Annotated in this window: 54 protein-coding genes (1 of these 54 running past the window's edge); 38 read left to right on the top strand and 16 right to left on the bottom strand. The window is 71.2% G+C overall.

Annotated elements, in window-relative coordinates; all coding sequences use genetic code 11:
• Both serS and ABZW17_RS14795 read left to right on the top strand, forming a co-directional pair.
• On the top strand, positions 1-119 hold the 3' end of the coding sequence (gene serS / locus ABZW17_RS14800; protein WP_354813464.1) for a serine--tRNA ligase. The gene continues 1144 nt to the left of window position 1, outside the view; 119 of the gene's 1263 nt are visible here — the last part of the coding sequence; its start codon lies beyond the left edge, outside the window; the stop codon is at positions 117-119.
• A gap of 64 nt (positions 120-183) precedes the next feature.
• Positions 184-1185: a DUF3558 family protein gene (locus ABZW17_RS14795; RefSeq protein WP_354813462.1), complete on the top strand. Its 1002-nt coding sequence runs from the start codon at positions 184-186 to the stop codon at positions 1183-1185.
• Here the strand turns inward: ABZW17_RS14795 and lhgO are convergent.
• Entirely contained in the window at positions 1182-2372 is a 1191-nt protein-coding gene (gene lhgO, locus ABZW17_RS14790) for an L-2-hydroxyglutarate oxidase (RefSeq protein WP_354813460.1), read from the bottom strand. The genes ABZW17_RS14795 and lhgO overlap by 4 nt on opposite strands.
• 105 nt (positions 2373-2477) lie before the next feature.
• The gene (locus tag ABZW17_RS14785) at positions 2478-5588 is read right to left on the bottom strand and encodes a BTAD domain-containing putative transcriptional regulator (protein WP_354813458.1); all 3111 of its coding nucleotides are present in this window, start codon (positions 5586-5588) and stop codon (positions 2478-2480) included.
• 126 nt (positions 5589-5714) lie between these two features.
• Here ABZW17_RS14785 and ABZW17_RS14780 point away from each other — a divergent pair, with 126 nt between their 5' ends.
• Genes ABZW17_RS14780 through ABZW17_RS14765 form a run of 4 tightly spaced genes read left to right on the top strand, consistent with a single transcriptional unit; the run spans position 5715 to position 9685 of the window.
• Positions 5715-6887: a DegT/DnrJ/EryC1/StrS family aminotransferase gene (locus tag ABZW17_RS14780; protein ID WP_354813456.1), complete on the top strand. Its 1173-nt coding sequence runs from the start codon at positions 5715-5717 to the stop codon at positions 6885-6887.
• A 23-nt stretch (positions 6888-6910) separates the two neighbouring features.
• Positions 6911-7840 (top strand): NAD-dependent epimerase/dehydratase family protein, encoded by a 930-nt coding sequence (locus ABZW17_RS14775; RefSeq protein ID WP_354813454.1) that lies wholly within the window; start codon positions 6911-6913, stop codon positions 7838-7840.
• A 32-nt stretch (positions 7841-7872) separates the two neighbouring features.
• Positions 7873-9069, top strand: coding sequence for a glycosyltransferase family 4 protein (locus ABZW17_RS14770; protein ID WP_354813793.1), 1197 nt, complete (start codon positions 7873-7875; stop codon positions 9067-9069).
• Positions 9056-9685, top strand: a complete 630-nt coding sequence (locus tag ABZW17_RS14765) for an acyltransferase (RefSeq protein WP_354813452.1) — start codon at positions 9056-9058, stop codon at positions 9683-9685. The genes ABZW17_RS14770 and ABZW17_RS14765 overlap by 14 nt, the downstream gene beginning before the upstream one ends.
• A gap of 36 nt (positions 9686-9721) precedes the next feature.
• Here the strand turns inward: ABZW17_RS14765 and ABZW17_RS14760 are convergent, their stop codons facing one another.
• Entirely contained in the window at positions 9722-10309 is a 588-nt protein-coding gene (locus ABZW17_RS14760; protein ID WP_354813450.1) for a hypothetical protein, read from the bottom strand.
• A gap of 137 nt (positions 10310-10446) precedes the next feature.
• On the opposite strand from ABZW17_RS14760, the gene ABZW17_RS14755 reads away from it, so the two are divergent.
• The 3 genes from ABZW17_RS14755 to ABZW17_RS14745 all read left to right on the top strand — a co-directional run bounded on the left by ABZW17_RS14755 (position 10447) and on the right by ABZW17_RS14745 (position 13095).
• Positions 10447-10959 carry a SigE family RNA polymerase sigma factor gene (locus ABZW17_RS14755; RefSeq protein ID WP_354813448.1) on the top strand — a complete coding sequence of 171 codons (513 nt, stop codon included), beginning with the start codon at positions 10447-10449 and terminating at the stop codon, positions 10957-10959.
• Positions 10956-11669 (top strand): hypothetical protein, encoded by a 714-nt coding sequence (locus ABZW17_RS14750; protein WP_354813446.1) that lies wholly within the window; start codon positions 10956-10958, stop codon positions 11667-11669. Before ABZW17_RS14755 ends, ABZW17_RS14750 begins: the two co-directional genes overlap by 4 nt.
• 85 nt (positions 11670-11754) lie before the next feature.
• Complete coding sequence (locus ABZW17_RS14745) at positions 11755-13095, top strand: M20/M25/M40 family metallo-hydrolase (RefSeq protein WP_354813791.1); 1341 nt, start codon at positions 11755-11757, stop codon at positions 13093-13095.
• Here ABZW17_RS14745 and ABZW17_RS14740 read toward each other — a convergent pair.
• Together ABZW17_RS14740 and ABZW17_RS14735 are read right to left on the bottom strand one after the other, a co-directional pair.
• Positions 13092-14048 carry a Gfo/Idh/MocA family oxidoreductase gene (locus tag ABZW17_RS14740; protein WP_354813445.1) on the bottom strand — a complete coding sequence of 319 codons (957 nt, stop codon included), beginning with the start codon at positions 14046-14048 and terminating at the stop codon, positions 13092-13094. The two genes, ABZW17_RS14745 and ABZW17_RS14740, sit on opposite strands and share 4 nt — an antisense overlap.
• Positions 14045-15151 (bottom strand): DegT/DnrJ/EryC1/StrS family aminotransferase, encoded by a 1107-nt coding sequence (locus ABZW17_RS14735; protein WP_354813443.1) that lies wholly within the window; start codon positions 15149-15151, stop codon positions 14045-14047. The genes ABZW17_RS14740 and ABZW17_RS14735 overlap by 4 nt, the downstream gene beginning before the upstream one ends.
• A gap of 149 nt (positions 15152-15300) precedes the next feature.
• On the opposite strand from ABZW17_RS14735, the gene ABZW17_RS14730 reads away from it, so the two are divergent.
• From ABZW17_RS14730 to ABZW17_RS14685, 10 genes are all read left to right on the top strand, one after another.
• Complete coding sequence (locus ABZW17_RS14730) at positions 15301-16020, top strand: UDP-N-acetylglucosamine acyltransferase (RefSeq protein ID WP_354813441.1); 720 nt, start codon at positions 15301-15303, stop codon at positions 16018-16020.
• A 10-nt stretch (positions 16021-16030) separates the two neighbouring features.
• Positions 16031-16276, top strand: coding sequence for an acyl carrier protein (locus ABZW17_RS14725; RefSeq protein ID WP_003096467.1), 246 nt, complete (start codon positions 16031-16033; stop codon positions 16274-16276).
• Entirely contained in the window at positions 16269-16997 is a 729-nt protein-coding gene (locus tag ABZW17_RS14720) for a glucose 1-dehydrogenase (protein WP_354813439.1), read from the top strand. The genes ABZW17_RS14725 and ABZW17_RS14720 overlap by 8 nt, the downstream gene beginning before the upstream one ends.
• Positions 16994-18388, top strand: a complete 1395-nt coding sequence (locus tag ABZW17_RS14715) for an AMP-binding protein (RefSeq protein ID WP_354813437.1) — start codon at positions 16994-16996, stop codon at positions 18386-18388. Before ABZW17_RS14720 ends, ABZW17_RS14715 begins: the two co-directional genes overlap by 4 nt.
• On the top strand, positions 18385-19437 hold the full coding sequence (locus tag ABZW17_RS14710) for an acyl-protein synthetase (RefSeq protein WP_354813435.1): 1053 nt from the start codon (positions 18385-18387) through the stop codon (positions 19435-19437). The genes ABZW17_RS14715 and ABZW17_RS14710 overlap by 4 nt, the downstream gene beginning before the upstream one ends.
• On the top strand, positions 19434-20678 hold the full coding sequence (locus ABZW17_RS14705; protein WP_354813433.1) for an acyl-CoA reductase: 1245 nt from the start codon (positions 19434-19436) through the stop codon (positions 20676-20678). Before ABZW17_RS14710 ends, ABZW17_RS14705 begins: the two co-directional genes overlap by 4 nt.
• 11 nt (positions 20679-20689) lie before the next feature.
• Positions 20690-21655 carry a lysylphosphatidylglycerol synthase transmembrane domain-containing protein gene (locus ABZW17_RS14700; RefSeq protein WP_354813431.1) on the top strand — a complete coding sequence of 322 codons (966 nt, stop codon included), beginning with the start codon at positions 20690-20692 and terminating at the stop codon, positions 21653-21655.
• Positions 21656-21823: 168 nt separating this feature from the next.
• Positions 21824-23476 (top strand): hypothetical protein, encoded by a 1653-nt coding sequence (locus ABZW17_RS14695; protein ID WP_354813429.1) that lies wholly within the window; start codon positions 21824-21826, stop codon positions 23474-23476.
• On the top strand, positions 23473-24909 hold the full coding sequence (locus ABZW17_RS14690) for a hypothetical protein (RefSeq protein WP_354813427.1): 1437 nt from the start codon (positions 23473-23475) through the stop codon (positions 24907-24909). The genes ABZW17_RS14695 and ABZW17_RS14690 overlap by 4 nt, the downstream gene beginning before the upstream one ends.
• Positions 24910-24918: 9 nt before the next feature.
• The gene (locus ABZW17_RS14685) at positions 24919-25647 is read left to right on the top strand and encodes a lysophospholipid acyltransferase family protein (protein ID WP_354813425.1); all 729 of its coding nucleotides are present in this window, start codon (positions 24919-24921) and stop codon (positions 25645-25647) included.
• Here the strand turns inward: ABZW17_RS14685 and ABZW17_RS14680 are convergent.
• Positions 25644-26444, bottom strand: a complete 801-nt coding sequence (locus ABZW17_RS14680; RefSeq protein WP_354813789.1) for an HAD family hydrolase — start codon at positions 26442-26444, stop codon at positions 25644-25646. The two genes, ABZW17_RS14685 and ABZW17_RS14680, sit on opposite strands and share 4 nt — an antisense overlap.
• 96 nt (positions 26445-26540) lie before the next feature.
• Between ABZW17_RS14680 and ABZW17_RS14675 the strand changes: the two genes are divergently transcribed.
• A complete protein-coding gene (locus tag ABZW17_RS14675) occupies positions 26541-27422 on the top strand; it encodes an LLM class flavin-dependent oxidoreductase (RefSeq protein WP_354813423.1) in 882 nt (293 codons plus the stop codon).
• Positions 27423-27433: 11 nt separating this feature from the next.
• On the opposite strand, the gene ABZW17_RS14670 is transcribed toward ABZW17_RS14675, so the two are convergent.
• The gene (locus ABZW17_RS14670) at positions 27434-29443 is read right to left on the bottom strand and encodes a DUF6541 family protein (RefSeq protein ID WP_354813421.1); all 2010 of its coding nucleotides are present in this window, start codon (positions 29441-29443) and stop codon (positions 27434-27436) included.
• A 79-nt stretch (positions 29444-29522) separates the two neighbouring features.
• On the opposite strand from ABZW17_RS14670, the gene glf reads away from it, so the two are divergent.
• From glf to ABZW17_RS14645, 5 genes are all read left to right on the top strand, one after another.
• A complete protein-coding gene (gene glf, locus ABZW17_RS14665; protein ID WP_354813419.1) occupies positions 29523-30746 on the top strand; it encodes a UDP-galactopyranose mutase in 1224 nt (407 codons plus the stop codon).
• Entirely contained in the window at positions 30739-31257 is a 519-nt protein-coding gene (locus ABZW17_RS14660; protein WP_354813417.1) for a phosphatase PAP2 family protein, read from the top strand. The genes glf and ABZW17_RS14660 overlap by 8 nt, the downstream gene beginning before the upstream one ends.
• Positions 31254-32213, top strand: coding sequence for a decaprenyl-phosphate phosphoribosyltransferase (locus tag ABZW17_RS14655; RefSeq protein ID WP_354813415.1), 960 nt, complete (start codon positions 31254-31256; stop codon positions 32211-32213). The genes ABZW17_RS14660 and ABZW17_RS14655 overlap by 4 nt, the downstream gene beginning before the upstream one ends.
• Before the next feature lie 111 nt (positions 32214-32324).
• Positions 32325-32918 carry a hypothetical protein gene (locus ABZW17_RS14650; RefSeq protein WP_354813413.1) on the top strand — a complete coding sequence of 198 codons (594 nt, stop codon included), beginning with the start codon at positions 32325-32327 and terminating at the stop codon, positions 32916-32918.
• 68 nt (positions 32919-32986) lie between these two features.
• The gene (locus ABZW17_RS14645; RefSeq protein WP_354813411.1) at positions 32987-34504 is read left to right on the top strand and encodes a hypothetical protein; all 1518 of its coding nucleotides are present in this window, start codon (positions 32987-32989) and stop codon (positions 34502-34504) included.
• A 9-nt stretch (positions 34505-34513) separates the two neighbouring features.
• Here the strand turns inward: ABZW17_RS14645 and ABZW17_RS14640 are convergent, their stop codons facing one another.
• Both ABZW17_RS14640 and ABZW17_RS14635 read right to left on the bottom strand, forming a co-directional pair.
• Positions 34514-35269, bottom strand: coding sequence for a decaprenylphospho-beta-D-erythro-pentofuranosid-2-ulose 2-reductase (locus ABZW17_RS14640; protein ID WP_354813409.1), 756 nt, complete (start codon positions 35267-35269; stop codon positions 34514-34516).
• On the bottom strand, positions 35266-36600 hold the full coding sequence (locus ABZW17_RS14635) for an FAD-binding oxidoreductase (protein ID WP_354813787.1): 1335 nt from the start codon (positions 36598-36600) through the stop codon (positions 35266-35268). Before ABZW17_RS14635 ends, ABZW17_RS14640 begins: the two co-directional genes overlap by 4 nt.
• A 161-nt stretch (positions 36601-36761) precedes the next feature.
• On the opposite strand from ABZW17_RS14635, the gene ABZW17_RS14630 reads away from it, so the two are divergent.
• Both ABZW17_RS14630 and ABZW17_RS14625 read left to right on the top strand, forming a co-directional pair.
• Positions 36762-37229: a GtrA family protein gene (locus ABZW17_RS14630; RefSeq protein WP_354813407.1), complete on the top strand. Its 468-nt coding sequence runs from the start codon at positions 36762-36764 to the stop codon at positions 37227-37229.
• A gap of 7 nt (positions 37230-37236) precedes the next feature.
• On the top strand, positions 37237-39156 hold the full coding sequence (locus tag ABZW17_RS14625) for a glycosyltransferase (protein WP_354813405.1): 1920 nt from the start codon (positions 37237-37239) through the stop codon (positions 39154-39156).
• A gap of 52 nt (positions 39157-39208) precedes the next feature.
• Here the strand turns inward: ABZW17_RS14625 and ABZW17_RS14620 are convergent, their stop codons facing one another.
• Positions 39209-39454, bottom strand: a complete 246-nt coding sequence (locus ABZW17_RS14620; protein ID WP_354813403.1) for a hypothetical protein — start codon at positions 39452-39454, stop codon at positions 39209-39211.
• 105 nt (positions 39455-39559) lie between these two features.
• Between ABZW17_RS14620 and ABZW17_RS14615 the strand changes: the two genes are divergently transcribed.
• From ABZW17_RS14615 to ABZW17_RS14600, 4 genes are all read left to right on the top strand, one after another.
• Positions 39560-40318 carry an ESX secretion-associated protein EspG gene (locus ABZW17_RS14615; protein WP_354813401.1) on the top strand — a complete coding sequence of 253 codons (759 nt, stop codon included), beginning with the start codon at positions 39560-39562 and terminating at the stop codon, positions 40316-40318.
• Between the two features lie 138 nt (positions 40319-40456).
• A complete protein-coding gene (locus ABZW17_RS14610; protein ID WP_354813399.1) occupies positions 40457-40897 on the top strand; it encodes a hypothetical protein in 441 nt (146 codons plus the stop codon).
• A 10-nt stretch (positions 40898-40907) separates the two neighbouring features.
• Positions 40908-41480 (top strand): DUF3558 family protein, encoded by a 573-nt coding sequence (locus tag ABZW17_RS14605; RefSeq protein WP_354813397.1) that lies wholly within the window; start codon positions 40908-40910, stop codon positions 41478-41480.
• An 11-nt stretch (positions 41481-41491) separates the two neighbouring features.
• A complete protein-coding gene (locus tag ABZW17_RS14600; RefSeq protein WP_354813395.1) occupies positions 41492-42985 on the top strand; it encodes a hypothetical protein in 1494 nt (497 codons plus the stop codon).
• Between the two features lie 52 nt (positions 42986-43037).
• On the opposite strand, the gene ABZW17_RS14595 is transcribed toward ABZW17_RS14600, so the two are convergent.
• The 3 genes from ABZW17_RS14595 to ABZW17_RS14585 are packed head-to-tail and all read right to left on the bottom strand — an operon-like array spanning position 43038 to position 45718.
• Positions 43038-43946 (bottom strand): glycosyltransferase family 2 protein, encoded by a 909-nt coding sequence (locus ABZW17_RS14595; protein WP_004560761.1) that lies wholly within the window; start codon positions 43944-43946, stop codon positions 43038-43040.
• Positions 43946-44761 carry an ABC transporter ATP-binding protein gene (locus tag ABZW17_RS14590; RefSeq protein ID WP_004560760.1) on the bottom strand — a complete coding sequence of 272 codons (816 nt, stop codon included), beginning with the start codon at positions 44759-44761 and terminating at the stop codon, positions 43946-43948. The genes ABZW17_RS14595 and ABZW17_RS14590 overlap by 1 nt, the downstream gene beginning before the upstream one ends.
• Before the next feature lie 3 nt (positions 44762-44764).
• Positions 44765-45718, bottom strand: coding sequence for an ABC transporter permease (locus tag ABZW17_RS14585; protein WP_354813393.1), 954 nt, complete (start codon positions 45716-45718; stop codon positions 44765-44767).
• Between the two features lie 127 nt (positions 45719-45845).
• Between ABZW17_RS14585 and ABZW17_RS14580 the strand changes: the two genes are divergently transcribed.
• Both ABZW17_RS14580 and neuC read left to right on the top strand, forming a co-directional pair.
• Positions 45846-46871: an N-acetylneuraminate synthase family protein gene (locus tag ABZW17_RS14580; protein WP_354813391.1), complete on the top strand. Its 1026-nt coding sequence runs from the start codon at positions 45846-45848 to the stop codon at positions 46869-46871.
• Positions 46864-47994 (top strand): UDP-N-acetylglucosamine 2-epimerase, encoded by a 1131-nt coding sequence (gene neuC / locus ABZW17_RS14575; protein WP_354813389.1) that lies wholly within the window; start codon positions 46864-46866, stop codon positions 47992-47994. The genes ABZW17_RS14580 and neuC overlap by 8 nt, the downstream gene beginning before the upstream one ends.
• Here the strand turns inward: neuC and ABZW17_RS14570 are convergent.
• Complete coding sequence (locus tag ABZW17_RS14570) at positions 47991-48662, bottom strand: acylneuraminate cytidylyltransferase family protein (RefSeq protein WP_354813387.1); 672 nt, start codon at positions 48660-48662, stop codon at positions 47991-47993. The two genes, neuC and ABZW17_RS14570, sit on opposite strands and share 4 nt — an antisense overlap.
• 101 nt (positions 48663-48763) lie before the next feature.
• Here ABZW17_RS14570 and ABZW17_RS14565 point away from each other — a divergent pair, with 101 nt between their 5' ends.
• From ABZW17_RS14565 to ABZW17_RS14555, 3 genes are all read left to right on the top strand, one after another.
• Positions 48764-49450: a hypothetical protein gene (locus ABZW17_RS14565; RefSeq protein WP_354813385.1), complete on the top strand. Its 687-nt coding sequence runs from the start codon at positions 48764-48766 to the stop codon at positions 49448-49450.
• On the top strand, positions 49447-49899 hold the full coding sequence (locus tag ABZW17_RS14560; protein ID WP_354813383.1) for a hypothetical protein: 453 nt from the start codon (positions 49447-49449) through the stop codon (positions 49897-49899). Before ABZW17_RS14565 ends, ABZW17_RS14560 begins: the two co-directional genes overlap by 4 nt.
• A 98-nt stretch (positions 49900-49997) precedes the next feature.
• Positions 49998-51137 carry an epoxide hydrolase family protein gene (locus ABZW17_RS14555; RefSeq protein ID WP_354813381.1) on the top strand — a complete coding sequence of 380 codons (1140 nt, stop codon included), beginning with the start codon at positions 49998-50000 and terminating at the stop codon, positions 51135-51137.
• Between the two features lie 70 nt (positions 51138-51207).
• Here ABZW17_RS14555 and ABZW17_RS14550 read toward each other — a convergent pair whose 3' ends face one another.
• Positions 51208-51783: a bacterial proteasome activator family protein gene (locus tag ABZW17_RS14550; protein ID WP_354813379.1), complete on the bottom strand. Its 576-nt coding sequence runs from the start codon at positions 51781-51783 to the stop codon at positions 51208-51210.
• 134 nt (positions 51784-51917) lie between these two features.
• Between ABZW17_RS14550 and ABZW17_RS14545 the strand changes: the two genes are divergently transcribed.
• On the top strand, positions 51918-53117 hold the full coding sequence (locus ABZW17_RS14545) for a cysteine desulfurase-like protein (protein ID WP_354813377.1): 1200 nt from the start codon (positions 51918-51920) through the stop codon (positions 53115-53117).
• Here the strand turns inward: ABZW17_RS14545 and ABZW17_RS14540 are convergent.
• Positions 53114-54091 (bottom strand): NAD(P)H-quinone oxidoreductase, encoded by a 978-nt coding sequence (locus ABZW17_RS14540; protein WP_354813375.1) that lies wholly within the window; start codon positions 54089-54091, stop codon positions 53114-53116. The genes ABZW17_RS14545 and ABZW17_RS14540 overlap by 4 nt on opposite strands.
• Before the next feature lie 81 nt (positions 54092-54172).
• On the opposite strand from ABZW17_RS14540, the gene ABZW17_RS14535 reads away from it, so the two are divergent.
• On the top strand, positions 54173-55714 hold the full coding sequence (locus ABZW17_RS14535) for a M28 family metallopeptidase (protein WP_354813373.1): 1542 nt from the start codon (positions 54173-54175) through the stop codon (positions 55712-55714).
• Positions 55715-55826: the final 112 nt, after the last annotated feature.

Here is a 55826-nt window from a genome sequence, read left to right as displayed (position 1 = left end):
CCACCACCCGGTGGATCGTCGCGATCGTCGAGAACCACCAGCAGGAGGACGGCTCGGTCCGCGTGCCGGAGGCGCTGCGCCCGTTCGTCGGCGGCAAGGAAGTCCTGACGCCCCGCTGAATCGGGCGGATCCGCGGTGCTGCTCCGTTCGTCCCAGTAGTGTCCGGGCCGAACGGGAGGACTCATGCGGATCAAGTGGCAGGTCGCGGTCGCGCTGGCGGCCGCGACCCTGGTGACCGGGTGCACGGTGGCGGTCGGCGGCTCGGCGTCGCCGGTGCCCGGCCAGGGCCCGGTCGTCAAGGCCGTCGACGCCTGCACGCTGCTCGACCAGGCCCAGGTCGACGCGCTCGGCTACCAGGCGCCGGGCCATTCGATCCCGGAGAACAAGGACCGGCTCCAGCCGCCGATGTGCCTCTGGAACTCGAAGGACGACATCGAGCCGTCGGCCGTCCTCAACGTCGGGGTCGCCGCCGGCATGGACTTCAACGAGTACATCTCCGGTGCCCTCAAGAAGTCCGAGCCGCAGGAGATCGGCGGCCTGACCTGGACGCAGTACGCGTCGATCCTGCCGGACGACTGCGCGTTCTACGCCCTGCTCGGCGCCAAGTCGTTCGCTTACGTCAGCGTCTCGACCAGCAAGCTCGACAAGTCGTGCGAGCAGGCGAAGGTGGCGATCCCGCAGGTCGCGGCCCACCTGCCGGGCGGGCAGGACGCCCCGCCGGTCACGCCGACGACGTCGGCCAAGCCGGAGCCGGGCGGCCCGCTGCTGTCGGCGGACCCGTGCGCGGCGCTGAAGCCGGACCAGGTGGCCCAGCTCGAGAACATCTCGCCGAACGGCCAGAAGGACACCTCGTCCACCGTGCCGAACGCGTCCTACTGCCTCTGGGACGACACCGACGGCGACGGCGGCCAGAAGGCGTTCGAGGTCTGGTTCGGCCCGAGCACCCCGGTCGGGGAGTGGCCGGGCGCGAAGGGCGTCAACCCGACCGAAACCGTCGACGTCGGCGGCAAGAAGTGGGGCATCTTCCCGAACATGGGCGGCCTGCGGGTCACCTGCGGCGCCACCCTGGCCGTCACCGACACGTCTTCGGTGCAGGTGGTCAGCGGGTTCATCGGCGACGACACCAAGACGTGCGACCTCGTGAAGCAGGGCCTGCCGCTGGTGACCGCGAACCTGCCGGGCTAGCTCTCCGACGACACCTGGTCCGCGATGTGCCGCGCGATCTCGAGCGCGCTCGTCGCGGCCGGCGAGGGCGCGTTCAGGACGTGCACCTGGTCGCGCGCGGTCTCGATGAGGAAGTCGTCGACGAGCGAGCCGTCGCGGCGCATCGCCTGGGCGCGCACGCCGGAACCGTGGCGGACGATGTCGTCCGCGGTGACGGCCGGGACGAGCCGGGCGAGGCTGGCGGCGAACCGCTTCTTCGAGAACGAACGGCGGACCTCGTCGAGCCCGGTCGGGATCGCGTACCTGCGCGCGAGCCGCCAGATCCCGGGGAAGGCCGCGACCTCGGCGACGTCCTTCGCGGAGAAGTCGCCCCAGCGGTAGCCCTCGCGGCGCAGGGCGAGCACGGCGTTCGGGCCGGCGTGCACGCTGCCGTCGAGCATGCGCGTGAGGTGCACGCCGAGGAACGGCAGCGTCGGGTCCGGCACGGGGTAGATCAGGCCCTTGACCAGGTGCCGCTTCTCCGGCTTGAGCTCGTAGTACTCGCCGCGGAACGGCACGATCTTCGCCGACGGCGTCAGCCCGGCCAGCCGCGCGACCCGGTCGGAGTGCAGGCCGGCGCAGTTCACCAGGGCGTCGGCCTGGACGACGTCGTCGCCGGTGGCGACCTCGACCCCGCCGGTGGTCCCGGCCCGGATGGCCATCGCGGGGGAGTTCAGCCGGAGGTCGACGCCGGCTTCGTCGAGCAGCCGGACGAGCGCGTGGCAGACGGCCGGGAAGTCGATGATCCCGGTGGATTCGACCCGCAGCGCGGCGACGCAGGCGACCTCGGGCTCGTACTCGCGGGCCTCGGCGGGGGAGATCGGCTTGGCCGGGACGCCGTTGGCTTCGGCGCGTTCGGCGAGCGTGGTGAGCGCGGGGATCTCGCGCTCGTGGGTGGCGACGACGAGCTTCCCGCACACCTCGACCGGCACGCCGTACTGGCGCGCGAAGTCCACGATGGACCGGTTGCCGGCCACGGACATCCGCGCCTTGAAGGAGCCGGGCTTGTAGTAGAGCCCGGCGTGCACGACGTTCGAGTTGTGCCCGGTCTGGTGGGCCGCCCAGCGGTCTTCCTTTTCCAGGACAGTGACGTCCAGCCCGCGCCTGGTCAGCTCCCAGGCCACGGCCAGACCGACGATCCCGCCCCCGACGACTACCACGTTACGCACGGTCGATCAGGCTACGCGAATGCGGCGGCGCGCGGTTCGCGGGCTGATCTGCGGGAACGGCCCTCGACCTCGGCCGCGACGGTCCGCGCGGCGCGTCCTCTCAGCCTATGCGTCCGAAGTTGTGGACACCTCTCCCTCGATCGAGTGATCCAACGCCTTCTGCGCGCTCATCCCCGAGCCCGTCCGGTAGGCCCGCTCGAACCCGTCGACGCCGAGGGACTCCACCAGCCGGGCCCGGACCGCCGACACGTCCGGGTCGCCGCTGATCGCCGTCCCCCGGACCGCCGCCGCCGCGCCCAGCAGCACCGCCGCCTGCTCCGCGCCGGCCACGCCCGAAAGCCCTTCCAGGGCGAACGCCACCACGTCACCCGCGTGCCACTGCCGTCCCACCAGCAGCGCCTCGCGGTGCAACGCGGCGGCCGACGCCGGGTCGCCTTCGGCCAAGGCCAGCCAGCCGAGCGAGATCAGCACCCCGGCGCGGGCCGTCTCGGCCGCGAACGAGCCGCCCGCGCACTCCGCCAGCGCGCGCTCGCACAGCTCCCGGGCCGCCGCCAGGTCGCCGGCGAACCGGGACAGGTTCGCCAGCCCGAGGTGCGCCCCCGCACGGGATTCCGGCATGCCCGAGCGGCGGGCCGTCGCGGCCGCCAGTTCGTAGTCCGAGCGGGCGCCGGCCCGGTCGCCCGACAGCAGCCGTGCCCAGGCGCGGCGGCAGATCAGGTCCGCGACGTCGTCCGTCGCGCCGATCTCGTGCATCAGGGCGAGGGCCTCGTCCATCATCGGCAGCGCGGCCTCGTGCTCACCGCGCCAGGTCAGCAGCTGCGACAGGTGGTCCAGGGCCATCGACAGGCCCCAGCGCTCGCCCAGGGCCCGGAACTGCGCCGCACCCTCGCGCAGGCCCGCCTCGGCGGCGGCCAGCTCGCCCGACATCATCGACCGCAGGCCCAGGCCCATCGGCAGCAGCGCCCAGCTCCACGGGTCACCGGTGGCCAGCAGGCCCTCGCCGCGGATGAGCAGCTCCGCGTCGTCGCCCGGCGGGCCGGCCACGACGCCCAGCAGCATCACCAGCATCGGGTGCCTGGGGGCCAGCGATCCCTCCGCCGCGTACCGCCGGACCAGCGGCAGGTACTGCTCCAGCGACTCGTGCGGCTGCCCGGCCAGCGCGCCGAGCACGCACACCAGGAACTCCTCGACGTACTCCTCGCGCAGCTCCGGCGGGCACCGCGGGACCACGGCCAGCGACAGCCCGGCGCCCTCGAACCGCCGCCCGCGCATCCACCAGTACATCGCCAGCAGCAGCACCAGCCGCAGGGCCAGCACGACGTCGTGCTCGGTCGCCCAGCGCAGCGCGGCCAGGAGGTTGTCGTAGTCGGCGTCGAGCCGCGCCAGCCAGACCAGCTGGTCCGCGGTCCGCAGCATCGGGTCCGCTTCCTCGGCGAACCGCAGGAAGTACTCGGCGTGCGCGCGGTGGAACGCCTCGGCCTCGCCCGCTTCGGCGAGCTTCTCGGCCCCGAACGCGCGGATCGTTTCGAGCATCCGGAACCGCCCGCCGACCGCCTCCACCAAAGACTTGTCGGCCAGTTCCGGCAGCAGGTCGACGTCGGCGCCGCACACCTCGGCGGCGGCCGCGGCGGTGGCGCCGCCCGGGAACACCGTCAGCCGGCGGGCGAGCTCGCGTTCCTCGTCGGTCAGCAGGTCCCAGCTCCACTCGACGACGCCGCGCAGCGAGCGGTGCCGGGCCTCGGCCGTCCGGCTGCCGCGGGCCAGGAGGCGGAACCGGTCGTCGAGCCGCGCGGCGATCTCGCCGAGGTCCAGCGTCCGGACGCGGGCCGCGGCCAGCTCCAGGGCCAGCGGCAGGCCGTCGAGGGCGGCGCAGACGTGCTGGACGTCGCCGATCGTCGTTTCGTCGACGGCGAACGCCGGATCGCTCGCGGCGGCGCGGTCGGCGAACAGCCGGACGGCCGCGTACTCCCGGGCCCGGGTGGCGGGTGTCCCCGGCGGCGGGACGGCCAGCCGCGGCACCGGCGCCAGCTGCTCGCCGGTGATCCCGAGCGGCTCGCGGCTGGTGGCCAGCACCCGCAGGCCCGGGCACGCGGTGAGCAGCCGGGCGACCAGCCGGGCCGCGACGTCGACGACGTGCTCGCAGTTGTCCAGCACCAGCAGGGCCGAGCGTTCGCGCAGCGCCGCGATCAGCCGTTCGGCCGGGTCCTGCGGCCCGCCGCGCGAGCTTTCGCGCAGGCCGAGCGCGCTCAGCACGGCTTGGGCGACGTCGGCACCGCCGTGCGGGGCGAGCTCGACGAACGCCACCGGGCCGGTCTGGGCCGCGGCCACTTCGACGGCCAGCCGGGTCTTGCCGGTGCCGCCCGGCCCGGTCAGCGTGACGAGCCGGCTGCGGTCCAGCAGCCCGGCGACCTGCCGCAGTTCGTCGCCACGCCCGACGAAACTGGTCAGCTGCGCGGGCAAGGCCGGCAGCACCGGCTTCTCGGTTTCGCCGCGAAGCACGGCGAGGTGCGCTTCGGCGAGTTCCGGGCCCGGGTCGGCGCCCAGCTCGTCGGCCAGCGTGCGGCGGGCGTCCTCGAACGCGGCGAGCGCGTCGGCGGGCCGACCCGCGGCGGCCAGCGCCCGCACCAGCTGCGCGCGCGGCCGTTCCCGCAGCGGGTGCGCGGCGACGGTCTCCCGCAGGCCGGCGAGGAGGTCTTCGGCCTGGCCGAGCGGCAGCCGGGCCTCGACGTGGTCGTCCGCCGCATCGGCGCGCAGGTCCTCCAGCCGCGCGGCCTGCGCGGCGGCGAACGGCGCGTCCGCCAGGTCGCTGAAGGCGGGCCCGCGCCACAACGCCAGCGCTTCGCCCAGCACCGCTGAAGCTCGCTGGTGCTCGCCGTTCTTCAGGAGCGTGCGGCCTTCGCGCGCGAGACGTTCGAAGCAGTGGACGTCCACTTCGTCCGGGGCGACGGCCAGCCGGTACCCGGCCGCGGTGAACTCGACCGGCGCGAGCTCCTTCAACGCCGTCCGCAGCCGCGACACCTGCGACTGGAGGGCGTTCGCCGCGCCGTCCGGCGGGTGTTCGCCGTACATGCCGTCGATCAGCCGCTCGGCGGGGACGAACCGCCCGGCCTCCAGCGCGAGCAGCGCCAGCAGCATCCGCGACCGCGGGCCGCCCACCGCCACCTGCGTGCCGTCCGGGCCCCACGCGGCGACGGCCCCCAGCACCCCGAATCGCATGGGCCCAGCGTAGGACGTCCCCGACCTGGGGGAAGCGTCACGCCGAACGGGCGTTCGGCGTGGGCCTGTGAATCACCTGAGCGTGCGTCTATACACTTCGCCGAGTCCCCACGCAATGGGAGAGGTATGTCGTCAGACAGTACTGAACGCCGCCTCCGCGGGAAAGAGTCCGTCGGCGGAATCGCCCTCGGTCAGCCGACCGTCGGTGAAGAGGAGCTCGCTGCCGTCGCGGAGGTCTTCCGCTCCGGCTGGCTCGCCGGCGCCGGACCGGCGTGCCGGCACTTCGAAGAGCGGTTCGCCCAGGTCACCGGCACGGCGCACGCGCTGACGACGGCGAACTGCGGCTCGGCCCTCTTCCTCGGGCTCAAGGTCCTCGGCGTCCGGCCGGGCGACGAGGTGATCGTCGGCGACTACACCTTCCCGGCGACCGGCCACGCCGTCGTGCAGGCGGGCGCGAAACCGGTGTTCGCCGACATCCGCCCGGACGTCTTCAGCGCGGACCCGGCGCACGTCGAAGCGCTGATCACGCCGAAGACGGTCGGGATCCTCGCCGTCGACGTCGCCGGCCAGCCCGGTGACTTCGACGAGTACCGCGCGATCGCCGACAAGCACGGCCTCTGGCTCTTCGAGGACGCCGCCTGCGCCGCGGGCGCCACGTACAGGACGCGCCCGGCCGGCAGCCTCGCCGACCTCGCCGCGTTCTCCTTCCACGGCCGCAAGGGCATCACCGCGGGCGAAGGCGGCGCGCTGGTCTCCGACCGCGAAGACCTCATCGCCCGGGCCCGCAAGCTGCACACCTACGGCATCGAGCCGGCGATCAGCCGCGAAGGCTCGGACACGCTGCCCATCCCGGAGTTCCACGAGCTCGGCTACAACTTCCGCCTGTCGGACGTCCAGGCCGCGATCATGAACGTCCAGCTCGACCGCCTCCCGGACCTCCTCGCCGCCCGCCGCTCGGTCGCGAAGCGCTACCACGAAGCCTTCGCGGACGTCGACGCGCTGACCGTCCCGGTGGAGCTGCCCGACCGCGAGCACCCGTGGCAGGCGTACCTGCTCACGGTCGCGCCCGGGGTCAGCCGCGACACGCTCGCCCTGCGCATCCGCGCCCAGGGCGTCCAGTGCAACTTCGGCACCTACGCGTCGCACCTGCAGCCGATCTACGGGCCTCAGGCCCCGCTGCCCGTCTCGGCCGACGCGTTCGCGCGTCAGCTCGCCGTCCCGATGCACGCCAACCTCACCGACGCCGAGGTCACCCGGGTCGCCGAGGTCGTGCGCGAAGCCGTGCAGTCCCTGTCCTGAAGCCGCCTACCGAGGAGAAATTGGTGTCCGACAAGAAGGTGCTCTTCACCGGGGGCGGCGGCTTCATCGCCGCGCACGTCATCCCGCTGCTGATCGAGGGCGGCTACACGGTCCGGATCTTCGACAACATGACCCGCGGCGACCGCGCGCGCGTCAACGAGTTCGTCGCCACCGGCCAGGTCGAGCTGGTCGAGAAGGACGTGCGGTACGGCGGCGCGGTGCGCGAGGCGATGCGCGGCTGCACGCACGTCATCCACTTCGCGACGGTGTCGATCAACAAGTCGATCGCCGACCCGCACGAGTCGATCGACATCAACATGATCGGCAACCACAACGTGTTCGCCGCGGCCGCCGACGAAGGCGTCGAGCGGCTGGTGTTCGCCTCGACCGCGTCGGTCTACGGCGACCCGAAGCGGCTGCCGATGCACGAAGACGACGAGCTCAAGCCGCTCACGCCGTACTGCATCTCGAAGCGCGCCGGCGAGGACCTGCTCGGCTTCTACGAGCGGCAGAAGGGCCTGTCCTGGAACGCGCTGCGGTTCTTCAACGTGTACGGCCCCGGGCAGAAGATCGAGGCGTACTACACGTCGGTGATCAACCACTTCATCCAGCGCCTGCGCGCCGGCCAGCCGCCGATCATCGACGGCCGCGGCGACCAGTCGATGGACTTCGTGCACGTCACCGACCTGGCGCACGCCGTCGTCGCGGCGCTGCAATCGGAGAAGGCGAACCTGCCGATCAACATCGGCACCGGCATCGACACGTCGATCGCGGCACTGGCCAAGATCCTCATCGAGGCGGTCGGGGTCGACGTCGAGCCGCTGTTCAATGAGCGTGACGTGCTGGTCTCGCGGCGCGCGGCCGACATCAGCCGGGCGCGGGACGTGCTGGGCTGGGAGCCGCGGATCACCGTCGAGGACGGCATGCGGGACCTGGTCAAGGAAACCGAGTGAGCACGACCGCCGGGCCCGGCCGGGGACGAGCCATGCGCATCGCGGTGGTGAACAACTTCTTCCCGCCGCGGGTGGGCGGCAGCGCGCACATGGCGGCCTCGCTGGCGGCGCAGTTCGTCGAGGCCGGGCACGAGGTGCTGGCCGTCACGGCCGCGTACGGCGAGGCCCCGGCCGAAGAGGTGCGCGACGGCTACCGCGTGGTGCGGCTCCCGGCGGTGAAGATGCCGCAGATCGGCCTGTCGATCGACTTCGACATGAGCTTCGCGTCGCTGCGGCCGGGCAACTGGCGGCGGCTGTGGAAGCTGCTGGACGAGTTCAAGCCGGACGCGATCCACCTGCACGGCCAGTTCTTCGACCTGTCGTGGCTGGCCGGGATCTGGGCGCGCCGCCACGGCGTGCCGACCCTGCTGACCATCCACACCCTGCTGATCAGCGACAACAAGCTGTACGGCGGGGTGTTCCGGCTGCTCGACGCGGTGCTCGTGCGGCCGATGCTCGCCTACATCAAGCCGCGGTACGTCATCCTCGACAAGCTGGGCGTCGACTACTGCGTCGACCGCTACGGCACCAGCGACGCCAACTCGGAGTACTTCCCGATCGCCGTCGACACCGGGCACTTCGCGAAGCCGGTGACGAAGGACGTCCGCGCGGAGCACGAAATCGGTGACGCACCGCTGATCGTGTCCCTCGGGCACGTCATCCCGCTGCGCAACCGGCTGCCGCTGATCGAGGCTCTGCCGTCTATTTTGGACAAGCACCCCGGCGTGCGGGTGGTCGTCGTCGGCCGCGTCTACCACGACGCGTTCCTCAAGCGGGCCGCCGAGCTCGGGGTGTCGGACGCGCTGGTCGTCACGGGCGCGGTGCCGAAGGAGGACGTCCCGGCGTACTTCGCGGCGGCGGACATCGTCACGCACGACCTCAACGGCGGCTGCGGCACGGCGTCCCTGGAGGCGATGCTGTCGGGCACGGCGACGATCGCGTCGGTGACCGAGGACAACTACCCGGGCATCGAGCTGCGCAACGGCGAGAACGTCCTGCTGGTCCGCCCGGACGACTCGGAAGCCGTGGCGCGCACGGTGATCGGGCTGCTCGACGACCCGGAGCGCCGGGCGGCGATCGCGCAGCGGGAGAGCGAAATGGTGCGCTCGAACTTCGGCCTCGACGTCGTCGCGGAGGAGCACCTGCGCACCTTCGAGAAGCTGGTGTCGGAAGCCGATGTTCTTCGATGACGAGCGCAGCCACCGGCTGCGCCCGCAGATCCTGACCGAGCTCGTCTCGCAGTACATGAACGACGCCGAGCGCGCGCAGTTCTACGGCCTGCCCTCGACGTGCCGCGTGCGCGAGCGCGTGAAGATCATCAGCCCCGAGAACCTGAAGATGGGCGACCACTGCTGGGTCGGTGAAGGCGCGGCGCTCGATGCGAGCGGCGGCCTGGAGATCGGCGAGCACACCAGCATCGGGCTGAACACGCTGATCTTCACGCATTCGAGCTGGCTGGCGAACATGACGCTGCAGAACCACTCGGGCAGCGACCTGATCGAGCGCAAGCCGGTCAAGATCGGCAAGGGCTGCTTCATCGGCGGCCTGGTGGTGATCATGGCCGGCGTGACGATCGGCGACTTCGCGACGGTCCAGCCGAACTCGGTGGTGGCCAAGGACGTCCCGCCGCGCACGCTGGTGGCGGGGAACCCGGCCCGGGTGTTCCAGCGGTACGACGAGGAGTACATCCAGGCGGAGGCCGAGCGGGTGCGGGCGGAAAACGCGCGCCGCCGGGAGATCGCGGAGTCACACGGGCAGGACACTTCGGGCTGGGGAGCCCCATCGGGCGACTACTCAGCGGAGTAGCCGGGAGCCCCTCACCACCCGGCGCGCCCAGCGGCCCTAGAGCCGGTCGCCGAGGAGCTTCGCCACCGAGACGTACACGTCCTCGCGGTTCGTCGGCGTGTAGAACTGCGCGAACCGGCTCTGGCCGTGACCGCGCTTGCCGATGGCGACCATCTCTTCGCCGTCCGGGAACTTGCAGTGGCTCGCGTACTCGCCGGCGCCCGGGATCGGCTTCGCCGGCTCCTTGCAGTCCTTGTTGAGCCGGCCGATGGTGGCCGACGGGCTCTGGGCGCCCGGGATCGCCACGACCACCAGTTCGCCGTTCAGCCCGTACCCGCAGTGGTAGGCCGTGCCCGGGTTCACCGCCTCGGACTCGCCCTCCTTGCCTTCGCCGCTCTCGCCCGGCCGGCCCGTGAGTTCCCGGACCTCCGAGCCGCCCAGGAACGGGCAGGCCGCCGTCACCTTGGCCGGGGACACCACCGCCGCGAACTTCGGCGTGGTCGGCGTCGGCTTCGGCTTGGAAACCGAAGTGGATGACGGCGGCGCCGACGTTGTCGCCGGCGCCGCCGTCGTGGAGCCGCCCGAACACGCTGTGACGCAGGTCAGCAGGCATGCGGCGGCGAAGATTCCCCCTACGAAGCGCACGCAAGACAATCTAGCGCTCGGTAACGGAGTGCAGGATTGCGGTTACGCAACGTTTCAGCCTGTGGACGTGATCATGGTCGGCGAGCAACCTTTCGCGGGCCCGCCCGTCGCTGGGTGAGGACGAAGTGGGGTGACGCATGGCGCGCGGCGACGAAGAGTTCGCGGAGTTCGTGCGTGCGTCGTCGGCCCGGCTCACCCACGCCGCGTTCCTGCTGACCGGCGATCGCCACCAGGCGGAGGACGCCGCCCAGACCGCCTTCACCCGCACCTACGCCGCCTGGTCGCGGGTGCGGCACAAGGACGCCTACGGCTACGCCCGGACCGTCCTGGTCAACCACGTCATCGACGGCTGGCGGCGCCCGATCCGCGAGTACGCCACCGAAGCCATGCCCGAGCAGCAGGACCGCCTCGACGTCGACAAGGCCGTCACCCAGCGCGCCTGGCTCACCGCGGTCCTCAAGACGCTCACCGACCGCGAACGCGCCGTCGTCGTGCTGCGCCACTTCTTCGACCTGCCGGAAGCCGACGTGGCCCGTGAGCTCGGCGTTTCCGTGGGTACCGTGAAGAGCACGAACTCGCGGGCGCTGGCCAAGCTGCGGATCGAGGCGGCCGATCCCGAGGACACGCTGATCGGAGGGAGCGGGCGGTGAACGAGCTCGACGACTTCCGCGCGGCCCTCCGGCAGCCGCCCGGCGAGCCCTTCGCCGAACCGGACCTGGCCCGGATCATGCGGGACGGCACGCGCCTCCGGCGCCGGCGCCGGGTGCTGACCGGCACCGCCGGGATCGCCGCCGCGGCCGCCGTCGTGCTCGTCATCGTGTTCGCCGTCCAGCTGCGGCAGCCCCCGCCCGCGCCGGTCGCGCAGCCGCCCGCACCCGTGTCGGCGACGCCGGTGCCGACAACCAGCCGGCCGCCCGTCGTGCCGGCGATCGGCGACGTCGTGGGCACCGGGATCCGGACCCCGGCCGGCGAGATCGTGCTCTACGCGCAGGCCATCGACGTCCCGCAGCTGCCGAACGTCCGCTTCGGCCTGGTGGCCGGGTTCCGGTCGGGGGATTCGCTGCAGGCGGTGCTGATGTCGAACGAGACCCGCGGCTCCGACCTGTCGTTCGGCTTCCACGCCACCGACGGCGGCGAGGTCATCCGCGACCAGCTCATCCCGGTCTTCGGCTACTTCTCCGGCCGGGCGGCGCGGATCACGACGACGGTGCACGGCAAGACCGTCGAGGCCCACCTGGCCACCTGGACCGCGGACAAGACCGTGGTCATCTTCTGGTTCGACCCCGCCGAGGTCCCGAACTCCGCGGTCCTGACGCCGTTGATCGCCTACGACGGCGACGGCAAGCGGCTCACCAAGTAGGCGGTACCCGGGCACGCGAAGCGGGCGTAAGAACCCCACCGTGACCTCACGACGAGCGTTCCTCACCGCAACAGCCGCGCTGGGCATGACGGCCGCCGTCCCGGCCGGTGCCGCCGAACTCGGGGACCGCGGGCCCGGCGGCCCGGTCCGCCCCCAGCGCCCCGACGCCGAGCTGCGCGCGCTGCTCCGCCAGGTCGACGAACGGCGGATCGAAGCCACCGTCCGCCGGCTGGCCGCGTTCGGCACCCGGCACACGCTGTCCGCGCAGGACGACCCGGCCCGCGGCATCGGTGCCGCGCGTGACTGGCTCTTCGCGCAGTTCCAGCAGGTCGCCGCGGCTTCCGGGGGCCGGCTGACCGTCGCGCTGCAGTCGTACGTCCAGCCGCCCGCCGACCGGATCCCGGTGCCGACGACGATCACCAACGTCGTCGCGACGCTGCGCGGGTCCACCGATCCCGGCCGCGTGTACGTCGTTTCGGGGCACTACGACTCGCGCCGCAGCGACGTCATGGACTTCACCGGGGACGCGCCGGGCGCCGACGACGACGCTTCGGGCGTCGCGGTCTCCCTGGAGCTGGCCCGGGTGCTCTCGACGCGGCAGCCGGCCGCCACGATCGTCTTCGCGGCCGTCGCCGGCGAAGAACAGGGCCTGTACGGCTCGCGGTACCTGGCGCAGCAGTTCAAGGCGGCCGGCACCGACGTCGAGGCGATGTTCACCAACGACATCGTCGGGTCGAGCCGCGCCGACGACGGCACGCGCGACCCGTTCACGATCCGGTTGTTCGCCGAGGGTGTCCCGACGGCGGAGACGCCCGCCGAGGCGAACCTGCGCCGCAGCATCGGCGGCGAGAACGACTCTCCGCCGCGGCAGCTGGCCCGGTTCGTCAAGTCGGCGGCGGAGAACGACGCGACCGGCATGACGGTCCGGGTGATCTACCGCCGCGACCGCTACCTGCGCGGCGGCGACCACATCGGTTTCCTGGAGCAGGGCTACCCGGCGGCGCGGTTCACCGAGCCGAACGAGGACTTCGCCCACCAGCACCAGGACGTCCGGATCGAGAACGGCGTCCAGTACGGCGATCTGCCGGAGTTCTGCGACTTCCCGTTCGTCGCGCGGGTCGCGCGGGTGAACGGCGCCACGCTGTGGTCGCTCGCCACCGCACCCGGCACGCCGAAGGGCGCGAAGATCCGCACGGCGGCACTGACGAACGACTCCGAGCTGCTGTGGGACGCCACCCCGGGCGCCACGAGCTACGAAGTCGTCTGGCGCGAGACGACCGCGCCGGACTGGACGCACGCGATCGACGTCGGCCCGGCGCTGACGGCGAAGATCGACCTGTCCAAGGACAACGTCTTCTTCGGCGTCCGCGCGGTGGGCCCCGGTGGCCGCCGGAGCCCGGCCGCGTTCCCGGCGCCGGTGAGCTAGGCCGCGGCCTGCGTCAGGACCTGCTCGACGACGTGGTGCGAGGGCAGGATCAGGTCGCGCTCGGTGTCGGCGTCGATCTTGCCCTCGAGCAGGTCGCAGAACCGGTCCAGCTGCGTCGCCAGCGGCTCGCGGGCGGTGACGAGCTCCGGGATCTCGATCACCGTCTGCTGCCGGTAGCCGAGGCCGTCCGGGGTGACGGAGTCGTGCGAGACGTGCCGGTAGATGGTGACGTCGCGGCGCAGCAGGTCGATCTCGATCAGCCGGTCCAGTTCGGACACCACCAGCGAGCGGACCTTCTTCTGCCCCAGCCGGGACGCCGACACCGTGGCCAGGCCGGTCTGGAACGACAGGACCGTCTCGATGGTGTCCTCGGCGCCCTCGACCGACGAGGGGTGGAAGTAGCCCGCGCCGGACGTCACGCGCGACGGGGTCGCGCCGCCGAAGAACTGGATCGCCAGGTCGACGTCGTGCACCAGCAGGTCCCACGCGACGCCGGTCTTGATGCGCGGCGCGTACGGGCCGTGGCGGCGGGCCATCAGGTGGATCGGCTCGTTCACCAGCTGTCGCGCGGTCATCACCGCCGGGTTGTAGCGCTCGAGCAGCCCGCACATCAGCGGGATGTCGTTCTTCGCCGACAGCGAAACGATTTCCTGCGACTTCTCGAAGCTGTTGCAGACCGGCTTCTCGACCAGCATCGGCTTGCCCTGGCGGAAGATCTCCTGCGCCAGGTCGTAGTGCACCTCGGTGGCCGAGGCCAGCACCACGGCGTCCACATCGGACAGTTCGCCGATCTCCGGCGTCCACTGCGTCTCGTACCGGTCGGCGACCGCCTTGCCCGCTTCCTCGCGCGGATCGATCACGCGGACCAGGTCGACGCGCTCGTTGCCGGCGAGCACGCGGGCGTGGAGGGAACCCATGTTCCCGGTACCGACAAGAGCGATCCGATGCGTCATGCGCCCAGTACCTCGCGAACGGTTTCGATGATGGTGTCCAGGTCGGACTCGGTCAGGTGCGGGTGCACCGGCAGCGAAAGCGCCTGCTCCGAGACGGCGCGGGCCACCGGGAAGTCCTCGACGCGCGCGCCCGGGATCAGGTCGTGACCCGCGTAGCAGTCGTAGTCGAAGACGATCTTGGGGTAGTAGATGCCGTTGCCGACGCCGCGCTCGGTGAGCGCCGCGGCCAGCTCGTCGCGCGAGAGGAACGCGTGCGGCCCGACCAGCACCGTGTACTGGTGCCACACGTGCTCGCGGCCCGGCAGCACCTGCGGGACGTCGAGGCCCGGCGTGCCGGCGAGGCCCTCCGAGAGCCGCTTCGCGTTCGCCTGGCGGGCGGCGGTCAGCTGGTCGAGCTTCGCCAGCTGCGGGATGCCGACGGCGGCGTGCAGGTCGGTCATCCGGTAGTTGTGCCCGGCGACCTCGTACTGGTAGCGGGCGCGCATGCCCTGGTTGCGCAGCACGCGCAGCTTGTCGGCCAGCGCGTCGTCGTCCGTGGTGATCACGCCGCCCTCGGCGGTGGTGATGTTCTTCGTCGCATACAGCGAGAAGCAGCCGATACCGAACGAGCCGGCCTGCTTGCCCTCGAAGGACGCGCCGACGGCCTGCGCGGAGTCCTCGATCACCTGCAGGCCGCGCTCGGCGGCCAGGGGCGCGAGCTTGCCCATGTCCGCGGTCTGGCCGTAGAGGTGCACCGGCATGAGGACCTTGGTGCGGTCGTTCACAGCGGCCGCGACGGCGTCCGGGTCGATCGCGAAGTCGTCGCGCCGGATGTCGGCGAAGCGGACGGTCGCGCCGGCCTCGAGGATGGCGTTCAGCGTCGCCACGAAGGTGAACGGCGAGGTGATGACCTCGTCACCCGGCTGCAGGTCGAGCACCTGGAGCGCGGCGACCAGCGCGGTGGTCCCGTTGTTGACGGCGATCGCGTGCTTCGTCCCGGAGACCGCCGCGAAGGCGTCTTCGAAGCGCTTGACCATCGGTCCCTGTGCGATGGCGCCGGAGCGCAGCACCTCGACGACGAGGTCCTCCGCGTCGCGGACGTCGACCACAGTGATGGGGATCATGGGCAGTCTCTCTCGGAAGGCAATTTCGGCGCGTCCGGTACAGTGAGCCGCCGGTTCTGCGCCCGGCCGCCCTGCATGAACGCGGGCCTCACGTTACCGGGCGCGGTAGCACGCCCAGTACCCAGCCGCCGACGAACGGACGACCACCCGTGGCCAACCGCATCCACCCGACCGCCGTCATCGGCGAAGGCGTCGAACTCGGCGAGGACAACGTCATCGGGCCGTTCGCGGTGCTCGCCGGGCCGGCGCGGATCGGGGACGGCAACTGGATCGGGCCGCACGTGACGATCGGCACGCCCGGCGAGGACCGCAACCGTCCCCATCCCGCCTCCTGGGAAGACGCGCCCACCGGTGACCCGGATCACGACGGGCACGGCGTCGTGATCGGCAGCCGCAACCGGATCCGCGAGTACGTGAGCGTTCACCAAGGAACCTGGCGGACAACGACCGTCGGCAGCGACGGCTACTACCTCCGCAACTCCCACATCGCGCACGACTGCCTGGTCGGCGACGGCGTGACGATCGCCTCCAACGCCGTCACGGGTGGCCACTGCCACATCTGGGACGGCGCGAACCTCGGCATGGGCGCGATCCTGCACCAGAAGGTCGTGATCGGCCCCGGCGCGATGGTCGGGATGGGCTCGGCGGTGCGGCGCGAGGTCGGCGCGTTCACCATCGCCGTCGGCAACCCGGCCCGCGTCACCGGCGTCAACGTGGTGGGCCTGTCCCGCCGCGGTCTCGACGAGGAGACGATCGAGGCCCTCGGGCCGTGGCTGAAGGGCAAGGAAGGTCTCCCGGACGTCACGCTGCCCGGCGACCTCTCTACCTTGGTAAAGGCGTGGGACGCTCGCCCGCGCGACGAGCACTAGGAGTCAACGCATGTCCGAAGTCGCCCCCAAGCTGCGCGAGGTCTTCGTCGAGGCGCTGGACCTCGACGGCGGTGTGGACGTCGAGAACCTGAAGTACCGCGACATCGAGGCGTGGGACTCGGTCGGCCACATGGCGCTGGTCGCGGCCATCGAGGACGAGTTCGACGTCGAGTTCGACACCGACCAGGTCATCGACATGTCGAGCTTCAAGGTCGCCGTGGACATGGTCACCGAGCTCCAGTCGAAGAATGACTGATCTGTCCGGTCGGATCGCGCTCGTCACCGGCGGGACGCGGGGGATCGGCCTGGCCACCGCCCGCGCCTTGGTGGAAGCGGGCGCGACGGTGGTCCTCACCGGCCGTGACGAGGCCCGCGCCAAGGAGGCCGCCGCTTCGGTGGGCGCGTCCGGGCTCGCCCTCGACGTCACCGACGCGAAAGCGGTGTCTTCGCTGGTCCGGGGGGTCGCCAAGGAGCACGGCAAGCTGGACATCGTGGTCGCGAACGCCGGGATCATGGAGGACGCGCTCCTCGGCATGATCAAGGAAGACCTCGTCGACGCGACGCTGAGCACGAACGTCGCCGGCACGCTGCACACCGTCCAGGCCGCGGCCCGGGCGATGATGCGGAAGAAGTCCGGCTCGATCGTGGTGCTCGCCTCGATCGTCGGCGAGTACGGAAGCGCTGGTCAGACCGTGTATGCGGCATCGAAGGCGGCGGTGGCGAACATCGCGCGGTCGGCGGCGAAGGAGCTCGGCCGGTCCGGCATCCGCGTCAACGCGGTCGCGCCGGGCGTCATCGAGACGGATCTCACCTCGGGCCTGAGCGAGGACGCGAAGGCCGAGAACGCCGGCAGGACGCCGCTGGGGCGCCTGGGCCGGCCCGAAGAAGTGGCGAACGCGATCCGGTTCCTGGTGAGCGACGAAGCGTCGTTCGTCACCGGCCAGGTGCTGGGGATCGACGGAGGCTTGGTGCTGTGACGCTGTTGGGTGCGGGAGCCCGGCTGGTCGATGTGGCCGGGGGCCGCACGCTGGCGGGCGCGGAACTTTCGGCCGAGGTCGGCCGGGTGATGGAGGCGATGGCGGCGCTGCCCGCCGGCGTCGTCTTCGCGCGGATGTCGATCGACCTCGACAGCGTGCTGACCTACCTGGGCGCGTTCGAGTCCGGGCGGGCGATCGCGCTGATCGACCCCGCGCTGGACGCGGACGTGCTGGCCGGGCTGGTCTCGCGCTTCCGCCCGGCCGCCGTGCTGGCGGCCTCCGGTGACGCACCCGACGGGTACACCGCGCAGGGCCCCGACTGGATCCGGTCGAGCGCCGACGGGGTCGTGCCCCACCCCGACCTCGCCGTCCTGCTCCCGACCAGCGGGTCCACCGGCAACCCGAAGCTCGTCCGGCTCAGCAGGCAGGCGATCCTGTCGAACGCCGACGCCATCGCGCAGGTGCTGCACATCGACGCCGACGAGGTCGCGCCGACCTGCCTGCCGCTGCACTACAGCTACGGCCTGTCGGTGCTGAACTCGCACCTGGTGCGGGACGCGACCGTCGTGATCGAGCCGTCCGGCGTGCTCGGCCGCGGCTTCTGGGACGCGGTGAACACCTACGGCGTCACGTCCCTTTCGGGCGTCCCGTACCACTACGAAATGCTGCGGCGGCTCAAGTTCGACCCCGCGAAGTACCCGACGCTGCGCACGCTGACGCAGGCCGGCGGGAAGCTGCGCGACGAGCTGATCGCCGAGTTCAACGAGAAGATGCTCGCCGTCGGCGGCCGGATGTACGTCATGTACGGCCAGACCGAGGCCGCGCCGCGGATGACGACGGTGCCCGCCGAGCGGCTGGCCGAAAAGCTCGGTTCCGCCGGGCCGGCGCTGCCCGGCGGCAAGTTCGCGGTCCGTCGCGACGACGGGTCGGAGACCACGCACCCGAAAATCGTCGGTGAGGTCGTCTACCGTGGGCCCAACGTGATGATGGGCTACGCCGACGACGAGTCGGGCCTGGCCAAGGGCGACGAATTCGGCGGCGTGCTGGCCACCGGTGACCTCGGGTACCTCGACGAAGAGGGCTACCTGTTCATCACCGGCCGGCTCAAGCGCATCGGCAAGGTGTTCGGCAACCGCGTCAGCCTCGACGATCTCGAGCAGGCCGTGCGCACGGCGGCGGTCGGGATCGACGTGGTGGCCGCGGTGCCCGGTGGCGACAAGGTGGTGCTGTTCGCCGAGGGCGCCGACAAGGACATCTGCAAGGACGCGTCGCGGGCGCTGGCCGAGCGGCTGCACCTGCACGTCAGCGGGTTCGACGTCCGCCCGATCGACACCGTGCCGCTGCTGGCCAGCGGCAAGATCGACTACCGGACCTTGGAGGCGAAGGTATGAGCGTGTTCACTCGGTCGCAGGCTGACCGGGAGGCGTTGCTGCTGCCCGAGCTGGCCTCGCTGACGGCCCACCACCGGGCGAACTCCGAGGGCTACGAGCGGATTCTGTCGTCGCTGGGCATCGCGCCGAACGCCGACTTCGCCACGATCGCGGACCTGCCGTGGTTGCCGGTGCGGATGTTCAAGACGCACGACCTGAAGTCGGTGCCGGACAGCGAGGTGTTCAAGACCCTCACGTCGTCCGGCACGACCGGCGCCGGCGCGTCGCGGATCTACCTGGACAAGGAGTCGGCGGGCGCGCAGACCAAGCAGCTGGGCGCGACGCTGCAGGAGGTCCTCGGCGGCGAGCGGCTGCCGATGCTGATGGTCGACACGATCGGCATCATCAAGAACCGCCGGTCGTTCTCCGCGCGCGGCGCGGGCGTGCTGGGCATGGCGAACTTCGGCCGAAAGCACACGTACGTGCTCGACGAGAACGACCAGCCGGACGTCGAGGCGGTCAAGAAGTTCCTGGCCGAGTACGGCGACAAGCCTTTCCTGATCTTCGGCTTCACGTTCATGGTGTGGCTGTACCTGTACGAGGTCGCGCGGGACAACGACCTGGACCTGTCGAACGGCATCCTCATCCACTCCGGTGGCTGGAAGAAGCTGATCGACCGCGCGGTCGACAACACCGAGTTCCGGCGGCGGTTCAAGGAGGACACCGGGCTGACCCGGATCCACAACTACTACGGGATGATCGAGCAGATCGGCACGGTGTTCCTCGAAGGCCCGTCCGGGAACTCGCTCTACTGCCCGGACTTCGCCGACGTCGTCATCCGCAACCCGGAGACGTGGGAAGAGCAGCCGGTGGGGGAGCCGGGCGTGATCGAGGTCGTCTCGACGCTGCCGACGTCGTACCCGGGGCACGTGCTGCTGACCGAAGACCTCGGTGTCTACAACGGCATCGACGACGGCGACTGGCCGGGCAAGCACTTCTCCGTGCTCGGCCGGCTGCCGAAGGCCGAGGCCCGCGGGTGCTCGGACACGTTCTCGGGAGCGGCAGCGTGACTTCTCTGACCCAGCGTTTTCCCGCCGCGCCGCCGGTTTCCGTGAGCGATCTGGTCGACGAGCTGCGCGCCGAGCCGCCCGGTGGCCGGCTGCGCGTCGGCGACCCGCGGATCGTCGAGTTCGTCACGAAGTTCGCGCGCAAGCTGCTGGCCCCGGCCACCGCGCGCCGCTTCCCGGAGCTGGCGTCGCTCGGGTTCTTCCTGCGCAAGGGCGAAATCGCCAAGGCATTGTCCACTCTGGACACTTCGGGCACCGCCCTGCGGTTCCCGCGCGGGCTGGTGTTCCACGTGCCACCGGCGAACGTCGACACGATCTTCGTCTACTCGTGGGCGCTGTCCGCGCTGGCGGGCAACCACAACGTCGTGCGGGTCTCCTCGCGCTCGGCCGGGGCCGCCGAGGCGGTGCTGGAGGCGCTGAACGCGGCTCTGTCCGAAGTGGACTCCGACACGGCGGCGGCCATCACGGCCACCCAGCGGATGGTGACCTACGACCGTAGCGACGAGGTGAGCGGAGCCCTCTCGCTGGCCGCCGACCTGCGTGTCATCTGGGGCGGCGACGGCTCGGTCGCGGCCCTGCGGAAGTACCCGCTGGCCCCGCACGCGCGCGACCTGACGTTCCCGGACCGCTCGTCCTTCGCCGTCGCGTCGGTGGCGGGCTGGCAGCGGGCCACCGACGCCGAGCGCCGCGCGGCCGCCGAGGGCTTCTACAACGACTCGTACTGGTTCGACCAGGCCGCCTGCTCGTCGCCGCGCGCGGTGTTCTGGGTCGGCGACGAAACCGGCGCCAGGGCCGCGGGCCGCGAGTTCCGCACCCTGCTGGCGGCGGTGCTGGAGACGAAGCAGCACGTCACCGAGCCTGCGATGGCGGTCCAGAAGCGCGTCTCGGCGTACGGCGCCGCGGTCGACGGGCTGGTCAAGGAGATCGCGTTCCAGGGCAACGGCCTGGCCACGCTCGAGCTGGCCGACCCGGCGGTGCTGCCGCGCGAGTGGCTCGGCGCGGGCACGTTCGCCAACGCGCGGGTGTCCTCGCTGGCCGATCTGGTGCCGATCGTCCTCCGGAAGGACCAGACGGTCAGCCAGTTCGGCTTCACCGCGGAGGAGCTGACGGCGTTCGCGCACGAGCTGGCGGGCCGGGGCGTCGACCGGATCGTGCCGTTCGGCTCCGCCCTGACCTTCTCCGCGGTGTGGGACGGCTACGATCTGCTCTCCGAGTTCAGCCGCCTGGTCACGGTGCAGGTCTGAGGAGAGCGTCGATGACGACCGTTGAGGACCTGCCGGCGGCCGGCAAGCAGCCGAAGTCCACCCGGGCGAAGATCCTCGACGTCGTCCGGTGGGTGGCGATCCTGCTGGTCATCGCCTTCGCGGCGAAGCAGCTGGCGGCCAACTGGGGCGAGTTCTGGCACACCCTGCGTGACGTCGCCTGGCAGTCGTCGCTGCTGAGCCTGGTCGCCCTGGTCGCGGCCATCCTGGTGTCGACCTGGGGCTGGCAGATGATGGTCGACGACCTCGGCGAGCCGATCGGCTACGCCCGCGGCGCCCAGATCTGCCTGGTCGGCTCGCTCGGCAAGTACGTGCCGGGCTCGGTCTGGGCGTACCTGCTGCAGATGGAGCTCGGCCGCAAGGCGGGCCTGGCCCGCGCCCGGATCTTCACCGGTTCCCTGATCCAGCTCGGCGTCGGCGTGGTGTCGGCGCTGGTGGTTTCGCTCCTGGCGGCGCCGGCGGTGTTCAGCAACAGCCCGCGCGCGCTGTGGCTGTTCGTGCTCATCCCGCTCGGCCTGGCGATGCTGCACCCGAAGATCCTGACCTGGGGCACGTCACTGGTGCTGCGGATCCTCCGCCGCCCGCCGCTGGCGCACCCGCTGGGCTGGGCGGTGATCGGCAAGGTCTTCGGCGCCTCCACGGCGGCGTGGTGCCTGCAGGGCGTCCACCTGTGGCTGCTGGCCAACTCGGTCGGCACCCCGGGCCTCGGCGGCTTCGTGCTGTGCGTGGGCGCGATGGCGGTGGCGATGACGGTCGGCACGTTCGCCTTCATCCTCCCCAGCGGCGTCGGCGTCCGCGAGGTGGCCCAGGTGGCCGTCCTGACGGCGAGCGGCCTGACGGTCGGCCAGGCGACGGCGTTCGCGGTGGCCTCCCGGGTGATGTTCACGGTGGCCGACCTGCTGACCGCGGGCCTGGCGGCCGTGGCGGCCCGCTCGGTCCGGCCGGCGGTCACCGCCTGAGGAGTTGTCCACAGGTTGTCCACAAAGCTTGCGCACATGTGGACAACACCCGATCGGGTGCGATACCCCTTTCCGGGCAAGCGGCCGCCGCACGGGAAACGCCCCGCCGCCGCTGGTCGATAACCTGGCTTGGGCGGGTCGGGTGCGGTGACGAGGTGAGGGGGCCGGGTGGTCTACGCGGTCGTGGTGGCGTGGCTCGTCGTCGCCGCAACCGTGGTGCTCACCTGGGGCCGGCTCGACACCGACCGCGGCTGGCGCGGCTTCGTCCTCACCCTCACGCTCGGCCTCTCCCTGCTCCACCAGCTGCTGTTCGCGACCGTCACCGAGGACGCGCTCGTGACGTTCCGCTACGCGCAGAACATCGCCGACGGCAACGGCCCGGTCTTCAACCCGGGCGAGCGCGTCGAGGGCTACACCAACTTCCTGTGGCTGGTGCTGATCGCCCTGCCGCGCGCCGCGTTCGGCGCCGACGTCCGCACCACGGCCGTCGTCTTCGGGGTCCTCGCCGCGCTCGGCTGCGTGCTCGTGGCCTGCTTCCTCGCGAACCGGATCGCCGCCGCGGCCACCCCGGAGGGCGTCGAGCCGCGGCCGGCGATCGGGGTGGCCGCCGCGGTGCTCACGGCGAGCGCCGGTGGCCTCGCCGTCTACGGGGCTTCGGGTTCCGAAGTCCCGCTGTTCGTGCTGCTCACCCTCGCCGTCGGCTACTCGCTGGCCGCGCGCCGCCCGGTGGTCGCCGGGGTGCTCGTCGCCTTCGCCGTGATGACCAGCCCGGAGGGCCTGGTGGTCGCCGCCCTGGCCGGCCTGTGGCTGGCCGGCGCCGCGCTGAAGGGCAAGCACACCTGGTGGGCGCCGGTCGGGTACCTGCTCGGCGCGCTGGTGTTCCTGATCCCGCGGCTGGCCTGGCGGGCGACGTTCTACCAGCACTTCCTGCCCGCGCCGCTGGCCGCGAAGCTCGGTGCGCCGCTCGGCTCGCAGCTCACCGCCGGCTGGCCGTACCTGTCCGGGTTCGCCCTGGCGCACCAGGGGTTCCTGCTGCTCGGCCTGGTCGCCGCGGTCGCGTTGCTGCTGCAGCGCCGCGCCCAAACCCTCGAAGCCCGGGCGCTGATCTGGCTGCTGTTCGCGACGGCCGCCGGCCTGGCCGCCGCGGCCGTGGTGACCGGGGGTGACCCCGGGCCGTCGTGGCGGCTGCTGGCCCCGGTGCCGCCGCTGCTCGCGGTCGCCGCCGCGGGCACGTACGGCGTGCTGACCGTGGAGGTCGCGGCGAAGCCGTCGCCGCGGCCGAAGCCCGTGACGACGCGGCTGGTCCCGGTGGCCGCCTGCGGGCTCGCCGGGATCGCGGTGCTCGTTTCGGTGTTCAGCCCCGAGATGCTCGACCGCGTGCGCGACTGGCGGGCGCACGGCGTCGAGCTCGCCGAAATCGGCGGCTGGCTCGGCGACTACCTGCCGCCCGGGTCGGTGGTCAGCGCGGCCGCGCCCGGCGCGCTCGCCGCCCACGGCAGCCAGCTGCTCATCGTCGACGTCTTCGGCCGCACCGACGACCACATCGCCCGCGACGGGCAGCACGACGGCGGCGTCGCGACCGACTACGACTACGTGGTCAACGGCCGCCGCCCGGCCGTCGCCGTGCCGGACGCCGGCTACGGCGACCGCCAGCACTGCGCGATCGACCCGGTGTACGCGGGCAAGTACCAGGTGGCGACCTTCCGCCGGGTCGGCACGCCGTACTGGGTGTCGGTGTACCCGCGCGCGGAGGAGGCGAAGTCACTGGTCGCCGACCTCGACAAGGGCCCGGACTTCCGCTACGTACCCTGTCCTTCGTGAAGCTCGAGGCCCCGGACCGGCAGCTGGGCGCGGAAGCCCGGCTCGGGATCGGGGTGTTCGGCGCGTCCCTCGCCCTGTTCGTGCTGCGGTTCCTGGTGCCGCGGCCGGTCGCGATGTCCAACAACGGCGACGGCGGCCGCGTGCTGTGCGGCGCCGGGATCACCTGGAAGGGCCTGCCCGAGCCGTTCGTCCACCTCGCCTACCCGCCCACCCCGGCGACGCCGTGCCGGCCGACGTACCTGCTGACGCAGAGCTGGCTCGCGGACCTGGCCGTCCGGATCGGCAGGCTGATCGGTCTCCACGGCACGCTGAGCCTGGTCATCCTGGGCCTGCTGGGCAGCGTCATCGCCGCGGCGGCCGTCACGGCGATCGTGCTCGGCCTGCCGCACCCGCGCCGGACGCGGCTCTTCGTGGCGGCCGGGCTGCTGCTGGTCGTCGCGGACTCGGCGTTCTTCGGGTACTTCGCGGCGATCCTCGGCGAAGGCGCGGCCTTCCTCGGCCTGCTGCTCGCCGTCGGCGGCCTGCTCCTGACCGCCCGCGAGGGTGCGTGGAGCTACGCGGGCATGGCCGTGACGTTCGCGGGCGGCGTGCTGGCGGTCAACGCCAAGGTCCAGACGCTGACCGTCCTGCCGATCCTCGCGCTGGCGATCCTGCTGGTCCGGCCGGGCGCGCTGCGCGGGGCGAAGCGGTGGGCGTCGGCCGTGCTGGTCATCGGCGCGATCGGCGCTGTGACGCTCTACGCGCAGCAGAGCGTCGAGCCCGCGCGAGCGCCCGACGGCACGTACAGCGAGTTCCCGGGCGACGACTCGCGCGAGATCAACGTCTTCAACTCGATCTTCCTCAACATCGTCGACGGAAGGCACGACACCCAGGCCGACCTGGCCGAGCTCGGGCTGCCGCCGTCGTTCGCGCAGTACGCCGGCAACGGCTGGTGGCACCCGCACCCGGCGACGACGGACCCGCAGTACCCGCAGTACCGCGACAAGATCAGCCGTCGCAACGTCGTGACGTACTTCGCGACCCACCCCGCCCGGACGCTCGGGGTGCTCGACCGCGCCGCCACCGACCAGCTCACCGCGCGGCCGGACTACCTCGGCAGCTTCGACCAGAGCGCCGGGTTCCCGCCGCACGCGCAGGAGTACCGGGTGCCGGTCGTGTCGTGGCTGACCGGCCTGATCGCCCCGCTCGGGCTGTTCGCCCTGGTCCCGATCTGGCTGTTCGTGCTGGCCGGGGCGTGGCTGCGGCGTCGGACGGCCCTCGGCGTCCCGCTGGCTTTCCTGTTCGCCGTCTCGGTGACGCAGTTCGGCACCGCGGCGCTGGGCGACGGCATCGAGGGCGTCAAGCACCAGTCCGTCGCGCTGTTTTCGCTCCTGATCGCCCTCGTATTGTGTTCTTCCCCGCTGAACCGCCGTTCCGAACCTACGCTCCCGTAACCTTGCTGGATGGCTGACCTGGTTTACCCGCCCGTGATCGCGGCGGCCCGGACGATGTTCCGGGTACTCGACAACCGCATCCGGATCGAGGGCGCGGAGCACATCCCGCCCCGCGGCGGCGCGGTCATCGCGTGCAACCACGTGAGCTACCTGGACTTCATCTTCTGCGGCCTCGGCGCGCGCCCGGCCAAGCGGCTGACGCGGTTCATGGCGAAGAAGGAGATCTTCGACAACAGGATCGCCGGGCCGCTGATGCGCGGGATGCACCACATCTCGGTCGACCGGTCCGCCGGCCTGGCCTCCTACCGCGAAGCGCTCGAAAAGCTGCAGGCCGGCGAGGTCGTCGGCGTCTTCCCCGAGGCGACGATCAGCCGGTCGTTCACCATCAAGGAGATCAAGTCGGGCGCCGTCCGGATGGCCGCGGCCGCCGACGTCCCGGTCGTCCCGATGGCGCTGTGGGGCACCCAGCGGCTCTGGACGAAGGGCCGCCCGAAGGACCTCACGCGGCGGCACGTGCCGATCTCGATCCTCATCGGCGAGCCGATGCACCCGGCGAAGGGCGACGACTGGGACGTCGTCACGAAGGAGCTGCGCGACCGGATGAGCGCGCTGCTCGACCGCGCCCAGGCCGACTACCCCGAGCAGCCCGCGTCCGACGAGGAGCGCTGGTGGCTGCCCGCGCACCTCGGCGGCACGGCGCCGACCCCGGCCGAAGCGGCCGAGCTCGACCGCCGCTAAAACCAGCGCTCCAGAACCTGCGCGACACCGTCTTCGCCGGCCGGTCCGGTGACCTCGTCGGCCACCGAGAGCAGCCGCGGGTGCGCGTTCTCCATCGCGACCCCGTGGCCCGCCCAGCGGAGCATCTCGACGTCGTTGGGCATGTCGCCGAACGCGATGACCTGCTCGGGTCCGACGCCCAGCCGCTCGGCGACGTCGGCGAGGCCGGTCGCCTTGGTGATGCCGTGCGCCGACAGCTCCACCAGGCCGCCCGACGACGAGTACGTGACGTCGACCTCCCGGTCGAACAGCGCGTTCACCGCGTCGGCCATCTCCTGCGACGCCATCCCGCGGTGGCTGACCAGCAGTTTGATCGCCGGGTGCCCGAGGACCTCGGCGCGCGGGCCGGTGCGGCCTTCGCCGTCGCCCCACGGGTTGTGGTAGTCCGGCTCGATCACGAAGTTGCGCATGTCGTGGTCGACCGCGCCGGTGCTGACGCGCTCGGTGGCGAGCCGGCAGCCGGGCAGCGCCTTGTCGAGCGCGTGCGCGATGTCGTGCAGCAGCGTCGGCTCGAGCAGGCCGTGGACCTCGACGATCTCTTCGCGGCCGCAGTCGTACAGGACGGCGCCGTTCGCGCACACGGCGTACCCGGTGAGTTCGAGCGGCTTCGCGATCGGCGCGATCCAGCGCGGCGGGCGGCCGCTGGCCAACACGAAGGGGACACCGGCCTCGATCACCCGGCGGACCGTGGCGATCGTGCGGCCGGTCAGGGCTTCGGAGGGGCCGAGCAGGGTGCCGTCGACATCGGACGCGATCAACTGGGGTCTCTCCACCCGGCCATTGTCCCTGACTCGTTCGGGGGAAGCCTTCCCCGTCCGTGCGACAGTCGGCTGTTACCGATAGCGTCCGGAACTGTGCGAGTTGGCATCGTCATTCTTCCGGAAGATCGTTGGTGGGCCGCCGAGCCGAAGTGGCGTGCCGCCGAGGAGTACGGCTTCGATCACGCCTGGACCTACGACCACCTGGGCTGGCGCAACCTGGTCGACGGACCGTGGTTCTCCGCGATCCCGACCCTGACCGCGGCGGCGATGGTCACTTCCCGCATCCGGCTCGGCACGTTCGTGGCGTCGCCGGTCGCCCGGCACCCGGTGCCGTTCATGCGGGAGCTGAACACGCTCGACGACGTCTCGGACGGCCGGCTCGTCCTCGGCGTCGGCGCGGGCGTCGACCACACCCGCTACGACGGCGCGGTGCTCGACGCCCCCGAGTTGACGACGAAGCAGCGTGTCGACCGCTTCACCGAGTTCGTCGAGGCCCTCGACGGGCTGCTGATGACCGACAAGTTCGACTTCGACGGCGAGTACTACCGGGCCCGTGAGGCCCGCAACCTGCCGGGCCCGGTCCAGCGGCCGCGGCTGCCGTTCGTGGTCGCGGCGAACGGCCCGCGCACGATGACCCTCGCCGCGCGGTTCGGCGCGGGCTGGGTGACGACCGGCAAGGGCGGGGACACCGTCGACGAGTGGTGGGCCGGCATCAAACAGCTCACCGAGGTCTTCGACCAGCGGCTCGACGCGGCGGGCCGCGACCGCGCGAGCATCCAGCGGCTCCTCAGCCTCGACGCCGCCCCGGTGTTCTCGCTGAGCAGCGTCGAGGCGTTCCGCGACGCGGCGGGCCGGGCGAAGGAGCTCGGCTTCACCGACGTCATCTCGCACTGGCCGCGGTCGTCGTCGCCCTACGAAGGCCGCGAAGCCGTCCTGGAGCAGGTGGCGAGCGACGTCCTGCCGGAACTCCGCTAGCCGCGGCAGGCCTACTTCACGATCCGGTAGATGACCGCACCCGGGTTCCGGTACACGACCTGCAGGAAGTCGTGCCCGTCCAGGTGCTGCAGGCCCCGCGCGATGGGCGTGTCCCGGCGGATGGTGCCGCTGCCGACCAGCACGTAGTGGACGTTCAGGCGCCGGACGGCCGCGCGCGCCTGCGGGTCGGTGTCGTAGTCGGCGAAGTGCTGGGCCAGGTAGAGCGCGTCCGGCGGGGCGACGCCGGCGTCGTAGTGGCCGGCCACCGGGTGCACGCCGGTCAGGGCGTACATCCAGGCCGTGCCGTCGAGCCGGTCGTTGAGCACCTTCTGGTCGGCCGGGATGCCGAGCGTGCCGAGGCGGTCCATCGCGTCGATCTCGTCCTGGCTCACCGGCGGGACCACCTCGCCGGGCAGGCCGTTGTAGTAGAGCAGCGACACCGTCTTGGCGTTGGCCGCGCGGTAGAACCCGCCGGTCAGCACGCCCATCGCGACGACCAGCAGCACCGCCGTCGCCAGGCCGACCCGGCCGGTCAGCCACGGCCGCGCGCGCACCCAGGCGCGTCCGCTCGCGACCTTCGCCAGCCACCGCTGGGCCTCGCTCATGCCGTGCGCGGCGAGCAGGCACAGCGGGATCGACGCCAGCGCCATCAGCCGGAACCGGTCGTTCCACCAGGGCCGCGACAGCGCGATGACCCACGCTTCGCCGCCGAAGCAGGCGACGACCACGAACAACGCCGACAGCCCGAGCGCCGAGAGCACCAGCCAGCGCATCCGCCGCAGGGCCACCAGCGTCAGCACGCCGATGGCGAGGAACACCGTCAGCCAGATCTGCGGGACCGGCAGCACCTGCTTGAACGTCGCCAGCATGGCCAGCGCCTTCCACACGGGCATGTGGGAGCCCCAGGCGTAGTACGGGTACGAGCCGGACGTGAAGGTGATCGCGCCGAGGATCATCGGCGCCGAGACGAGCCCGGCCAGCGCCATCACCGGCAGCATCCGCAGGACGTCGCCGACGACGACCCGCCAGGCCCGCTTGCCGTCCGGGACGCCGTCGACGCGGCGGCCGCGCAGCGCCCGGTACCACCGCTGCACCACCAGCGGGAACGCAAACAGCAGGGCCCCGAACAGCGCGCTCGAGTGCGCGGCGAGCAGGCCGGTCGCGCTCAGTGCCAGCACCGAGCCGGTGTCGATGCCCGGCCGCGCGAGGAACCGCTGCAGCGCGATGACCGCCAGCGGCGTCAGCACGATGCCGAGGGCGAACGGCAGCAGGCCGCTCGACACCGATTCGTACGCCCCGGTCGTCGCCCCGCCGGCGACCAGCGCGGCGCTGCCGGCGAACACCGCCCGGCCGCCGAGCTGGCGCACCAGCGCGGCCATGGCCAGCGCGAACAGCCCGGCGATCGGCATCGTGATCGCGTTCAGCGTGACCGGGATCGACGTCCCGGACAGCTCGTAGACCAGGGCGCCGACCAGGTGGTAGGCGTTCGGGTAGAAGGAGCCGCCGGGGTACCAGTTGATGGTGCCCATGCCGGTCAGCGAGCCGTCGCCGGTCTCGGCGATGTAGCGGATGCCGTTCGCGTGGAACACGGTGTCCCAGCGCTGGAACACCGCGGTCGTCCCGCCGCGGCCGGAGACGACCACGGCGATCGACACGGCGACGGCGACCGCGACGCAGGCCCCGACGGCCAGGTGCGCCCGGCGCGTCCACGGCACCGGCGGCTCTTCGGCGCCTGGCGAGAGCCAGCCGCGGGCGGCGGCCAGGCGGCGCAGGCCGTAGAGCACGGCGGCGAGCAGCAGGGTGAGCGCGGCCACGCTGAGCGAGCCGTACGGGATGTGCGCGATGGCCAGCCAGGGTCCGGCGAGGCCGGTCACGGCGTAGCTGAGCAGCGGCGCGAGCCCGGCCAGGGCCCAGCCGCGCAGGCCGGCGGCCCACCCGACGACCCCGCCGGGGACCGCCAGCACGGCCAGGTAGGTGGCCACCGCGCCGAAGTAGCTCAGGAAGTCCTCGGGTGCAGGCACTGCTTTCCAGGTGTGTCGTAGGCCGAAATGTGATAGTCGGGTGCGGGCCGGGTTCGCGACCCCCGTACCCTCGACGCCCGTGAGCGCGCACACGAACCCCGCACAGATTACTGAAGCCGATTTCGCAGGTTACGACCTCGTCGTCGTCGGCTCCGGCTTCTTCGGCCTGACGGTCGCCGAACGGGCCGCGACCGAGCTCGGCAAGAAGGTCCTCGTCCTCGAGCGGCGCAGCCACCTCGGTGGCAACGCGTACTCCGAGCCGGACCCGGAGACCGGGATCGAGGTGCACAAGTACGGCGCGCACCTGTTCCACACCTCGAACAAGCGCGTGTGGGAGTACGTGAACCGGTTCACCGAGTTCACCAACTACCAGCACCGCGTGTTCGCGCGGGTCAAGGACCAGGTCTACTCGTTCCCGATGAACCTGGGCCTGATCAACCAGTTCTTCGGCAGGTCGCACACCCCGGACGAGGCCCGCGAGCTGATCGCCAAGCAGTCGTCGGAGTTCGAGACCGCCAACGCGCAGAACCTCGAGGAGAAGGCCATCTCGCTGGTCGGCCGTCCCCTCTACGAGGCGTTCATCCGCGGCTACACCGCGAAGCAGTGGGAGAACGACCCCAAGAACCTGGGCGAGAACATCATCACGCGCCTGCCGGTCCGCTACAACTTCGACAACCGGTACTTCAACGACACCTACGAGGGCCTGCCCGTCAACGGGTACACCGCGTGGCTCGAGAAGATGGCCGAGCACGAGAACATCGAGATCCGGCTGAACGTCGACTACTTCGACGTCCGCGAGCACATCCCGGCGGGCACCCCGACCGTCTACACCGGGCCGCTGGACCGCTACTTCGGCTACTCGGCGGGCAAGTTCACCTGGCGCACCGTCGACTTCGAGTCCGAGGTCGCCGAGACCGGCGACTTCCAGGGCACCTCGGTCGTCAACTACAACGACCAGGAAGTCCCGTACACCCGGATCATCGAGTTCCGCCACTTCCACCCGGAGCGGGACTACCCGAAGGACAAGACGGTCATCTTCCGCGAGTACTCGCGCTTCGCGGGCGAGGAAGACGAGCCGTACTACCCGATCAACACGCCGGACAACCGCGAGAAGCTCGAGGCCTACCGCGAGCTGGCCAAGACCGAGGCCCGCGAGAAGAACGTCCTGTTCGGCGGCCGGCTGGGCACGTACAAGTACCTCGACATGCACATGGCCATCGGCTCGGCGCTGTCGGCGTTCGACAACAAGATCGCCCCGCACCTGACCGACGGCGCGCCGCTCGACGGGTCCCTCGATGCTTGAGAAGGGGCAGCCCGCCGGAGAGGTGGCGGTCCTCGCGAAGGCGCAGGGCTTTCTGAAGAGTGAAGCTTCGGTGAAGGCTGCGCGCGGCATGTCGCACTTCGGCGAGCACGCGCTCGGCTGGTTCGGCCTGGGCGTTCTCGGCGCGGTCGTCGACAAGGAGCGGCGCAAGGACTGGCTGATCGCCTCGGCCGGGGTCGTGGGCGCGCACGCGGCGTCGATCGCGGTGAAACGCGTGGTCAGGCGGCCGCGTCCGGACCACCCGAGCGTCGAGGTCCTGGTCGGCACGCCGAGCAAGCTGAGCTTCCCGTCGTCGCACGCGACGTCCACGACGGCGGCGGCGGTGCTCTACTCCGGATTGACCGGGCGTAACCTGGTGCCCGCCCTGGTACCGCCGATGCTGGCCTCGAGGCTCGTGCTCGGCGTTCACTATCCGACAGACGTTCTGGCCGGTGCAGCTCTCGGGGGGCTCGTCGGTGGTCTGATTCGACGGAAGCTGAAGAAGAGCCGATGAGTGAAACGACCGAGCAGCGCGACAGCGACGAAACTGCCGTGACACCCGAAGCCGTGGAGACCTCCGCGGCCCGCGGGCCGTTGGGCCTGGTCGGCGGCGTCATCAAGACGGCGCGGCCGCGGCAGTGGGTGAAGAACGTCCTGGTCTTCGCGGCCCCGTTCTTCGCGTTCTCGAAGTCGACCGACCGCACGGGCCTGCTGCTCGACGCGATCGTCGCCTTCGTGGCCTTTTCGCTGGTGGCGAGCTCGGTCTACCTGATCAACGACGCGATCGACGTCGAGGCCGACCGGGCCCACCCGACCAAGCGCAACCGGCCGATCGCGGCCGGCATCGTGCCGGTCCCCGTCGCGTACGGGGCCGCGGTCGTGTTCTTCCTGGCCGGCCTCGGCGTGTCGTTCCTCGCCAGCTGGCAGCTCGCGGTCGTGCTGGGCGTCTACGAGGCCGTCCAGCTCGGTTACTGCTTCGGCCTGAAGCACCAGCCGGTGGTCGACCTGGCCATCGTCGGCTCCGGCTTCCTGATGCGTTCCATCGCCGGCGGTGTCGCGGGCGGCATCGCGCTTTCGCAGTGGTTCCTGCTGGTCACGGCGTTCGGCTCGCTGTTCATGGTGGCCGGCAAGCGCTACGCGGAGATCATGCTGTTCGAGCGCACGGGCGCGAAGATCCGCTCGTCCCTGAAGAAGTACTCGGCCAGCTACCTGCGGTTCGTCTGGGCGACGTCGGCGGCGATCCTGATCATGTCGTACTGCCTCTGGGCGTTCGAGATCCGCCAGACCGAGCACAACTCGGTGTGGGCGCTGATCTCGATGGTCCCGTTCGTGGTGGCGGTGCTCCGGTACGCGGTGGACGTCGACGGCGGCATCGCGGGCGAGCCCGAGGAGATCGCGCTCAAGGACCGCATCCTGCAGGTCCTGGGCGCGACCTGGGTGGTCACGTTGTTCCTGTCGTTCTACCTGTGACCGGCTCATGGCGGATCGACAGGTTCGTTTCAGGTGACGCACAGCTGAGCGACGCACCCTGAGGTGGTGGGGGCGGGCACTGCGCCCGTCCCCGTGACCACAGGAGCGACCATGAACGACCAGCCGCGCGAGGAGACCCCTCCGGCCGGAGCCGACCAGCCGACAGCGGTGCAGCCGACAGTCCCGGAAACGGCGCAGGGGGAGCACGCGCCCGCCGCGGCCGCGAGCCAGCCGGGCTCGGCAGGCCCAGCCCAAGCCGGGCCCGCGGTAAGCCAGCCCGCCGCCGGAGGTGATCCGGCCGCGCAGGTGCCGGCCGACCAGACCGCCGTCCACGGCCAACAGCCCCCGCCCGCGCCGCCCACTCCGCAGCTCTCCCAGCCCGGCCCCGGCCAGACCTACGCCTGGGGCGCGCCCCCTCCCCAGCAGCCCGGCGGCTTCCGCCGGTTCGTCGGCCACCGCGCCACCCAGCTCGTCGGCGTCGGCGTCCTCGGCCTGCTGGTCGGCGGCGGCATCGTCGGCGGGATCGCCGCTGCGACCCACCACGGTCCCCGCGACGGCCGCCCCGGTATCCACCGCCAGTACAACGGCCCGAACGGCAACCAGGGCTTCAACGGTCCCGGCTTCGGCGGCCGTGGCAACACCGGCAGCGGCACCGGCACCGGAGACGGCACCGGCACCGGCAACGGCTCGGGGGACGGCATCTGACTGTGGCCTCGGCCACCCGTACCTCGCTCAGATCACGAAAGCATCACGGGCGAGGTACGGTGTCCTGGATGCGAAGCGCCTCCGCAGAACTCCCCAAAGCCGTCCGCGCGCTGCCGACGGCCATCTCCGTCCCCCGCTCGTGGGCCCTCCCGGCGGGCGCCGCGGCCGCCTCCGCGCTGGTGTTCGCACTGGTCAGCAGCCATCTCATCGATGACACCTACATCACGCTGTCCTACGCGAAGAACCTCGCCTTCCACGGCCACTGGGGCCTGATCGAACAGGGGACGGCGAACACCGCGACGTCCCCGCTGAACGTCCTGGCCCTCGGCGTGGTCACGTTCCTCGTGCGCGACGCCGTGCTCGCCGCCGGGGTCGTGTTCGTCGCCGCGCAGGTGCTGCTCGTGCTGGGCCTGCGCCGCCTCGGCGAGCGGCGGGGCCTGCCGGCGGCGTTCGCGCCGCTGACGTTCGCGTTGCTGCTGGTCAACCCGCTGCTGCTGTCCTCGGTCGGGCTGGAGGTGGCGCTCGGGGCCACCGGTGTCGTGTGGACGCTGGTCTACGCGCAGGAGCGCCACCCGGGCCGGCTGGGTGTCGTCGTCGGGCTGCTCGCGCTGGTCCGGATCGACCTGCTGCTGATCGCCGCGGTGCTGTTCACCGCCCGCCGCGAGTTCTGGACCGGCATCTGGCGGACGGCCTTCGCGGCGCTCGCCGTCACGCTGCCCTGGTTCGGGTTCAGCTGGGTGGCGCTCGGCTCGGCGGTGCCGGACACGCTCGTCATCAAGATGAGCCAGCAGCCGTGGGGACCGTTCAGCTTCACCAACGGCCCGCTGCTGTACTGGCGCAACTTCCCGGCCGCGGCCACGCTGTCGTTCCTGCCGCTGCTGCTCGCGGGCCTGGCGGGATTGGCCTGGCTCGTCCAGTACCGCCGCGGCTCCGAGACCGCCCGCCGGCTGACGCCGTTCGCGGCCCTCGCCGTCGCGGGTGCCCTGCACTACCTCGCCTACAGCCGGCTGGGCGTGCCGCCGTACCACTGGTACTACGCGCCGAGCATCATCGGCGCGACGATCTTCCTCGCGGCCTGCGCGTCAGCGGTGCCGGAGCGGGTCCGCCGCGGAACGTGGACGGCGGCCGGCGCGGTGCTCGCGGCGAGCGTCGCGGTGTACGCGCTGCCGGGCCTCCCGCGCCAGTTCGCCCCGATCACGAGCAACCACGCGTCGACGACGGAGTACCGCGAAATCGGCCAGGAGCTGGCCGCGATCGCCCACGGCCGCAAGGTCGAGACGGCGGGCGAGGTCGGCGCGCTGGCGTACGCGTGCGACTGCAAGCTGGTCGACGAGTTCTCCGACCGCGGCGCGGTCGACCCGGCGATCACCGAGACGAAACGCCGCAGCGGCGACCTGGGCCGGGCGCTGCTGGAGGCCAACTTCCACAACTTCGACCACAGCGTGGCCCCGCTCAGCCCGGACCTGGTCCTGGCGACGACCCGCCGCACGCCACCACCGGCGGCGCTGGCGAGCTGGCGGATCGACTCGCCCTGGATGGGCAGCCAGAACCTCTACCTGGTGCCCGCCCACGCCGCCGGCGGGTGACACCGAAACTCAGATCGGCAGCTTGCGGAAGATCGGCCGCGGGACGTGCCGCAGCGCCGACATCACCAGGCGGAACTGCGCCGGCGCCCAGACCAGGTCCTTGCCCGCGCGGGCCGCGGCGACCGCGGTCTCCGCCACCTGCTCGGCCGTCTGCGCCAGGGGAGCGTCCTTCAGGCCCTCGGTCATCTTCGTCTTGACGTGCCCGGGCCGGACCACCGTCACCTTGACCCCGGACGGCGCCAGCGCCTCACCGAGGCCCAGGTAGAACCCGTCGAAGCCGGCCTTGGTCGAGCCGTAGACGAAGTTGGACCGGCGGACGCGCTCGCCCGCCACCGACGACAGCGCGATCACCGTGCCGTGGCCCTGCGCCTTGAGCTTCTCCGACAGCGCGACGCCGACCGAAACCGCCGCCGTGTAGTTCACCGTCGCCAGCTCGACCGCCTTGGCGTGGTCCTGCCAGACCTCTTCCGGGTCGCCGAGCAGGCCGAACGCGACGACCGCCACGTCGATGTCGCCGCCCTCGAACGCCTTGTCCAGCACGCCGGGGTGCGACGCCGTGTCCTTCGCGTCGAAGTCCACAGTGGACACCTCGGCGCCGCGGTCCTTCAGGCGCTGGGCGGCCGCGTCGAGCCGGGGCGACGGACGCGCCGCCAGCACGACTCGCAGCGGCTTCTCGGCCAGGTACTTCTCGGCGATCGCCAGTGCGATGTCGGACGTGCCGCCGAGCAGGAGCAGGGACTGGGGGTTGCCCACCGCGTCGATCACAGTTCGAGCCTCCGGCTCATGTCAGAGGCGAAAACGCCTTCGGGGTCAATGGACGCGCGCACCTTGCGCCACTCTTCGAGGCGCGGGTACATCTTCGCGAACGTCTCGGGCGAGGTGCGCGAGTCCTTCGCCGTGTACAGCCGGCCGCCCAGCTCCAGGACGTCTTCGTCGAGCTCCTGGCAGAACCGGCTCAGGCCGTCCTTGATCGGGAAGTCGACGCAGACCATCCAGCCCGGGTGCGGGAACGACAGCGGCGCCGCGTTGCCCTCGCCCATGCGCTTGAAGACGTTGAGGAAGGACACGTGCCCCGACTCGGCGATCTTCCGGACGATGTTCCGCAGCGGCTCGTGCGCGTTGAGCGGCGTCGAGAACTGGTACTGCAGGAAGCCCTTCGAGCCGTAGGCCCGGTTCCACTCGCCGAACATGTCGAGCGGGTGGTAGAAGGCCGTCAGGTTCTGGATGACGCCGCGGGCGGCCTTCGGCGTCTTGCGGTAGTACAGCTCGCCGATGGCGCCGAAGGTCAGCTTGTTCGCGAGGCCGTTCGGGAAGACGTCCGGCAGCGTCGCCAGCTGCGGGGCGTCGAACTTCAGCGGGTTCGCGCGCAGCTTCGGCGGCAGTTCGTCCAGCTTGGCCAGCGAGCCGCGGCCGAAGGCGGCGCGGCCGAGCTTCGAGCCGGTGGAGATCGTGTCGAACCACGCCGAGGAGTACGTGTAGTTGTCGTCGGAGCCGTTGCTGACCAGCTCGAGCGTCTCGTCGAGGTTGTCCGTGCGCTCGTTGTCCGCGAGGAAGTACGCGGTCTCGGTCTTCGTCATCCGGATGGTCGCCCGGACGATGATGCCGGTCAGGCCGATGCCGGCCACGGTCGCCCAGAAGAGCTCGGCGTCGGGGCCCTCCGGCGTCAGCGTGCGGATCCGGCCGTCGGCGGTGATCAGGTCCATCGACACGACGTGGTTGCCGAAGCTGCCCGCGCTGTGGTGGTTCTTGCCGTGGATGTCGTTGGCGATCGCGCCGCCGATGGTCACCTGGCGCGTGCCGGGCAGCACCGGGACCCACAGGCCGTACGGCAGCGCCTCGCGCATCAGCTGGTCCAGGCTCACGCCGGCGTCGACGACGGCGAGCGCGCTGTCCGGGTCGATCGAGTGGATCCGGTTCAGCGCGGTCATGTCGACCACGAGGCCGCCGGCGTTCTGCGCCGGGTCGCCGTAGGACCGGCCGAGGCCGCGGGCGATCACGCCGCGTGCACCGGCCTGGGCCACGGCGCGGGCGATCACTTCCACGTCGGAGGTGGTCAGCACGTCGGCGGTGGTCGGTGCGGTCCGCGCCCAGCCCATGAGCGTGCGACGCTGTGTGTTGGGTACGTGGGTCACCCGACCAGGGTAGCCACGCCGAACCACGCCCGGAACGTGACCCTGAAGTGCTCGCTTCTACACTTTGCGCATCAAGGCACAAGCGCCCGCGCGGGTGACCGTGACTCAGGTATCGAGGTAATGCAGTGGTGGCGACCGATCCGCAAGCCGACGTGACGGCTGCACAGTCCTCCCCGGGACTGCTGGGCCAGCTCCTCCGCTTCGCCCTGATCGGGGGATTCTGCGCCCTGGTCGACCTGGGCACCTACACGCTGCTGACCCAGGTGGCCGGGATGGCCACCTCACCGTGGGTCGACATCGCCCGCGCTATCTCTTTCATCGTGGGCACGACCACGGCGTTCTTCCTGAACCGGAAGTTCACCTTCGCCGGCGGGCGCCGCGACGGCAGGGCGCAGATCGGCTCGTTCGTCCTGCTCTACACCGTGACGTTCTTCGTCGCGGTCGGGGTGAACCAGCTGATGCTGCACGTGCTGCCGGAGTCCGCCTGGCAGCACACACTGTGCTGGGCCGTGTCGCAGGCCACCGCCACCGTGATCAATTTCGTCATGCTCAAGTGGGTCGTGTTCCGCGAGCCGTCGACTGAGGAGAACTGAGGAACCAATGCCCGGTAAAACAGCTACCCCGGCGCCGACCACCCAAGCCGGCGCGGCCGCCGAGACGCGGTTCACCGAGCACACTCCGCAGGGCCGCCTGACGGCGCAGCGCGGGCTCTACGCCGGCCCGGCGCCGATCGTCAGCAAGGACCTGTACGCCGAGCTCGAGTGGGGCTCGGCCGTGCGGGAACGTGCGTCGATCACCCTCGAGCCCGCCTCCAAGGTGTCGGGCAACACGTACTTCGGCCGGTTCCCGGCCAGCTACTGGCAGCGCTGGACGACGGTGACCGAGGTCTCGGTCGAGGCCGTCGTCACCGGCACCGGCCTGCTGTCGATGGGCGCGTCCGACGTCGAGGGCGAGCCCCGTGTGGTGGCCGCCGAGCAGGTCAAGGACGCCAAGCAGGCCAAGGTGTCGCTGACCGGCAAGCTCGACAAGTTCTACGACGGCGGCGCGCTCTGGCTCGACCTCGAGACCGAGGGCGGCCAGACGCTGCGCGTCGAGCAGGTCCGCTGGACAGTTGAAGCACCGGAGAAGATCCGCCCGACCGCGGTCACCATCTGCACGATGAACCGCGCCGACGACTGCCTGAAGAACCTGCAGGCCCTCGCCGCGGACGTCTCCTCGCTGGAGACCCTGGACGCCATCTACGTCGCCGACCAGGGCACCGACCTCGTCGAGTCGCGCGACGGCTTCGAGCAGGTCGCCAAGGACCTCGCCGACAAGCTGCACTACATCAAGCAGCCGAACCTCGGCGGCGCCGGCGGCTTCACCCGCGGCCTCTTCGAGGTGGCCGGGCACACCGCGACCGAGCACGCGAACGTCCTGTTCATGGACGACGACGTGCTGCTCGAGCCGGACCTGGTGATCCGGATGACGGCGTTCTCGAACCGCGCGGCCAACCCGATCATCGTCGGCGGCCAGATGCTCAACCTGTTCCACCCGAACCAGCTGCACGTCGGCGCCGAGTACGCGCGCCTGAACACGCTGGAGCCGGGCCAGCCGGTCGAGCACTCGCTGTCCACCGCCGACCTGCTCGGCGTGGACGAGGAGACGCTGAAGCCGAACCGCCAGGAGCGCCGCCTCGACGCCGGGTACAACGGCTGGTGGTCGTGCCTGATCCCGTACGAGGTCGTCCAGGCGACCGGCTACCCGCTGCCGTTCTTCTTCCAGTGGGACGACGCCGAGTACTCCTACCGGGCCCGCGCGCACGGCTTCCCGACCGTCACCCTGCCGGGGGCCGGCGTGTGGCACGCCGACTTCCACATGAAGGACTGGGACGAGTGGCACCGGTACTTCAACCTGCGCAACTCGATCATCACCGCGGCCCTGCACTCGCCGTTCAACCTCAACCTGCTCTCGCGGGTGCTGCTCGCCCAGCTGGTGCGCTACCTGCTCGGCATGCAGTACGGCCTGTCGGCGACGCTGATCAAGGCCGTCGAGGACTTCCTGAAGGGTCCCGAGGTCCTGCGTGACGGCGGCGTCGAGGCGATGAAGGAGATCCGCCGGATCCGCGACGAGTACCCGGAGACCAAGCGCCACAAGGCGACCGACGTCCCGGGCATCGCGTCCAACGACATCGGCATCATCAACAGCGCGCCGCGGCCCAGCATGCAGCGCCTGGTGCTGATCAAGCGCGTGCTCGACCGGGTGCTCGGCCGCAGCCGCTTCGGGCTCGGCGCGGTGCCGATCGACGAGGCGAACTGGTGGCACATCGCGCTGTTCGACACCGCGGTCGTCACCGACGCGAGCCAGGAAGGCGTCCGCGTCCGGTCCTACGACCGCGTGAAGATGTTCGCGCTGGCCAAGCAGGGTGCGAAGGTCGTCCAGCGGCTGCGCAAGGAAGGCGCGGCGGTGCAGGAGCAGTACAAGCGCGCCATGCCGGAGCTCACCTCGCGCGAGAACTGGAAGCGCCTGTACAAGCTCTGAGGCTCTTTCGCGAAGGCCGTCTCACGCACGTCGTGAGGCGGCCTTCGTCGTTTCAGGCGTGCAGGCCGAAGACCTTGCTCTTGCGGTTGAGGTCGTCGATGTACGCCGCGGCGACGTGGGCGAAGTTGACCGCGACGACCGAGTCGTCCCTGGTGGTCACCGATTCGACGGCGCCGGCCTTCACGAGCTGGGCGAGCTTGCCCGCCAGCTTCCCGGATTCTTCGGTGGTCAGCGCGAACAGCAGCGGTTCGCCGCCGGTCGCCAGGTGCAGCACGAGTGCGGGTTTCTGGTCAGCCATGCGTCCATCGGACCAGCGGCGATCTTGCCCCGGCAAGCAGGTTCGCTGAGGGCGGAGCTACGGTTTTCGCGAAGGCCGGACTCATCCGCGGGGGGTTGGAAGCGAATGCCGCACTCGTTCTCGCTGTCGCTGGCAGCGGTGGACATCCTGCTGGAGCAGCTCGGCCTCGGCCGCGCGCCGACGCCGTTCGAGGTCCCGCACGTCGGCACGACGGTCGAGCAGCGCGCGATGATCCGCGACGCCGTGGTCCGCGACCTGACCGGCCGCGGGCTGTGGAACCGAGGCCGCCTGGACGCCGACGCCGAGCTGGCCCTGGCCACGTTCGTCCGCGGCAGCGTGGCCATCGGCGCGGCGGCCGAGCTGGGCGACCGCCACCTGTTCGCGAGGGTGGCGTCCGACGGCCAGTTCGCGGTGCTCGCCCGCCAGGAGGAGAACCTCATCGTGTTCGAGGAGGTCCGCCCGACGGGCATCGTCCCGGCGATCGTCGACCTCCTCCCGCTGACCCCGGCCGCCCCCGGCCAGTCGGTGACGATTTCCAGGCCGGTCCAGCAGCCCCGCCGCCGCGACGACGCCTACGACCCGTTCGCGGGCGTCAGCGCCCCGCGATCGCACACCGGCAGCGGCGGCCCCCAGGTCCGCATGATCGAGCGCGTGTTCCAGGAGCCGAAGAAGCGCGTGGGCCAGTTCACCGCCCAGACCCGCGGCGGCGCGTACCCACCCCTGGCCTGGTTCGACACCCCGAGCGGCCGCTGGCTGATGACGTCCCGGGCAGCAGCGGACGGCCAACGCTGGATCACCTACGCCCCGGCGGACAACGCCCGCCTGGCCCAGCAGCTGTACGCCCAGCTCGAAGGCCAGTTCTGAGGGCCAGTTCTGAAGGCTGCGGAACCGGCGGCGCCGCCGGCGCGTCCGAAGATCGGTGAACGGCCGTGGCAGAGGGTGCCCGGCTAGTAGACTTCCGGGTGCACACGCACGGGCGAAGCGATTCGGGGTGGAACTGCGATGTTGATTGCCGACGGCGGTGGCGGATCGATGTCGGACATCGTCAACCCGCTCTCCTCCGGCGCCATGGGCGCCGCAGTGCAGGCCGCCAAGGCGCAGACCGACAAGCTGGTCGCCGCGGCCGCGAGCGGCGGTTTCAAGATCACGCCGGAAGGCGTGAAGCCGCTCCGGGACGCGCTGAAGGGGTTGGTCAAGGACCTCGACGGCCTCGGGCACAAGGTCTACGCGCTGGACCAGGAGCCCCAGCTCGGGAGCCACCCGTACGGGCAAACCGTCGCCTCGCACGACCAGAAGAGCGCCACCGAAGCCACCGGCTCGGCGCGGGCTGTGCTGAACCAGCTCCGGGAAGTGGCCACGCAGGCCGACCAGGCCCTGGCCAGGGCCGCCGGGCTCTACACCGGAACCGAAGACGATGCCTTCTCCGCGCTCAAGACCAAATAGGCCTGAGGTAATGACCAAATCCCTCGTTCGCATCGTCCTCCCGCTCGTCGTCGGCGGGGTACTGCTGGCCGGGTGCACCACCACCAAGGGTGGAACGGCATCGCCCGCGCAGTCACCGTCGGCCAGCGAGTCGAAGGCGCCGGACAGCACGTCGTCCGGCGGCGGGGGCACCCAGTCGATCACCGATCCCTGCTCGCTCCTCGAAATGGGTGATCTGAGCAGCTACGGCCAGTTCGACCCGCCGGAGAACGGCAAGATCGGCAGCGCCCGGGCGTGCACCTACCAGAAGCAGATCGCCTCGGCGAGCGACAAGTCCATGGTGATCAGCGCGAACGTCCGCGACAACGCCTCGATCGACCAGGTCAAGGACACCGGCCGCGGGGTGGTCGACAAGGAGATCAACGGCCGGAAGGCGAAGGAATCGCCCGATGGCGCCGCTCCCGGGTGCACCTTGGGGCTGGCCGTCGGTGACTCCTCCCGGGTCGACGTGGAAGTGACGGCGGTCGCGTCGTCGGACGAGGCGTGCCAGGTCGCCGAGGCGGTCGCGAAGGCCGCTGTCGAACCGCGGTTGCCGAAGGCGTAAGGGGAGTTCAGATGACCACGCGACAGAGCCCGCGACCGCCCAGGACTCCGGACAAGACGCCGCAGGAAGTGCAGGACATGGCTCCCGCCGACCGGGATGCCTATCTGCAGAAGAAGGCCGATGAGGGCGTCGATCCCGACAACTGGCTGTTCGGGTGGGTCCAGGACTTCATGGCGCGCGCCCAGGCGAAGAACCAGTCGCAGCAGGTGGGCGCCCGGAACGTCAAGGACGCCACCCAGGGCCGGGACGTCGAGTACGTCCAGGGCCTGCACGCGCCCAACGCCGACTACAAGGGCACCGACCACACCCAGCTGCAGGCTTTCCTCCAGAGCAATCTGGACGTCGAGCAGGTGTCCGAGGTCTCGACCGCCTACCACCAGGTCCACCAGGTCTTCGACAAGTTCGCGCAGTCCATGACCACCGCGGTCAACGCCTCCAAGGGCACCTGGGAAGGCACCGCGGCCGACAACGCGCAGCAGTACTTCACCAGCCTGAGCAAGTGGTCCGACGCCAACTCCCAGAACGCCAAGCTGGCCTCGGAGACCATCTACGACCAGGGCCAGGCCGCCGCCACGGCGAAGAACTCCATGCCGGCTCCCATCCCCTTCAGCTGGACCGACGAGTTCAAGGGCTGGGCCACCTCGAACCCGTTCAACCTGGCCGACAACGTCGACAAGTCCATCCAGAAGCAGAAGGACAGCCAGGCCGCGCACGACGAGGCCGCCGGGGTCATGGCGACCTACGACAAGAACCTCTACGCGGCCGCCTCCAAGCAGCCCGCCTTCGCGCCGCCGCCGAGCTTCAGCGCCGGGGGTGGTGGCGATGACCCCAACGGCACCGGTGACAAGAACGGCATCAACACCCCCGCCAGCGTCAACACGCCGGGCTCGCACTCGGTGAACACACCCGGCGGCACGGCCCAGGGCTTCGTGTCCGGCGGCGTTCCCGGGTCGTTCGGCGGGCCGGCCGGGCACCTTTCCGGGCCCGGCTCGACCACCGGGTCCGGGTTCGTCCCGGCCGGCACCACCACGCCGTCCGGCTTCACGCCCGGCTCGGTGCCGGCCGCGTCGACGTCGAACCCGAACCAGCAGTTCGGGGGCATGCCGCCGATGAGCCCGATGCCGATGGGTGGCATGAACTTCGGCGGCGACGAGGCCTACAACTCCAAGGTCGGCGGCGGCGGCGGACGTGGCGGCGGCGGTTTCGGCCCCGGTGGCTCGGGGGCGGCCGGCAACGCGACGGGCGCGGGCGCCGCGTCCGGGGCGGCGCGGCCCGGCGGGATCGGTGCGGCCGAAGCGGCTGCGGGACGCGGCATGGGCGGCCTCGGCGCCGGCACGGCCGGTGGTCGTGGCGGCATGGGCCCCGGTGGTGGCCTGGGCCGCGGCCAGAAGGGCGAAGGCGACGAGGACACCGAGCACTCGCGCCCGACGTACCTGGTCGAGGGTGACCCCGACGAGGTCTTCGGCACCGACATGCGCACCGCGCCGCCGGTGATCGGCGAATAGGACGCACAAAGAAAGGGCCCCCGCAGCGCGCGGGGGCCCTTTTCGATGGGAATCAGTAGCGGTAGAACTTCTCCGCGCGGCCCTGCCGCACCAGCTTCAGCCACTGCAGGAACGCCTTCGGGTCCCGCTTCACGCCCACGAAGTACAGTCCGAACCGGACGATCTCCAGCGCGCCGATCTTCCGCATGCCCGGCTGCGACAACAGGTATCCGCGGTTGCGGTAGGTGTAGTACCGCTTGACCTCGTTCTCCGGGTCCTGCGCGTGGAACTTGCCGCCCAGCATCGGCTTGAACTCGTCCGAGCCGTCCGGGTGCAGGTACTTGGTCTTCAGCGACGTGCCGAACGGCAGCCCCGAGCGGGCCAGCCGCCGGTGCAGCTCGACCTCGTCGCCGCGGAAGAACAGGCGCAGGTCCGGCACGCCGACGACGTCCAAAGTGGACGCGCGGAACAGGGCGCCGTTCATCAGGGACGCGATGCCGGGCAGGAAGTCCACGCCCAGCTCGGACTGCGACCGCTTCCAGGTCAGGCCGCGGCGCAGCGGGAACGCCAGCTTGTCCGGTGCCTCGATGTTCGACACCACCGGCGAAATCTCCGCCAGGCCCCGCTTTTCCGCTTCCTCGAGCAGGATCGCGAGCACGTTCTCGTCGGCCGGACGCCCGTCGTCGTCGGCCAGCCAGACCCAGTCCGCGCCCAGCGACAGCGCGTGCAGCATGCCCAGCGCGAACCCGCCCGCGCCACCGAGGTTCCGGTGCGACGGCAGGTACGTGTACGGCAGCGGGTAGTTCTCGACGACTTCGCGCGCCGAGTCGTCCGGCCCGTTGTCCACCACGACCAGGTGGTCGACCGGCCGGGTCTGGGCCGCGATGACCTTCAGCGAGTCCGCCAGCAGCTCGCGCCGGTGCCGCGTGACGACCACGCCGACGACCGCGCCGTCGGGCAGCTGCCGGGTCTCGCTGGCCATCATTCCCCGCCGTTCGTCGTCGCCACCGGCTCGATGCCGAAGCGGTCCAGGGTTTCCTGGCTCATGTTCTCGAAGGGGTCACGCCCCTTGTACGACGTGAGGACGTCCCGCAGCGAACCGCGTTGCTTCACGTGCCCCTCGTCCATCCAGAGGGCCGAGTCGCACAGCTCGAACAGGAACTCGTCCGAGTGGCTGGCGAAGACCAGGATGCCGGAGCGCTTCACGAGGTCCTTGAGGCGGTCGCGCGCCTTGTTGAGGAACGCCGCGTCGACCGCGCCGATGCCCTCGTCGAGGATGAGGATCTCGGGGTCGATCGAGGTGACGACACCCAGCGCGAGCCGCACGCGCATGCCCGTGGAGTACGTCCGCAGCGGCATCTGCAGGTAGTCGCCGAGCTCGGTGAACTCCGCGATGTCGTCGACGCGCTTCTCCATCTCCTTGGCGGTCATGCCGAGGAAGAGGCCGCGGATGATGATGTTCTCCTGGCCGGAGATCTCCGGGTCCATGCCGACGCCGAGGTCGAAGACCGGCGCGATCTTGCCCTCGATCCGCGCGGAACCGCGGGTGGGCTCGTAGATCCCGGCGAGCAGCCGCAGCAGCGTGGACTTGCCGGCGCCGTTGTGCCCGACCAGCCCGACCCGGTCGCCTTCGCGCAGGGAGAGCGTCACGTCGTGCAGGGCTTCGATGATCGGCACCTTGGTCTCGGTGCCGATCTTGCCGCCGACCTTGCCGAGGACCTTCTTCTTCATCGACCGGGTCTTCGCGTCGAAGATCGGGAAGTCGACGAAGGCGTTGTGGACGTCAATGCTGACCATGTGTCACACCCAGTAGGAGACGCGGGCACGGTAGTTGCGCATCGCGACGAGCGCGAGCGCCCAGCCGACGATGGTGATGCAGGCGACGACGATCCAGTTGCCCGGCGTGAACGACTGCCCGAGCAGCGGCGCCCGCACCACCTGCATGAAGTGGTACAGCGGGTTCAGCTGGATGATCGGCAGCACCCAGGAGATGCCTTCGCGCGCGCCGCCACCGAGGAGCTGGTCCACCGGCCAGACGATCGGCGTACCGTAGAACAACAGCTGGATCAGCGAGTTGATCACCTGCGGGATGTCGCGGAAGCGGGTCGAGATGATGCCCAGCAGCAGCGTCACCCAGCCCGCGTTGAGCGCGAGCAGCACGAAGCCGGGGATGGCCAGCAGGATGTTCCAGCTGAGGCCGGGGTGGCAGAACAGGCCGTCGTGGCAGAGGCCGTCCTTGGAACCCAGCGAGTACGGGTTGTCGAGCGCGCTGAAGAAGATGACCAGCACCGCGACGTAGACGATCATGTTGTGCGCCAGCAGCAGCGTCTGCCGCCACACCGTGCGCAGCATGTACACGCTCAGCGGCGCCGGGAGCTGCTTGATCAGCCCCTCGTTCGCGATGAACGTCTCCATGCCCTCGGACAGGCACCCGCTGATGAAGCCCCACAGGATGAAGCCGGTGGACAGGTAGGGCAGGAACACCTGGATCGGCGAGTGGAACAGCTGCGAGTACAGCAGCCCGAGCCCGAGCGCGATGACGGCCTGGCTGATGGTGATCCAGAAGGGCCCGATCACCGAGCGGCGGTAGCGCTGCTTGATGTCCTGCCAGCCGAGGTGACCCCACAGCTCGCGGGCGCGGAAACCGGCCTTGATGTCGGCGAAGGCACGCGAGAACGTCTTGCTGTCCGACGTCGGGGGAGCCGACGTCGCTACGGGTGAGTCCGCGGCCTGAACCGTGCTGGTGGCATGCACGTGGACGAGGGTACCGATGGGAGTGCGGCCGCCTTGACAGGGCACTGGCGGCGGGCCGGGACCCCGCGGCGCGCCACGGGATAGGGTCGGGGGCGGACCGCAGCCACGCAGCGACCCGGAGGTCTCCATGTTCATGCTCGGCGAGCACCCGGTCGGTGCCGACCACTCGCCTCTCGTGATCGCCGAGATCGGGATCAACCACGAGGGCGACCCCAAGAAGGCGCACAAGATGGTCGACGACGCCGCGGACGCCGGCGTCCAGGTCGTCAAGATCCAGACCCACGTGGTCGACGACGAGATGATCCCGAACGACGTCGTGCCCGGCAACGCCGACGAGCCGATCTGGGACATGATGAACCGCGTCGCGCTCACCGCCGAGGACGAGCGCGAGATCAAGGCGCACGCCGAGGAGCGCGGGCTGGTCTTCCTGTCGACGCCGTTCTCGCGCGCGGCCGCCGACCGGCTGAACGAGCTGGGGGTCGAGGGCTTCAAGATCGGCTCGGGGGAGTGCAACAACTACCCGCTGATCCGTCACGTCGCCTCGTTCGGCAAGCCCGTCATCCTCTCGACCGGGATGAACGACATCGCGTCGATCACCCCGGCCGTCGAGATCCTGCGGGCGGCCGGGGTCGGGTTCGCGCTGCTGCACTGCACGTCGCTGTACCCGACACCGCCGGAGCAGGTGCGCCTCGGCGCGCTCGCCGAGCTGCGCGCGGCCTTCCCGGACGCCGAACTCGGGCTTTCCGACCACACGGTGACGATCTACCCGTGCCTGGGCGCGGTCGCGCTCGGCGCGTCCGTGCTCGAGCGGCACTTCACGTCGGACATGAGCTGGCCGGGCCCGGACATCCCCGTCTCGTCGACGCCGGCGGAGTTCAAGCAGCTCGTCGAGGGTTCGCGGCTGATCCACGCCTCGCGCGGCGGGTCGAAGCAGATCCTGGCCGAGGAACAGCCGACGATCGACTTCGCGTACGCCTGCGTCGTCACCACGCAGGACGTCGCCGAGGGTGAGGCGCTGACCACGGACAACATCTGGGTCAAGCGGCCGGGCACCGGCGAGATCAAGGCGAAGGACTACGAGACCCTGCTCGGCCGGGCCGTCACCAGGGCGCTGCCGGCGAACACGCAGGTGAGCTGGGCGGACCTTGGCTGAGACCGGGCGGCGTGAGGTCCTGTTCCTCACCGGGACCCGCGCCGACTTCGGGAAGCTGCGGGACGTCATGCTCGCGGTCCAGCAGAGCCCGGTGCTCTCCGCGCGCATCGTCGTCACCGGCATGCACATGCTGCGCAGCTACGGCTACACCGTGCGCGAGATCGAGCTGGCCGGGCTGGAGCGGCTGCACCTGATCCCGAACCAGATCGAGGACGAGCCGATGGCGCTCGTGCTGGCCAACACCGTCCAGGCACTGGCCCGGCTGGTGCACGAGGAGCAGCCCGCGGCGATCGTCGTGCACGGCGACCGCGTCGAGGCCCTCGCCGGCGCGATCGTCGGGTCGCTGGCCAACGTCCGGGTCGTGCACATCGAGGGCGGCGAGGTCAGCGGCACGATCGACGACGTCATCCGGCACTCGCTGTCGAAGCACGCCCACGTGCACCTGGTCGCCAACGAGCCGGCCCGGCGCCGGCTGCTGCAGCTCGGCGAGGAGGAGGACCGGATCTTCGTCGTCGGCAGCCCCGAGGTCGACGTCCTGACGTCGGCGCGGCTGCCCGACCTCGACGAGGTCCGGCGCCACTACGAGATCCCGTTCACCGACTACGGCCTGCTCGCGCTGCACCCGGTGACGACCGAGCGCGACCAGAACCGGCGCAACGCGGCGGCCGTCGTCGACGCCGTGCTCACCGACGGCAACTGGGTGGTCATCGACCCGAACAACGACGAGGGCTGCCGCGAGATCCGGAGCGAGCTCGACCGGCTGGCCGGCCCGCGGTTCGTGCGCCTGCCGTCGATGCGGTTCGAGTACTTCGTCACCTTGATGAAGAACGCGGCCGTCGTGCTGGGCAACTCGAGCGCCGGCGTGCGGGAGGCGCCGGTGCTGGGCACGCCGTCGGTCACCGTCGGCACCCGGCAGCGCAACCGGGCGATGGCGCCCAGCGTGCTCTCGGTCGAGCCGACCGCGGAGGCCGTCACGGCCGGGATCGGCAAGGCCCGCGCGATGGGCCGGTGCGAGCCGCACACCGAGTTCGGCGAGCCGGGTGCGCACCGCCGGATCATCGACCTGCTCGAGGGCGAGGAGATCTGGCGGCCTTCGCTGTACAAGGCCTTCGTGGACCGTTAACCGGCGTGCTGCTCGGCGAGGACCAGGTCCGCCGCGGAGTCGATGTCGATCGCGCGCTCGACCGGCACGAACTGGGGCCGCACCTCGGGGATGAAGAACCGCTCGTGCCGCCGCAGGTCGCCGGCGCGGACGAGGTAGATGCCGCCGGTGGGGCGCAGCACGACGGGCAGCGTCTGCCGCGGGGCTTCGAGGTCGGCCCAGTCGCGGACCGGGGCGATCCCGCCGTCCGGCGTCTCCAGGCACACCTTCAGCGGGTGATGGTCGGCCGAACGGCACATCTGGACGACCGAGCCGGTGGGCCGGTCCGCGTGGATGTCGAGGCACTCGGCGATGTCTTCGGCCGTCCGCAGCGGCGAAGTCGGCTGGAGCAGGAGGACGAGCGTGGAATCCGGGACGCCGAGCGCGTCGAGGGCGTGGGTGACCGCGGGCAGGGTCCGGCTCGCCGCGTCCGCGAGGTGGGCGGGCCGCCGGACGGTCCGGGCGCCTTCCGCCTCGGCCGCCGCGGCGATCTCGGCGTCGTCGGTGGTGACCACGACGTCGGCGATCCCGGCGGAAACGGCGGTGTACACGGTGTGCGCGACCAGCGGGCGGCCCCGGAACGGCGCCAGGTTCTTGCCCGGCAGCCCCACGGAGCCGCCCCTCGCCGGGACGATGGCCAGCGCGGTCACAGAGGACCCCTTCCGGGTAACGACAGTGGTCTGTCGGCTATTGTCCGTCTGCTCGGCTGCCGCCTGACGGCGGCCCCGGTCACCGATGCCATGGGGGAGCGATGAATCGGACTCAGTTCGCGGACGAAGCTTCCGAACAGCTCGACGACAGCGCCCGCGTGCTTCGTGATCTTTTGCTCTCCTACGCCCGCAACCAGCGCGTCGAGACCATCGCGGTGGTCGGGAACGCGCCGATGGCCCCCGACGCCGGGCGCGCCGCCCTGATCGACGGCAGCGACCTGGTCTTCCGGATGACGACGTTCGCGCTGGACGAGCCGGACGCCGAGCCGGCCTACGGCCACCGCACCGACGTCGTGGTGGTGCACCGCGGGGTCGTCGTCTCGCCGTACACCTTCGCCGACTACACCTCGCGCCTTTACTTGCTGGCCGAGCCGGGCCGGCTGTTCTGGGAACCCGAGACCCTGCCCGACTGGTGGCCGGCCGACCTGGGGTTCGTGCCGGTGCCGAACCGGCGGTTCGTGCTGCCGCTGTCCCGCCTGCTGGGCCTGGCGGCGGACGAGCACGTCTGGGCCACCACCGGCACGCTGGTGACGTACATGTGCCAGGAGCTGTTCCCCGAAGCGCTGGTCCGCCTGACCGGGGTGTCGATCGTCGAACGGCCCGACCAGACCGACTTCGAGCACGCCTGGGGCAGCAAGGTCGGGGTGACGGCGGAACACCGGCTGCACGCGGAATCCCGGCTGCTGAGCACTTGGCGTGACTCCGGAAGAATCGAGATCATACAGTGAGTGACATTCACGGGGTGGTTTCGCGGGCGAAAGAGCTCGCCCGCGTGGCGGGGCGGCCGGTGGTCGCGAAGCTGCGGCCGCGGATCGAGAACATCGCGCTGGACCGCATCCGGCCCGAGCTCGACGCCCTGCACTCGGACATCGCCGCGCTCCGCCGCGACGTCGAACACGCCACCAAGGAGCTCGACGGCCACGTGAAGTGGCTCTACGACGAGCAGCGTCGGCTGGCGCCGCACCTCGCGGCCCTGGAGGCCCGCATCGCGGCTTTCGAGCGGCCGGGTTCGGTGGCCCGGATGGCGGAGCGCCTCGAATACTCGCCGGACGAGGCCGAGGAGGTCCGCGCCGAGCACGCCCGCATCCGCGCCCGCCTGGCCGCGATCTCCAAGTACGAGGAGCGGCTGGCCCGCCTCGAAGAGGACTTCGCGGCCGGACGCAAGGTGACTGGCTGAGCGCAGCGCGGCACGTACATACCGGCGGCGGGCGAGCCGCAGGTGTGTCCGCGGCATTGAGGACCGGAGCTGTCCGCGATCGTTCCTAGGGTCGGGGCATGCACATCACGCCGTTTCGCGTCGACGTCCCCCAAGCCGACCTCGACGACCTGCGCGCCCGGCTGGCCCACACCCGCTGGCCCGACCAGCCGGCGGACGCCGGGTGGCGCCTCGGGGTGCCGGTGGACTACGTGCGCGAGCTGGCCGAGCACTGGCGCACGGGGTTCGACTGGCGGGCGCAGGAGGCCCGGATCAACGGGTTCCCGCAGGCCACGACGATGATCGACGGGACGAAGGTGCACTTCCTGCACGTCGTTTCCCCGGAGCCGGCGGCCACCCCCGTGCTGCTGACGCACGGCTGGCCGGGCTCGATCGTGGAGTTCCTGGACGTGCTCGGCCCGTTGACGGACCCCCGCGCGTACGGCGGCGATCCGGCGGACGCCCTGACGGTGGTGGCGCCCTCGATCCCGGGCTACGCCTTCTCGGGCCCGACGCCGACGCCGGACTGGGACCCGCCCCGGATCGCGCGGGCGTTCGCGGAGCTGATGACCCGCCTGGGCTACGCCCGGTTCGGCGCCCACGGCAGCGACTGGGGGGCGACGATCTCGCGGTCGCTGGCCACGCAGTTCCCGGAGCGGTTGCTGGGCATCCACGTGACGATGCTGGCGTCGGCGGTCGCGCGCGGCGAAGCCGACCTCGACGGCCTCGAGGGGCCGGAACTGGAGCGGGGAAGGCGGTCGCTGGCCAAGGGTACGAAGTTTTCCCGCGAGGGCACGGGATACGCGATCCTCCAGGCGACGAAGCCGCAGACGCTGGCGTACGGCCTGCACGACTCCCCGGCGGGCCAGCTGGCGTGGATCGCGGAGAAGTTCCGGTCGTTCTCGAACACGACGGAGGACTTGATCGACCGGGACGACCTGCTGGCCGACGTATCGATCTACTGGTTCACGCGGACGGCCAACTCCGCGGCGCGGTTGTACGCGGCGGGAGGGTGGGGAGGTCCGGCGGGAGAGAACACGGTCCCGACGGGGGTGGCGGTGTTCCCGGACGACATCGGGTACCCGGTCCGGACGCTGGCGGAGCGAACGGACCGGATCGTGCGGTGGACGGAGTTCCCGCGCGGGGGACACTTCCCGGGACTGGAGGAGCCGGACGCGCTGATCGGGGACCTTCGGGCGTTCTTCCGGTCAGTGCGCTGAGCCGGACCCGAGTTGTCCACAGCAGTTGTCCACATCCCCCTCGGTCTGTGGACAACCCCCGTGGAAACCCTCAGAGATACTGCCCGGTCCCCGAAATCCCCGGCCCGTGCTCGTGCCCCGGCCCGACGACCCCGCCCGACGACCCGGCCGGCAACCCGCGCCGCATCTGTTCCAGCTGGACCCGGGCCGCCATCTGCTGGGCGAACAGGGCCGTCTGGATTCCGCTGAACAGCCCCTCCAGCCAGCCCACCAGCTGCGCCTGGGCGATCCGCAGCTCCGCGTCCGACGGCGTCGAGTCGTTCGTGAACGGCCGGACCAGGCGCTCCAGCTCGTCCTGCAGCTCCGGGGCCAGCGCCTTCTCCAGCTCGCGGATCGACGTCTGGTGGATCTCGCGCACCCGCGTCCGGGACGCGTCGTCCAGCGGGGCCGCGCGGACCTCCTCCAGGAGCTGCTTGATCATCGTCCCGATGCGCATCACCTTCGCCGGCTCTTCGACGAGGTCGCCCACCGACTCGGGGTGTTCGCCCTCGACCGGGGCAGAGGCGGCTCCCACCGGCGTGCCGTCCGGTCCGACGACCACCACGTGGGGTGAAGAATCCTGGCCCGGGTCACCCGCTGTGAAGTTCGGCTCGGTCATGTGCTCCATCCTGGCTTGCCTTCGACACGCTCCGCGACACCCACGGGGTGTCCGTCTCCGAGCGTAGCCGTTATCCGGGTTCCCGGTGGCTCTCCACCCAACCCCGGACGCACGGCGAAACCGCACGTCCGTACGGTGTCCCCATGGCGTTCGACGTCGCTCGTATCCGTGGGCTCTTTCCCGCGCTGGGTGACGGCTGGATTCACTTCGACGGCGCCGCCGGAATGCTGGTACCGGAACAGGTCGCTTCGGCCGTTTCCACGGCGATGCGTGCCCCGGTGTCCGGGCCGGGCGGAGCGTTTCCGGCCTCACAACGCGCGGAAAGCATCGTGACCGCGGCCCGCCGGGCCGTGGCCGACCTGGTCGGGGCCGACCCGGCTGCCGTCGTGCTCGGGCCGAGCGCGCCCGTCATGCTGCGCCGGCTCGTCGACGCGCTCGCCGAGCGGTGGACCATCGGCGACGAACTCGTCGTGTCCCGGCTCGACGAGCAGGCGAACCTCGCGCCGTGGCAGCGCGCCGCCAAGCGCGTCGGGGCCGTCGTGCGCTGGGGTGAGATCGACATCGAGACCTGCGAGCTGCCCGCGTGGCAGTACGAGCAGCTCGTCTCCGCGCGCACCAAGGCCGTCGCCGTCACGCTCGCGTCCGGGTCCGTCGGCACCCGGCCGGACGTGCCGACCATCATCGAGTTCGCGAAGCGGGTCGGTGCGCTCGTCGTCGTCGACGCCACGTACGCCGCGCCCTTCCTGCCGCTCGACATCAACGCGCTCGGCGCCGACGTCATGGTCGTGTCCGCGCAGGCGTGGGGCGGCCCGTCGGTGGGCGCCCTCGTCTTCCGCGACCCCGAGCTGATCGAACGCATCCCGTCGGCCTCGCTCGACCCGACGGCCCGCGGCGCCGCCCGGCTCGAACTCGGCCCGCACGCCTACCCGCTGCTCGCCGGGCTGATCGCGTCCATCGACTACCTCGCCGGCCTCGACGACGCCGCCTCCGGCTCGCGCCGCGAACGGCTGGTCACCTCGCTCGGGTCGGCGAAGTCCTACCACGCCGGGCTGCTCGCCCAGCTGTCCACGGAACTGCTGTCCCTGCGGCACATCATGGTCATCGGCAACGCCATGCGCCGGATCCCCGCGCTCGCCTTCGCCGTCGCCGGCAAGAAGGCGCCCGAGGTCGCCGAATACCTGGCGACGCAGGGCTTGTGCGCCTTCGCCGACGACGGCGCGGCCGGCGTCTTCGCGTCACTGGGCGTCGGAGAAGTGGGCGGCGCCGTGCGGATCGGGCTCGCCCACTACTCCAACGTCTTCGAGATCAACCAGCTCGTGCGGGTCCTCGAAGAACTCCGTTAGGACTTCGCCGCCAGCAAGACCTTGCCGAACACGCTGCCCTCTTCGAGCACCCGGTGCGCGGTCGAGGCTTCGGCCATCGGCACGACCTGGCCGACGATCGGCTTGACCAGGCCGTCGGAAACCAGCGGCCACAGGCGCTCGCGGACGTCGGCGACGATCGCCGCCTTCTGGTCCAGCGGGCGGAAGCGCAGGCCCGCGGCGAACACCGACGCCCGCTTGCCGAGCAGCGCGCCGACGTTCAGCTCGCCCTTGACCCCGCCCTGCATGCCGATGATCACCAGGCGTCCGTCCTGCTTGAGGGCGTCGACGTTGCGGCCGAGGTAGGACGCGCCCATGTTGTCGAGGATGACGTCCGCGCCGCCGGTCTCCTCGCGGAGCACCTCGACGAAGTCCTGCTCCTTGTAGTTGATCGTGAGGTCGGCGCCGAGCTGGCGGCAGCTTTCGAGCCGGTCCGGCGAGCCCGCGGTCACGGCGACGGTGGCGCCGAGCGCCTTGCCGACCTGGATGGCGTGCGTGCCGATGCCGCCGGCGCCGCCGTGGACCAGCAGCACGTCGCCCTCGGTGAGCTTCGCGTGCATCACGACGTTCGCCCACACCGTGCAGGCCACCTCGGGCAGCGCGGCCGCGGTGAGCAGGTCGACCTCGGCCGGCACCGGCAGCAGCTGCCCCGCCGGGACGACGGCCTTCTCCGCGTAGCCGCCGCCGGAGAGCAGCGCGCAGACCTCGTCGCCGACGTTCCAGCCTTCGACACCCTCGCCGAGTTCCGCGATCGTGCCGGAGCACTCGAGGCCGATGGTCTCGCTCGCCCCGGGCGGCGGCGGGTAGTGGCCCTGGCGCTGCAGCAGGTCGGCTCGGTTCACCGCGCTCGCCGCCACGTCCAGCAGCACCTCGCCGGGGCCGGGCCGCGGATCCGCGACCTCCGCCCACTCGAGAACGTCCGGGTCACCTGGTTCACGGATGGTGATCGCGTACATGTGTCGACTGTATACCGCGGCGAAAGGTCCCGCCGAAAGGCGCATTGACGGACTTCGCATATCGAACAAAGGTGAGCAACCATGTCACACTTCAGAGCAAGAATCCTGCCGCCGGTGGCGCTCGCCGCCGGCGCGACGCTGGTGCTCGGCCTGACCCCGGTCGCCGCCGCGAACACCCTCCCCGACGGTCCCGCCCTCGCCAAGCAGCTCGTCAAGAAGGTCGACGTCAACGGCGTCAACCGGCACCTGATCGCCCTCCAGCGCATCGCCGACACCAACGGCGGCACCCGGGCGGCGAGCACTGAGGGGCACAAGAAGTCCGCCGAGTACATCGCAACCAAGCTCGAGGCGGCCGGCTACCAGGTCACCCGCCAGGAATTCCCGTTCACCTACTCGGAGACCCTCGCCGAGAAGCTGACCGCGGGCGGCGCGAGCGTCCCGATCATCGCCATGGAGTACACGAAGTCGACGCCGGTCGGCGGCATCACCGCGCCGCTGTCCGTGGTCGCCGTGGACGACACCAGCGGCTGCGAGGCCACCGACTACACCGCGGACGTCGTGGGCAAGATCGCGCTGATCAAGCGCGGCGGCTGCTCGTTCGCGCAGAAGCAGCAGACCGCCGCGGCGGCGGGCGCGATCGGCGCCATCGTCTACAACAACACCGACGGCGCCCTGAACGGGACGCTCGGCGGCCCGGAGAACGCGGCGATCCCGACCGGCGGCGTGACCGCGGCCGCGGGTGCGCAGCTGGCCACCCTCGGCGGGCAGAACGTGACGCTGGAGCTGCGGGCCTTCCAGGAGGCGCGGACCAGCTACAACGTCATCGCCGAGACCAAGACCGGGCGCAAGGACAACGTCGTGATGCTCGGTTCGCACCTCGACAGCGTCCCGGCCGGCCCGGGCATCAACGACAACGGCAGCGGCTCGGCGACGCTGCTCGAGACCGCGCTGCAGCTGGGGAGCAGCCCGAAGGTCAACAACGCCGTGCGCTTCGGGTTCTGGAGCTCGGAAGAGTTCGGCCTGATCGGCTCGACCTACTACGTCGACTCGCTGAGCTTCGAGCAGCAGCTCGACATCGCGCTGTACCTGAACTTCGACATGATCGGCTCGCCGAACGCCGGCTACTTCGCCTACGACGGCGACAACTCCGACGGCGTCGGCGCGGGCGCCGGCCCGTACGGCTCGGCGCAGATCGAGAAGACCTTCGTCGACTTCATGCAGGCCGCGCGGGGCGTGTCCCTGGAGGGCACCGACTTCACCGGCCGGTCGGACTACGGCGAGTTCATCGCCGTCGGCATCCCGGCCGGCGGCCTGGACACCGGCGCCGAGGTGCTGAAGACCCCGGCGCAGGCGGCGAAGTGGGGCGGCACGGCCGGCGTCGCGTTCGACCCGTGCTACCACCAGGCCTGCGACAACCTGGGCAACATCGACCGCGTGGCGCTGGACCGCAACGCCGACGGTGTCGCCTGGGCCCTCGGCGTCTACGCGACGAGCACCGAGAGCGTCAACGGCGTCCAGCCGGGCAAGGCGAAGGCGGCCAAGCAGAAGGCCGCCGAGCGCAAGGTGCAGCGGAACTTCTCCGCCCGCGCCGTCGCGGGTGACCCGCACGCGCTGACCGCCTGACCCCGGCTCGTGAGTGGTAAGGCGGGTTCTAACCCGCCTTACCACTCACGACCGGGGGCGGCAGGGCAGGGGTGGCGGGGGGGCGGCCCGGCGCCGGGGGGTGGTGTGGGCC

This window comes from Amycolatopsis sp. NPDC004625 (genome assembly GCF_040609695.1).
GTDB lineage: Bacteria > Actinomycetota > Actinomycetes > Mycobacteriales > Pseudonocardiaceae > Amycolatopsis.
This window is presented reverse-complemented; position numbering and strand designations above follow the sequence as displayed.

What these genes read in the sequence shown, in the direction of transcription:
- ABZW17_RS14795 (WP_354813462.1), top strand. Translation starts at nt 184, where the DNA reads ATGCGGATCAAGTGGCAGGTCGCGGTCGCGCTGGCGGCCGCGACCCTG.
- ABZW17_RS14785 (WP_354813458.1), bottom strand. Translation starts at nt 5,588, where the DNA reads ATGCGATTCGGGGTGCTGGGGGCCGTCGCCGCGTGGGGCCCGGACGGC.
- ABZW17_RS14780 (WP_354813456.1), top strand. Translation starts at nt 5,715, where the DNA reads ATGTCGTCAGACAGTACTGAACGCCGCCTCCGCGGGAAAGAGTCCGTC.
- ABZW17_RS14770 (WP_354813793.1), top strand. Translation starts at nt 7,873, where the DNA reads ATGCGCATCGCGGTGGTGAACAACTTCTTCCCGCCGCGGGTGGGCGGC.
- ABZW17_RS14765 (WP_354813452.1), top strand. Translation starts at nt 9,056, where the DNA reads ATGTTCTTCGATGACGAGCGCAGCCACCGGCTGCGCCCGCAGATCCTG.
- ABZW17_RS14755 (WP_354813448.1), top strand. Translation starts at nt 10,447, where the DNA reads ATGGCGCGCGGCGACGAAGAGTTCGCGGAGTTCGTGCGTGCGTCGTCG.
- ABZW17_RS14745 (WP_354813791.1), top strand. Translation starts at nt 11,755, where the DNA reads ATGACGGCCGCCGTCCCGGCCGGTGCCGCCGAACTCGGGGACCGCGGG.
- ABZW17_RS14740 (WP_354813445.1), bottom strand. Translation starts at nt 14,048, where the DNA reads ATGACGCATCGGATCGCTCTTGTCGGTACCGGGAACATGGGTTCCCTC.
- ABZW17_RS14735 (WP_354813443.1), bottom strand. Translation starts at nt 15,151, where the DNA reads ATGATCCCCATCACTGTGGTCGACGTCCGCGACGCGGAGGACCTCGTC.
- ABZW17_RS14725 (WP_003096467.1), top strand. Translation starts at nt 16,031, where the DNA reads ATGTCCGAAGTCGCCCCCAAGCTGCGCGAGGTCTTCGTCGAGGCGCTG.
- ABZW17_RS14720 (WP_354813439.1), top strand. Translation starts at nt 16,269, where the DNA reads ATGACTGATCTGTCCGGTCGGATCGCGCTCGTCACCGGCGGGACGCGG.
- ABZW17_RS14710 (WP_354813435.1), top strand. Translation starts at nt 18,385, where the DNA reads ATGAGCGTGTTCACTCGGTCGCAGGCTGACCGGGAGGCGTTGCTGCTG.
- ABZW17_RS14700 (WP_354813431.1), top strand. Translation starts at nt 20,690, where the DNA reads ATGACGACCGTTGAGGACCTGCCGGCGGCCGGCAAGCAGCCGAAGTCC.
- ABZW17_RS14685 (WP_354813425.1), top strand. Translation starts at nt 24,919, where the DNA reads ATGGCTGACCTGGTTTACCCGCCCGTGATCGCGGCGGCCCGGACGATG.
- ABZW17_RS14660 (WP_354813417.1), top strand. Translation starts at nt 30,739, where the DNA reads ATGCTTGAGAAGGGGCAGCCCGCCGGAGAGGTGGCGGTCCTCGCGAAG.
- ABZW17_RS14655 (WP_354813415.1), top strand. Translation starts at nt 31,254, where the DNA reads ATGAGTGAAACGACCGAGCAGCGCGACAGCGACGAAACTGCCGTGACA.
- ABZW17_RS14650 (WP_354813413.1), top strand. Translation starts at nt 32,325, where the DNA reads ATGAACGACCAGCCGCGCGAGGAGACCCCTCCGGCCGGAGCCGACCAG.
- ABZW17_RS14645 (WP_354813411.1), top strand. Translation starts at nt 32,987, where the DNA reads ATGCGAAGCGCCTCCGCAGAACTCCCCAAAGCCGTCCGCGCGCTGCCG.
- ABZW17_RS14635 (WP_354813787.1), bottom strand. Translation starts at nt 36,600, where the DNA reads ATGGGCTGGGCGCGGACCGCACCGACCACCGCCGACGTGCTGACCACC.
- ABZW17_RS14625 (WP_354813405.1), top strand. Translation starts at nt 37,237, where the DNA reads ATGCCCGGTAAAACAGCTACCCCGGCGCCGACCACCCAAGCCGGCGCG.
- ABZW17_RS14620 (WP_354813403.1), bottom strand. Translation starts at nt 39,454, where the DNA reads ATGGCTGACCAGAAACCCGCACTCGTGCTGCACCTGGCGACCGGCGGC.
- ABZW17_RS14615 (WP_354813401.1), top strand. Translation starts at nt 39,560, where the DNA reads ATGCCGCACTCGTTCTCGCTGTCGCTGGCAGCGGTGGACATCCTGCTG.
- ABZW17_RS14610 (WP_354813399.1), top strand. Translation starts at nt 40,457, where the DNA reads ATGTTGATTGCCGACGGCGGTGGCGGATCGATGTCGGACATCGTCAAC.
- ABZW17_RS14605 (WP_354813397.1), top strand. Translation starts at nt 40,908, where the DNA reads ATGACCAAATCCCTCGTTCGCATCGTCCTCCCGCTCGTCGTCGGCGGG.
- ABZW17_RS14600 (WP_354813395.1), top strand. Translation starts at nt 41,492, where the DNA reads ATGACCACGCGACAGAGCCCGCGACCGCCCAGGACTCCGGACAAGACG.
- ABZW17_RS14595 (WP_004560761.1), bottom strand. Translation starts at nt 43,946, where the DNA reads ATGGCCAGCGAGACCCGGCAGCTGCCCGACGGCGCGGTCGTCGGCGTG.
- ABZW17_RS14590 (WP_004560760.1), bottom strand. Translation starts at nt 44,761, where the DNA reads ATGGTCAGCATTGACGTCCACAACGCCTTCGTCGACTTCCCGATCTTC.
- ABZW17_RS14580 (WP_354813391.1), top strand. Translation starts at nt 45,846, where the DNA reads ATGTTCATGCTCGGCGAGCACCCGGTCGGTGCCGACCACTCGCCTCTC.
- ABZW17_RS14565 (WP_354813385.1), top strand. Translation starts at nt 48,764, where the DNA reads ATGAATCGGACTCAGTTCGCGGACGAAGCTTCCGAACAGCTCGACGAC.
- ABZW17_RS14555 (WP_354813381.1), top strand. Translation starts at nt 49,998, where the DNA reads ATGCACATCACGCCGTTTCGCGTCGACGTCCCCCAAGCCGACCTCGAC.
- ABZW17_RS14550 (WP_354813379.1), bottom strand. Translation starts at nt 51,783, where the DNA reads ATGGAGCACATGACCGAGCCGAACTTCACAGCGGGTGACCCGGGCCAG.
- ABZW17_RS14545 (WP_354813377.1), top strand. Translation starts at nt 51,918, where the DNA reads ATGGCGTTCGACGTCGCTCGTATCCGTGGGCTCTTTCCCGCGCTGGGT.
- ABZW17_RS14540 (WP_354813375.1), bottom strand. Translation starts at nt 54,091, where the DNA reads ATGTACGCGATCACCATCCGTGAACCAGGTGACCCGGACGTTCTCGAG.
- ABZW17_RS14535 (WP_354813373.1), top strand. Translation starts at nt 54,173, where the DNA reads ATGTCACACTTCAGAGCAAGAATCCTGCCGCCGGTGGCGCTCGCCGCC.